Raw genomic sequence first — 57671 nt, 5'->3', positions numbered from 1 at the left:
TCTATCTGAAAGCAAAAAATTAGAATTTTTAAACCCTACATTATTACTTTTATCAGGCATTTCAAAACATTTGTCTAATTCTTGAATATCAATTTTTGACTGAGAATCTAAAAATAAAAAAACATCCTCAATGCTCTCTTTACTCTCTTCTGTATCTAACCTTATCTCCCAATTAACATAAACATTATCAGGAGAAATAAGCTCTAAATCAGGGATGTTGTCTACTTTAGCTTTGACATGGCCACTACCCAAATCAATCAACTTGCTCAATAAATTTATAGGCTTATGCCCATGAAATAAAATACCCCTTGCAGGAGAAAAAAGAATTTTGTAGGTCTTAAATTCAGATCTCAAAGCCTCATCATCAAACTTATTACCCAGATCAGCATTAACAAATTCTTCTAAAACAGAACTGTTACCAGACTTTGGAAAATCATTTTCTACAGATTCTTGAAAAGACCCCCCTCTCCCAACATTAGAAGCTTCAAAAACATTTTTAATTCCATTTACTAACAACTGCTTGCGTTTATTAAAATCAATCTCAGAAATTACCTCATCGCCTTCTATAAGCTCTCTAACAAAATCAACCGACATTAAGGTAGCATCAATAACGGATTGACTAAAAGCAGCCCTACCATCTTTTACAACATCAAGAACTGTTTCTATTTCATGGACAAGCGATGCTGTAAAATTAAAACCAAACATACCAGAACTTCCCTTTATGGTATGTAAATTTCTAAAAATAGAATTAATAGTTTCCTGGTCTGAGCTTACCTCAAGATTAAGAAGCGCTTGCTCAATGTCTGAAATATTCTCTATTGACTCTTCCTTAAAGGAATTCTTAAATTTATCAATCACATCACTACTATCCATAAGCTTTCCTTAAATCTAAAATCCAATCAAATTAAGCCCCAAATCAAAACTATCAACATCTTCAATATCTATTAAAAATCCTCCATATATTAGCGAACTTAAAACTTCATCAGATGGATACTCAATCTTTACAAATAAATTTCTATTCTTAGCATATTTATTGGATGCATACAAAATTTGTATAAAAGTAATATCTATCTTTTCAACATTTGAAAGATCAATGGTAAGAGTATCTCCCTCTTTCATTTTTTTAAAAATATGCAACAAATCTTCTTTTACCTTAAAAATACTATTGATTACAAGTTCTCCTTCTGGCCTATAAATCATGGCTAAAACTCCTATTGCTGCTGATACTCGGGGTCATATATTGTTGTATTTCTAAACTTAGAAAGCTCTCTAACATCAAATAAATTTTCTACATCTAAAATAATAATAAACTTATCATTGCTCTTACCAATTCCTGAAATAAATTTTGAATTAAACCCTGATCCAATCTTAGGAGCATCATCAATACTAGATGGATCTAATTCAAGAACTTCATTAACATAATCTACTAAAATTCCAAGATTAAATTCATCTCCCTCGTAAGCTAAAGTCAATATAATAATATTTGAAATATCAACTCCCTTATTTCTCTTTTTATTATCCTCATCAATAACACGGTCACTCATTCCAAATTGTTTTCGAATGTCAATTATTGGAACTATTTTGCCTCTATTATTTATTATTCCTGCCATGTAACTAGGAGTCCTTGGAATTTTCGATATCTTAGTATATTCCAAAACCTCAACAACATATTTAATCTCAATAGCATAAAGTTCGTCCAAACTAAATAAAAGATACTGACTTAAAGAATCTTGTATATCTAAACCCATGTCCATAAAAGCCCCTTTAAATGCAACTTAAATCGCAAATAGAATACTAGCGTCAAAATTAATATTACCTCATATATTGATAAATACAAATCAGAAATTAATAAAATTTAATTGCTAATAAATAATAAAAAGACAGAATTCTATCTTATAATTTAAACATAAGGCTGTAGTTTAATTTAAATCTCGCACAAAAAAGATAGTAATGCAAAGTAAAAACAAATTACTAAAATTATTAATAATAACTGTATTATTTTTCAATGTTGAGAATATTTTTACAAACGAAAAATCTAAAAACAGTTCAAATAGTATAAAAATAGACAATTTTAAAACAAAGACTAAAATAAAATTTGGCTTTATCCTCCCTTATCCTACTGCAATAGAATTCAGCATTAATAACTTTGATATTGGAATAGGAATAACAATATTGAGTGTCTCAGAATTTTTTCCAAAATCATCAATAATATTTTTATTTAAAACATATTTTGACTATATATTCTTAAATTTAAGAATTAAAAATTCAAATTTTACCTTTTTCTTGGGATCTGGCCTATTTTTTGAAATAGGCCAAATTACAAACTCAAATTTAGCAAATGTTTTTTCTGGGATTACCTATAAAATTGGAGCAGGTTTGCCTATAGGCATAATATATGAAGCTTATTACGACATTATTGAAATCATAATAAAAACAACACCATCAATTTTTATTGGTCAATTACCTAATGGAAATTTATTATTTCCAATAAAAGGAAACTTTTCTATCGGAATAAAAAGCTCTCTTAAGATATAGTTTTTACTTTTTAAATAAAAAAAATATTGAACTAAACTGTTTTAAAAACTAGAATATTACACTTAGGAGATAACAAAAAATGAGAAAAAAAATATTTATTATCTTGATTATTATTTCATTAGCCTCAATCTCAGGATTTGCTAATTCAAAAGGAACTGCAAGAGGTAAATTTGGAGCAGGAATCATACTCCCATTTCCAATCGCTTTACAGTTTAATATAGGAGACTTTGATTTTGACATTGGTCTTTACAGCGGAGTAAATAATTTATTCTCAGACTGGAAAACACTGTTTATAGCACTCGACTATATTTTCTACATATATACATTTTCAGGAGCTGCTAATATTTTAGATTTCTCAGTAGGAGCTGGGGGATATGGAACAATATGGTTTTCAAGATTTGGAGGCAGTCAATCAGGATCTGGACCAATGAGTATTGGAGCAAGATTGCCTTTAGCTTTAAATCTTGCAGTATCTAGAAAAAAATTTGACATATTTCTAAGAATAGCACCAGGACTTGGAATGAACATCTGGAGCAATAGCGTTGGATTTAGATGGGAAGTATTTGCGGGTCTAGGACTGAGATTCTGGCTTGCATAATAATAAAGTCATTTAAAAAAAAAAGAAGTTATTGCTTCTTTTTTTTTTAAATATAAAAAAATATTATTGGAAAATTAAAAATCGTTCAAAATCTTAAACGCAAAATTTAAATTGTCAAAGACTTGTTTCTATTATTTTAAAATTTAAAAATAAAATATTATAATAATAAAACAAAATTTGGGAGACAGTGGTGAAAAAAATTTTTATACTATTCATTATAATTGTAAATATATCTACAAACAGTTTTGCAAAAGGTTCATATTTAAATAGAGGAATTGGTTTTGGAGCAAGTATTGGAAATCCGATTATTAACTTAATAATGTCATTTCCCTTTGTTGACCTTGAAATAGGATATGGTGGTAGCAATGGAATAAATCTATCAGGCTTAAAACTTGAATCAAAATCTTATGATTTTAATTTATTAGCAATAGCAGCACTCGATTTTATTTTTACAATATCTTTGATAAAAAATTTAAATTTAGGAATTGGCGTAGGAGGAAATCTAAATTTATCGTCTCACACATCCAAGTTAATAAACATAGAATTAGGATTTGGAATAAGAATTCCATTGGCTATTCTTTATGACATTACAGAAAGCTTAGAAATAGGTATAAAAATAGCACCTTCGATAGAATTGATCTCAAACACAAGATCACTAGCGCGCCACAGAACTTACTCAGGCATAAAAGCAAACTTTGCTGGAGGAGTATCCGCTAAGTACTATCTCTAAATTAAACCACGGCTTCATTAAATTTATTGCCAAGAACTATGAAAAAATTCACCTCGTTTTGAATCTAATCTTTCAAAAGAATGTGCACCAAAAAAATCTCTTTGTGCCTGAATTAGGTTGGAAGGTAAATAATTAGTAGAATAAGAATCTAAAAACGAAAGGCTAGCATAAAATGCAGGCAAAGGTATTCCAATCTCACTAGCTTTTGAAATTATTCTTCTCAAAGATTTGTGATGATTTTTTAATAAATCTAAAAAATAATCATCAAAAAGTAAATTAATAAGATGGGGATTTTTATCATAAGCTAATTTAATTTTATCTAAAAAACTACTGCGAATAATACAGCCCTCTCTCCAAATTAAAGAAATTTTACCCAAATTCAAATCCCAACTATAATTAGCAGATGCGGTCTTAAGCATCATAAAACCTTGAGCATAAGCTACTACTTTTGAAACTAAAAGAGCATAATAAAGATCCAAAATCCAATCACTAAGCTCAAACTCAAAAGAGACGGTATCCATCTTGAGCAAATCACTAGCAATAATCCTTTCGTGTTTTAACCCCGACATAAATCTTGAAAAAACAGATTCAACAATTAAATTCACAGGCATATTAGATTCAAGAGCATCAATAGAAGTCCAAACACCAGTACCTTTTTGATTTGCAATATCTAAAATTTTATCAACTAAATATTCATTATTTTCCTTATACCTAAGAATCTTAGAAGTTACTTCTAGTAAATAACTCGAAAGATCCCCCTCATTCCACTTTTCAAAAACTTCAGAAATTTTTGAATTATCTAGATTGAAAGCTTTTTTCATGAAAAAATAAACCTCACTGATAAGTTGCATATCAGCGTATTCCACCCCATTATGTATCATTTTAACATAGTGCCCAGAACCATTTTCTCCAATATAAGTCGAACAAACATCGTTGGTTTTAGTTCTAGCTGCAATTTTATTTAATATAGGCTCAAGAATTTCATAAGCTGATTTACTTCCTCCATACATTAACGCAGGGCCAAATCTTGCTCCTCTCTCCCCCCCAGAAATTCCAAGTCCTACAAAATAAATGTCTTTAGCAAACAGTTCTTTTTCAAGTCTCATTGTACTCTTATAATGAGAATTTCCACCGTCAATAATTACGTCCAATTTATCTACAAAAGGCAAAATTTGTTCAATAACCTTTTCTACAGCCAAACTTGTCACCATCAAGATGATTTTTCTTGGAGTCTTCAAGCTTTTAACAAAAGATTCAATATCTTTAAAACCACTTATCTTTTTATGAGAATTTTGTTTAACAAAAATTTCAGTTTTTTCACTATCTCTATTATAAACAGAAACATTAAAACCGTTATCAGCAATATTTAGTGCTAAATTACCACCCATAACACCAAGACCATAAATTCCTATATCCAACACATTCTCCTTGATTCTAATTTTCTATTTTAACAAATTGCTTTATTCATTATTTTTAGATTATGTTATATTATAAAAAAAGTAAAGATTAAATTGAAAAGGAAAAATTGCATGAAAAAACAATTTGATACAGAAGTGAATGATTTACTTTATTTAATCATACACTCTCTTTACTCCCATAAGGAAATATTTTTAAGGGAATTAATATCAAATGCGTCTGACGCTATTGATAAACTCAAGTTTTTAAACTTGACAAATGAAAAATTCAAAAACATTGTTCTAGAGCCAAAAATAGAAATAACCTTTGACGATAAAAGCATCCTAATAAAAGATAATGGGATTGGAATGAATGAACAAGATTTAACTAATCATCTTGGTGTAATTGCAAAATCAGGAACCAAAGAATTTATTAACAATTTAAAACAAGATGAAAAAAAATCTGCAGGTCTAATTGGCCAATTTGGAGTTGGATTTTATAGTGCATTCATAGTATCAGAAAAAGTAGAAGTTATATCAAAAAAAGCTCTAGAAAATGACGCTTACATTTGGTCTAGCGACGGTAAAACGGGATATGAAATAGAAAAATCAAACAAAGAAGAACCAGGCACAGAAATAAAGCTTTATCTTAATAAAGAAGGACTTGAATATGCCAATAAATGGAAAATTCAAGAAATTATTAAAAAATATTCAAATCACATAAATTATCCTATTTACATAAAATACAGCGAACCCATAATGAAGGATGGTAAACAAGAGGGAATAGAAGAAAAAGAAGAAAAATTAAATGAAACCACTGCTCTTTGGACAAAAAATAAAAGTGAAATTAAAGCGGAAGAATATAACGAATTTTATAAAAATACAACCTTTGACTATGAAAATCCACTAATACATATTCACACAAAAGCTGAAGGAAATTTAGAATATACTAGCTTATTCTATATCCCAAACAAAGCTCCTTATGATTTATATTACCCAAACACTAAACCTGGAGTAAAGCTATTTATAAATAGAATCTTTATTACAGACTCTGAAGGCAGCTTGCTTCCAAACTATCTAAGATTTATAAAAGGAGTAATAGACTGTCAAGATTTACCGCTAAATGTAAGTAGAGAGATTTTACAACAAAACAAAATCTTGTCTAAAATAAAATCATCTTCTGTAAAAAAAATTCTAAGCGAACTTGAAAAGCTCAGCAAGAAAAATCCTGAAAAATTTTCAGACTTTTCTAAAGAATTTGGAAGATGCATTAAAGAGGGCGTTTATTCTGATTTTGAAAATAGGGAAAAGCTTATTTCACTAATAAGATTCAAATCTTCAAACGTTGATGGATTTGTATCTTTTAAAGATTACAAAGAAAGAATGAATGAAAGCCAAAAAAGCATTTACTATATAACAGGTGGTAAAGAAAATATATTAAAAGAAAATCCAATCGTAAATGCTTATAAAGAAAAAGGATTTGAAATTCTAATCATGGACGACGAACTTGATGAAGCTATTTTAAATCTAATCCCAGAATACGAAGGATTAAAACTAAAAGCAATAAACAAAAATGAAACTAGCAATGAATTAAAAGATGAAAATTTCAAAAAAATTGAAGAAGAATTCAAAGATACCCTTGCAAAAGTAAAAGAAATTCTTAAGGACCACATAAAAGAGGTAAATCTATCAGCAACATTGATAAAAGAACCTTCGGCAATAATAGTTGATAGCAATGATCCAACTTATCAAATGCAAAAAATCATGATATCAATGGGACAAGAAGTAAAAGAAATTAAACCAATACTTGAATTAAACCCTAATAATAAAATCGTCAAAAATTTAAAAACCTTAGAACCTGAAAAATTAGAAAAAATAAGTATTCTTCTTTTTGAAGAAGCTATGCTAACTTCAGGAATGCCAAGCAAAAATCCAGGAAAATTTATAAACATAATAAACGAACTTCTAGAAAAAGATTTGTTATAATTAAGAAAAAAAGAGAGAGTTTAAAACTCTCTCTTTTTACTTTTTGACTCGCAATACTAAATCTTTACCTGCTTCAACGGGCTTTGTTTGAGATATTTTATGTCTAATTTCTTCTGTCAAGGCAGTTGACGACAATAAAATATATTCACACTCATTTTCAAGCCTTCCAAAAGAATATTCTATACTTGAAACCTCATCAGAATTTGCAATGACAACCGGAGTAATAACTGACTCCGAATGCTCTTTCAAATATTCAAGATCAAGCCTAATAATAACTTCGCCTTGTTTAACATTCATGCCTTCCTCAGCAACTCTTGTAAAACCCTTGCCATTCAAATTAAGAGTATTAATTCCAAAATGAACAAAAATTTCAATGCCCTCTTTAGTTTCAAGACTAAAAGCATGATTAGTTTTAAAAATTTTACCTATTTTACCATCACAAGGCGCTAACAATTCATCACTTGTTGGAAGAATTGCAATTCCATCACCAACTATCTTCTCGGCAAACGCTTCATCAGGAACCTTATCAATTGACATTACTTTCCCACTAATCGGAGCAATCAAATCCAATGTAGCGGTTTTTTTAAAAAAATCTAAAAACCCCATAACTAATCTCCTATAAATTTATCAAAATAACTTAAAGTCTCTTGTTCGGAATCACTATTTAAAACCTTATTTGCCAATTCTTCCAATTCCATTATTGTATACTTTTTAAGCAAATACTTAACCTTAAGTGTAGCACTAGGAATCATGCTCAAAGATCTAAATCCAAGACCTACAAGAACTAAAGCTCCAGCATCATCTCCCCCAAGCTCACCACAAACAGACACATCAATCCCAGAGCTAACTCCATCTTCAAGAACCTTTTTGATCAATTTCAACACGGCAGGATTATACTTGTCATATAAATTTGATATTTTCTGATTACCACGATCAACAGCTAAAACATATTGGGTTAAATCATTAGTCCCTATACTAAAAAACCTCAATCTGTTAGCAAGTTTAGACGAAATTAAAGCTGCAGAAGGAACTTCTATCATGCAACCCACTTCCAAATTTTCATCAAACGGTAAACTTCTGGACTTCAAATTATTCTTTGCATTATTAACAAAATATTCTATTGTTTCAATCTCTTCATATCTAGTAAGCATAGGGACCATTACTCTTATCTTTCCATAATGACTAGCTCTAAAAATAGCATTAAATTGCGTTTGAATTAAATCTTCATATTCCTTGTACATTCTAAGCGCACGAAAACCCAAAAAAGGATTCTCTTCTTTTTCAAAATTAAGATAAGGAATTTCCTTGTCCCCACCAACATCAAGAGTACGAATAGTAACAACACCTTTTTTTTCCATTGTATCTAAAACTCTCTTATAAGCTTCAAACTGCTCATCTTCTGTTGGAGGTTGTAAAGATTTCATATATAAGAATTCAGTCCTAAAAAGGCCTATTCCCTCAACGCCATATTTATTAACATAGGAAATATCAACAGGCGTTCCAATATTTGCCTTTAAAGCCACTCTTATACCGTCTTTTGTTTCGGCATCTTTATCTTTTAAAGAAAAAAGTTCTTTTTCCATTTCTAATTGACGTAATATCTTACCCTCATAAAGATTAAGCTCATCAGAAGAAGGATTTTTAATAACAATAGAAGATATTCCATCAATAACTATTTTGTCACCATCCTTTAACGAATCAATATCTAAAGAAGACATCACCAGCGCCGGAAGTCCCATTGTTCTTGCCAAAATAGCAGCATGAGAAGTCTCTCCCCCAACTGCAGTTAAAAACCCTTTAACATAATTTAAATCAAATTGCATGGTATCAGATGGGGTTAATTCCTCGGTAACAAGAATGATATCTTTATTAACTTCAGAAAAATCGGTTACTTGACCTAAAACAGTAGAAATTAATCTATTCCTAATGTCTTTATAATCAGACGCTCTTTCTTTTAAATAAGGATCTTTATAATCTTCTACACTTTTAACCAAATCTTCAAATGCTAAATAAATAGAATAAGCAGCACTATAATTTTCTTTTGCAATATACTCAATTACAAACTCAGAAAGTTCATCATCTTCAACGATTAGCACCTGACCTTCAAAAATACCCTTCTTATCATCTCCAAACTGAAGCACAGCTTTCCTCTCAAGATCTTTAAGTACTTCAATCGCTTTTGACTTGGCTTTATTGAATTTTGATATCTCACTATCAATCTGAGAAAAGTCAATTTTTTCTCTACTTACCATTTTGTCAAAATTTTTCCTAATACAAAGAACTTCTCCAATGCCTATTCCTTTGGATATTCTTTTACCCGATAAAGTCATAACTTAAATCCTTTCAAAATCATTCCTTAAAAGATTCGATAAGCTCTGCAAGTTCTGAAGCAGCCCTCTCTTCATCCTCACCTTCAGCACATATCAAAAGCTTTTTACCTGATGACAATTCCAAAGTTTGGAGTCTGAATAAACTTTTCCCACTAACAGACTTTCCTTCAGACTCTATTGTTATTTCACTAGAATATTCTTTAGCCTTTTTTACAAAAGTTGATGCAGGTCTAACGTGTAAACCGTTTACAGCTTTAATAATTGCTTCTTTTTTTACCATAAGTACAGAAACCCCTCATTATGAATATTTTTTTTGATTAACTTTTTACATTATAATACATAAAAATAAATTATATATTCCACTTATATAAGAAATATAGCATACTAAAGATAGTAATTAAAACTTAATTGAACTATTAAAAATTAAAAACTCATTAATATATCTAAATAAAAATTCTTTATTAGCTTTAAGCTTCTCTCTCCTATGTTAAAATTTTTAGAATCTCTTATATTTTTATCCAACATTTTAAGAGAATTTTCTATCTCAGAAAATGAAAGCGGCAAAGATTTGTTTAAAAGTAAAATCTGAAAATCTTTGATAATAATCACCTTATCATCATAAAAGATTTTTAATAAAAAATCATTTATAACATCTCTTCTTATGTTTAAAAGAATACATATAAAGATAATGTCTATCTCTTCTAAAACATCAAAAGACAAAGTATTGAAAAATAATTTATGATAAAAACTTCTGTTCCACAAATTCATCATTGGAAATTTAAACTTAGTAACAAGAATAGTGCTTCGGTTTGCAATATAATCAGACCTATTCAAATTATAAGCATTAAAAACATAGGTCTTCTTGGTTAAAACATTTTTAAACTCAATCTGTGCATCAAGGCTTAACAATAAAGGATAAATATCAAAAATAGTGTTCTTATAATAAAACCCATTTGCAAGATTGATGCTATTTAAATATATTTTATCATTCAATTTAGAAATAAATTCATAAAGCAAACTTGGAATATTTTTCTTACCTATCTGAAGTATTTCATTGTAAGTAACACACGGTCCCATTTCAAGAAAATTACCCCTTAAAGACATCCTATTGAATTTTTCAAAATTACAAACAAGGAAAAAATTATCAATAGATGTTTTTTTATCAAACAAATTAGGATTTTTTTTAAAATCCAACTCATTATAAATGATATAATTATTTAAATTCTTGTCAAATAAATTAGATAGTATATTAAAACTTTCAGGATAATAAATCTTAACATTAACCATTTTTTCTATACAATTCTTCAGCTTTTAAATAAAGAGATAAAAAAGTATTAATATCTATACAATTACATTTTAATGAATTTCTATACCCTAAAATATCCGATTTGCTTACAATTTTGCTTTCCAAAAAATAATAAAACATCAAAACATTCGACTCAAAACAATTATTACAAAAATTAAAATCATCTTCTAACAAAATCTTTTGCATATACTGATAAAAACTTTTTTTCTTAAGCCCCTCAAGAGTAACTACGCTACGACCATTTAAAATAAAAGCAGGAATTAAATTAGAATAAACAAGTCTTGAATCCAATAAGATCAAAAAAAATCTATTATTAACAACACACTCTAATTTATTGCTCTTAGAACAATAAATTGAATCCAAAAGACTTCTTGCTGCCAAAGAAAGGCTAATCTTTTTTGAAATATTCTCTCCATTTAGATTAAAATTAATTAATATCAATTTTTATACTCCAGTTATTTAGAATTTCTTCAAAATCAAGAGGCGTGCGGTTTACATTAAAATCAAATATCTGAATCAAAGCAGTTCGAATTGCAGAAACAGAAACAATAAAAAAACTTCTAAAAGAAAAAACAAATTCACCATCTTCAACAAACTCTAAACTTAAAAAATCTTTAATATCACAATTTACATTGCCACTGCAAAACACATAATCAACCGCCAACTCAAATATTGTGCGAACTCTTTTGTTATTTAATTTAAGCTTGGTAAACTTACCTTGCTCTACAAAAAAACTCACATCACTAAAAACAGCTTTAAGAGAATAAAATTCAAATTTAAGCTCAACAGAACATCCAAGCATGCAATCATTGACATACTCAGTTGCTATTTTTTCTTCGAACATAACAGGATATTCATCTGCAAAACCCGTGCTTATCAAAGAAAAAAATTGATCCTTAATATTTAAAACTGCTTTTTCAATAACATAAGAATCTTTAAAAAGAAGACTACTAAAATTAGTAAAATCTAGCAAATTCTCATCTATCAAAAAATTTATACTGTTATAAGCCAACCCCAATGTTTTAGCCAAACTATTTTTCAAATAGTTGCTTAAGTTGCTATCAACAATACTGTAAGGCAAAAATATATCTAATCTATCCTTATATAAAAAAGCAACAACAGATTGATCTTCTCTTAAAAAATAATTATTTGAGTTCAAATAAGCAAACCCAACTCCCTTACGACTAGCATCAAAAATATTATAATTCTTATTAACACTTAAAACAGAAGATTTCTTCATCAAAGAATTCTTTAGGTCTAATTTCTTAAAAATTTTAAAAAATTTACTATAATCACCTTTAATCTGAGTAAGCAAATAACCTATTGGCTCGCAGGACAACGCTAAAGCAAGATTATAAAAATTGGAATAAATAAAATTATAAACAGAAGTCTCAAATGCCAAAAGATTATCATAAAAAAATATAGAATCACTTTTATTCTCAACAAAAAAAATTTCTAAAAACCCATCAAAAAACAAATTTCTAAAAATATTATTAATAAATTTAAAATAAAACTTATACAAAAAATTTAAAGGTCGATTTATTATAATTTCTAAAACAATCTTTGAAAGCTTGTTATCTGCCAACAAACAATTAGAAACTGAAAAAGTTAGGTTTAAATTATCTAAAATTCCAAAATGCCTTTTGTAATAAATAACATTAACCCTTTTATTAATTTTTTGTGAAATCACTATGCCTTGCACAATTGCATTAAAAGAAATAGGAAAAATGGAACTAGAACAATAATTATCAAAAGAATTGATTTTTATTTTGTCCTTATTCACTCCAAAATTTTCACTAATAAAAAATTTCAAAAAAGAAATATTGTCTACATTAGCATCAATAATTAAATTTTCAGAATCAAAAAATATTTTAACTAACACAAAGTCGTCTGAAAAACTATTATAATCACTAAATTCATAACAAGCATTCAAAACATTACAAGCCCCAGATTCTTTTTTTTCAAATCCAGAAGAATAATTATTATTTTCATCTCCAATTCTTAAATTAAAAAGAACACTTTTTTCTGCTTCTAACAAATACTCTAAATTATCTGAATACAAAACCAAAGGAATTTGTCCTTCAAAACTTATTTTATTATCAAAAAGCTTTAAATTAAATTCATTAGAATCAACAAAATCTCTAAACTTTAAAGTTATATTGTCTTTATAACTGATACTAAAAATCGAACTTAAATGTTCATCTACAAAGCTAAAATCTTCAATAAAAGAATCTTTAACATTACAACAAACCGGTAAAGCCCAAAATTCATATTCATCTACATTTGCCAAACTCATAAACCTCAAATAAACAGAAAAAATTGAATCAATAATAATCTCTTGTTACATAAATGAAAAAAATTGAAAACAAAACTTCAAGAATAGCTAGTCCTACTAACATATGCAACAATCTTAAAACGCCTTAACAAATAAAATAAGAAATTATTTAAAGCTAATTTAAAATTATCACCACTTGTCAATAAAAACAGATCTCCTCCTATGATTTTTTATTGCTTTTGATAAATGGACAAACTATGCTAACATTATAAATTATAGATGTTTTCTAAATAAAAACAAGGAAGTTATGAACAAAACAAAAAAGCAAGGCTTTAAGTATTTTATAATACTTTCATGTATATCATTATTTGGAGCCAATAACAATACAATAAGCTACTCAAGTATTGAAATTCCCTTAGAAGACTTAAGCGAAGAGTTTAAATATACTGAAATTAAAAATAATCAAATAAATAAATTAAAAAATTCAAGTAAAAACATAGTTTCTTATAAAGATCCCAAAAAAGGCAAGGATCTAAAATTGCCAGAAAATATAAGAAACAAAGGCCTTATTAAAAAAAGAATGGATGAAAATGATCTAAAATCTGTAATTGAAAATTATGAAAATAAAATTCAAAATATAGAAAAACTTTTAAAAAACAAAAACCAAAAATCTCTAACAAATGAAAATAAAAAAATAGAATCAATAGAAAGAAAAGCAAAAAAATATGAAATTTTAACTAATAAATTAAAAAACGAAATATTAGAAATTAAAAAACTCCTTAGCAAAAAAATCCGCCCCAAAGAAGTTGAAAATTACGAAAAAATCAATGAAGAAGAAGAAGAAGAAGAGATCTTTGAAGAAAATTATGACTATGAAGATAAGCTTGAAGAAATAAATGGGGATAGCTATCCCTCTAATGAAAAAATAATCAACAATCTAAAAGAAACCCTTCACAATAATGACCAATATTATGCTATTAATGAAAACAAATTCGATGAACTTGAGGAGAGAATCAATGATAATGAAAATACCATTTTAGACTTGCAAAAAGAATTAAGAAAGTTTAAAAAAAAAGATGCCTCAGATAAAAACTTAGAAGAAATAGAAGAAAACTTATCTTCAATAGGGAAAATAATAAATGCCCTAAAAGAAAAAATTAGCGCAAATGAAGCAATAAATAAAGAAAATCAAAAAAAATTAAGAACCGATAAACATAAGCTAAAAGAATTAGAAGATAAAATAAAGGATAATGAAGAGACTATTTTAAAACTTCAAAAAGAATTGAACAATTATAAAAAAAAAGAATTTCCTCAAAAGTCTTCAACCGAAGAAACCTTTATTCCAAGTGCCACAAAAACAAATGATGATTTAGAAGAAGATAACAAATTAGAAAAGGAATATTTAAAGCCTACAGAAAAAGATGAAAACCAAGATTTAGAAGAAAATGCTAAAAACACTCCAAAAACAACTATGATCAAAACAGCAGATTTTCAAATCTACCCTGATATATACCTTAATAATTATAAATTTAAAGAAAAGGGGGATCGGTTTGATTTCAAAAAAGAAAATACATTCTATATTGAAATAGGTCCAACTAATAATTTAAATGAAGCGCTAAAAAATCATGAAATAATCTCAAAATATAAATTTGAAAAATATTTTATTAACCCTGCTCTAAAAAATAAAGAAGAATTTTTTAGAAACTTAATAGAAGTCAAAAACATTCACGAATTAGGAATTATGTATAAAAACCTAAAACCTGAATTCAAGCAAATAAAAATAATTAAATAAAAATTAAACCCTTTAAATCTAGATTAATCTAAGTGCCTCTTAATGTCTTCAAAAGACATAATTTTTATGTCCAAATTTAAAGCCTTTTCAAGCTTTGATCCAGCTTTTTCTCCAACAACAAGAAAATCTAAACTTCTGGTCACAGAAGTGTTAAAAATTGCTCCTTTGCTTTTCAACTTGTCAATAACAATAGACCTAGAACAACCATTAAAAGTTCCAGTAATGCAAAACTTTTTACCAGCTAACAAGCTATCTTCATCATTAATTACAATATACTCTTCCATTTCAAATCCCAAATTTTCAAAAAATTTAAACTTATTAAGGATTACTGAATCGTTAAAAGCATCAATAATATTTAAAGCAATTCTCTCTCCTATGCCTTTAATTCTCAACAATGTTGAAAAAGCAAAATCCCTATCTTGACAAAGCTTAAAAAGCTTTGAAAATGAATTTAAATTATTAAGGAATAATAACCTTATTGTGTTTTCTCCCAATTCTTTAATTCCCATGCTAAGAAGTAACTTGCTAAATGGTTTTTTTTTGCTAGCTTCGATTGAATTTATTAAATTATTTACTTTTTTAGCTTTAAACCCTTTGAATTCAAGGAGTTTATAAAAATCAAATATATAAAGATCAATTTCTGAAAAAATAAATTTTTTCTCAAAAAGAAACGAAACGGTTTTATCAGAAAACCATTCAATATCCATACAATTTTTACTACAAAAATATTTTATCCTCTCAACCACTACTGAAGGACAATTGTTATTTGTACAAAAAAAATGCGCACCTTCTTTTACTAAAACCGTATTACAAGCTGGACAATTATCAGGAACCTTAAAAAATCCTGTTGAAAATTTATTTACCACCATTTCAACCGCAGGAATTACATCTCCTCTTCTTGAAACTTTAACAACATCGCCAACATTCAAACCAATAGACATTATATACTCCTGGTTGTGTAACGTTGCGTTAGTAATATAGGCCCCTGAAACAAAAACTTTATCAATATTAGCAACAGGAGTAACCTTACCACTGCGCCCAACCTGAACAACAATACTCTTTACCCTGCTAAAACCTGAGAGTGCCTCAAATTTATAAGCCATTGCCCATTTAGGATGATGGGAAGTATATCCTAAATTCTCTCTTAAAGCAAAATCACTAACCTTAAGAACAACGCCATCTATTTCATACTCAAAAGAATTCCTTTTTTTTGTTATATCTGCTATGTAATTTAAAACTTCTCCCATTGAATTTTTTTGATCAAAGAATTTAATCAAAGGATTGACCTTAAAGCCCAATTCTTTAAGTCTTGCGGTAGCCAAATTGTTAGTTTTAAACTCCAATCCAGCATTCAAAAAATCATAAACGAAAACATTTAAAGGGAAATTAGCGACCTCTCTGCTATCAACTCTTCTAAGTATTCCTGAAGCTAAATTTCTAGAATTAGCATAAGGCTTTTCCAAAAATTTATTTATTTTTAAAAAATTTTCTTTAGTAATGTAAACCTCGCCCCTTAATACTAAATCAACCTTTTCATCAAGAAATAAAGGTACATGCCTAATGGTTCTAATGTTTTTAGTAATGTCATTACCAAATTTTCCATTACCCCTAGTAAGAGCCTTCTCAAGAAGGCCATCTTTATAATAAAGAACAATAGAACACCCATCAATCTTAGGTTCAACAGAAATACTGAAAGAATTATTAAAATCAATCTTATCTATCCAAGACTTTAACAAGTCAAAATCATAAACCTTGTCAAGGCTTAATATAGGAACAGAATGTTCAACCTCTTTAAAGTCATTCAAAAGATCACTGCCAAGCTTAAGCGTAGGAGAATCTAAGGTCCTATATTCAGGATACTTATTCTCTAACTCTTGAAGTCTTAAAAAATGCTCATCATAAACAAAATCATCAACACTGGGCAAAGAATCAACGTAATACTCCTTATCCCACTTTCTAATCAGCTTCTTCAAATCTGAAATTTCTTGCTGTATTTTAATGCTCATAGGGTAAAATTTAACATAATCTTTATTATTTTATCAAATAATCTAAATCTTCAAATAAAAACTACCTTTTTGCTATGCAAAGCTTAAAAATCGCCAAAAACAAAATATTGTTTTTACCTAGACTCATTAAATCAAAATAATTTTTAAACAAAAATATAAATCAAAAAGGCAACATTATAAAAATGTGAATTATATTTTAATTGTCATTTAAAATATTTAATGTGCTAAAATGGATGAAGGAGTGCTGATTTTGGAAGAACACAAAAAGGCTTTAATAGCTGATGACTCGCTTTTTATGCGAAAAAACCTAATAAAAATCTTAAGACAATTAGGATTTAAAGAATTTGTAGAAGCCGAAGATGGAATTCAAGCTGTTAAAGAATTTGAAAAACAAAAAAATATTGATTTAATAACACTCGATGTAACAATGATGGGAATGGATGGAATTACAGCTCTTGAGAGAATCTACGAAACTAATAAAAAATTGCTTAAAAAAGCTAACATATTAATGGTTACAGCTATTGGGAAACAAGAACTCATACAAAAAGCTTTATCTCTTGGAGCTAAAGGATACATTACAAAACCTTTTAAAGAAGATCAAATAATAGAACAAATTAAACTTTTGGATTAGAGGAAATTTTGATAGCAAAAGAAAAAATATATAAACAAACACAAATAAACACATCAAATCCTATCTCAATATTGATAATGCTTTATGACAAAGCAATACAAGATTTAAAAATAGCCAAAGAACTTATCAAAGATGAAAATTGGCAAAATGAAATTAAAGCTAATGAAAAAATCTTTCATGCACAAGAAATTATTACTGAATTAATGTCAACCTTAAACTTTGAACAAGGTGGAAGCATTTCTACAAACTTACTCTCAATATACTCATTCCTAAATAAAGAGCTAGAAAGCGTTATTTTAAAAAAAGAAATGACTAAAATTGATAATGTTATAAAACAACTGCAAGTATTAAGCTTTACCTGGAAAGAGTTAAGAAAAAAAGAAAATAATGTTAAGCATAATAAATTAGGAATCAATATTGTCGGCTAATGCAATTTTAAAAAAATATTTTAGAAATTTATTGCTAGAATTAAAGGAATTAAAGTCAATATTAATAATTGAAAGTGATAAATTGCAAAAAGGAGAAATAAAAATATTAAATGTAACTAACCCCAAAAAAGATTTAATTCTAGAATCAATAAAAAGTTATTATAAAACAATAAATGCGTGGTTAAAATCTCAAAATCAAAAACTGGATAATTTCGACCACTTGATTAAAGATATCAACCTGCTAAAAGCAGAAATATATATTAAATATCAAATTTGTTATAAACTCTTAGAACAAATGTTAAATACAAAAAGTAAAATCCCAAAAATCAAAAAACTTCAAAACCTTATTCCAACAAACAATTCACCTGTAATGCTAGATATTAAAATATGAAAGAACTTTACTTAATTGATGCACTAAACATAATATTTAGAAATTACCATGTAATGAAAAATTATCCACTTTTAAACAAGCAAGGGGAAAATGTAAACGCATTTATCGGCTTTTTTAAAACATTATTTTTTATAATAAAAGAAAAAAATCCTGAATATTTAGTTATTACCTTTGACTCAGAAATACCAACATTTAGAAAACAAAAGTATCCAAGCTACAAAGCAACAAGAGATGAGCCCCCTAATGATTTAATACCTCAAATAGGGTGGATAAAAGAAGGTCTTTTAAAAGCAAAAATTCCAATCTTTGAAATTGAAGGCTACGAAGCTGACGATCTTTTGGCTAGTTTTGCAAAAAAAGCTGAAAAGAATAATTATTTAACTTATATTATTTCTCCTGACAAAGACTTGCTACAAACAATGTCGAAGCGCATAAAAATACTTAAAATTGAAAACAACAGCTTCGTTGAAATGAATAATGACTACGTAATAAAAAAATTTGGAATAAATGGCTTTCAAGTAAAAGATTATTTATCTATTGTTGGAGACAGATCTGATAATATACCTGGAATAAAAGGCATTGGGCCAAAAGGAGCAGCAAGTTTACTAGAAAAATTTAAAACCTTAAAAGGGATATATTCAAATTTAGAACTAATAAATAAAAAACATCAAGAAATTTTAATCAAAGAAAAAGAAAATGCTTTTTTAAGCTATGACCTTATAACTCTTGAAGAAAATTTAAAAATTCCAGAAATTGAACAATTCGCATTAAAAAATCTTAGTGAAGAGGTAATACCTTTATTTGAAAAACACTCCGCAATTGCTCTAATAAAAACTTATAAAAAAGATATCTTAAAGCAAGAAAAAGAAAATAAAGACCAAAAAAGCCTATTTGATCAAGAAATTACTACTAATAACTTAGACGACTTAAATACAATTGATACAGAAAATGTTAAATATCACTCAATAACAACAAAAATAGAGCTTGACAATTTAATAGAAAACCTTAAAAAAGCAAAATCTATATCAATAGATACAGAAACATCTTCGCTTGACATTTACACAGCAAAATTAATTGGAATTTCCATTTCATTTAAAGAATTTGAGGGCTATTATATTCCAATAGAAGCCAAAGGGAAAATTTACATAGAAAAACAATATATAATACAAAAATTTAACAATCTCTTTAAATCAAACCCAAAAATAATCGGTCAAAATTATAAATTTGATTATAAAATACTAAAAAATAATGGATTTAGTCCTATACCGCCTTACTTTGACACAATGATTGCAGCATACCTTATTGACACAAATTCAAAAATATCACTTGATTTTCTTGCAGAAAAATATTTAATGCATAAAAATATTAAATATGAAGATGTGGTACAAAAAAACGATAACTTTGCAAATATATCTCTAGAAATGGCAACAAGCTATTCATCTGAAGATGCTGATATCACATTTAGATTATTCAATATTTTTACCGAAAAATTAAAAGAAGACAAACTTGATAAGCTAATGCACGAAATAGAAATGCCTTTTAACAATGTAATTACAGAAATGGAAGAAAATGGCATTTACCTCGATAAAGAATATTTAAAAGAATATGGAAAAGAGCTTGGTAAAGAATTAGAACTAATTGAAACCGAAATAATAAAAAGCATAGGAATTGATTTTAATCTAAATTCCCCAAAACAAATGCATGAAATTTTATTTGAAAAATTAAATCTGAAATTACCAGAGAAAATGAAAAAAGATTCGACTGATATAAAAGTGCTTGAATCTCTCAAAGGACAACACGAATCAATTGAAAACCTAATAAAACACAGGCAAATTGCAAAATTGAAAAGTACTTATACAGATAATTTAATAGAACTAATAAACTATAAAACAAATAGATTACATACAAACTTCATACAAACAAAAACAGCAACTGGTAGAATCTCTAGCATAAATCCCAACTTACAAAACATACCAATAAAAGATGAAAAAGGGAGAAAAATAAGAAAAGCATTTAAACCGGAAAATGGAAATATTTTTATTTCGGCTGATTATTCTCAAATTGAACTTGCTATACTTGCTCATTTGTCACAAGACGAAGCACTTATTAAGGCATTTGAAAACAATAAAGACATTCATGCAGAAACTGCTTCTAAGCTTTTCAAAATAGAAGAAAAAGAGATTACTCCTAACTTTAGAAGAATAGCAAAATCTATTAATTTTGGAATAATTTATAGGATGTCAGATTTTAGGCTTGCAAAAGAATTGGGAATTACGAGAGAAGAAGCAAAAGGATTCATAAAATCTTACTTTGAATCTTACCCAAAGATCAAAGAATTTATACTAAACCAAATAAACTTTGTAAGAAATGCTGGATATAGCGAAACCATCTTAAAACGAAGAAGATATATAAAAGAAATCAATAGCAATAATTATCTAGAAAGAGCTGCCGCAGAAAGAATAGCAATAAACAGCATTATTCAGGGAAGCGCTGCTGATATCATGAAAATTGCAATGGTCAAAGTATTTAATGAATTCAAAAATAAAAAATTGGAATCAAAAATATTGCTGCAAGTACACGATGAAATGCTCATTGAATCTCCTATTAAAGAAGAAAATGAAGTGAAAAAAATATTAAAAATTATGATGGAAAATGCTTTTGCATTAAATCTTCCTTTAAGAGCAAACATTGAAACAGGTAAATCATGGGGAGAAATCCATTAATTATTGGAATAACAGGAAGGATTGCATCTGGCAAAGATACTGCTTCTAAAATAATTAGCAATAAATATGGATTTTACGAAATAAATGCAGATAAACTTGGACACTCAGTCTTACATGAAAAAAAAGAAGAGGTAATTAAAATATTTGGCCCAAAAATATTAAATGCTCAAAATGAAATAGACAGATTCTTGCTAAGAAATATTGTATTTAATGACAATAAAGAATTAAAAAAGCTTGAAACCATATCGCACCCAATCATACTTAAAAAAATAAAAAAAAAGTTAACTCAAAAACAATCTACAAAAATAATAATCAATGCTGCTTTACTTTTTAAAATAAATTTAGAAAAACTTTGTGACTATATCATTGTAATTAAAGCAAATGCTCCCATAATAAAAAATAGATTGTCATATTCTCTACCAAGCATTGAAGAAGATACAATAAATAAAATACTCAAAATCCAGAAAGATATTTTTTTTAAAAAAAATATTATAAACTTAAGAATAATCAATGTAATTAATAACAAGAATTATGCATGCCTAGAAAAAGAAATTGAAAAAAAAATGCAGGAGATAAATAACTATGAAAGATTTGAATGAAAACAATGACAATAACAAAGGATTTTTTGTAGCATTAACCTCAATTGCATCGGTTTGTATCATAATATTTCTTGGGATAATTATTTTCTTCCCAAACAAAAATTTAGCCTCAGATATTGCAGAAAAAAATATTGTTTTAGAAGAAACCAAAGATCAAGACACTTTAGAAGATGTTAACCAAAATGAAAACCCTTTAAAAGTATCTGAAACTCCAAATGAAATAATCATAGATCTAACACAAGATTTAAATAAAGATAAAAAATCAATAAACAAAAATAAAACACCTAATGCTTCTCAAAAACCAAAAATTATTAAAAAATCTCAACCTACCACTCAAAAAGCTCAAACTGCTTCTCAAAAATCAAAAATTATTGAAAAATCTCAACCTACCGCTCAAAAAGCTCAAACTGCTTCTCAAAAATCAAAAATTATTGAAAAATCTCAACCTACCGCTCAAAAAGATTTGAATACTGATAACATGTATGATCCCAATAAGGAGTATTACATACAATTTGTATCACTCTCAAACCCAATCAATGCAGATAGCTACATTCAAAAATTACTCAAATATAACATAATTGCAAAAATATATTCTGCAACAGTAGATAATAAAGACATTTACAGAGTAAGATCTGGACCTTATAAAACCAAATTGGAAGCAAAAGTAGACCTAAAAAAAATAGAAGGGATAAGCGAATTTAAAGAAACTTATATATTACCTGTTAACAAATAGACTATAATTATTAACATACTTTTGATATTTTTCCAAATATTGTTCATGAATTTCAACAATAGGCGAAACAACGCGCTTAATCTTTACCAACTTTAAAAAAGAATCATTTAAGCTGCCAAATTCTCCTAAAGAATAGAATGCCTGAATCGATCCTCCAATAATCTCTGAATGCTTAAAATCAAAAATCTTTAAATCTTTACCAAGAATATTTGCTTTTACTTGATTTAAAGGCAAATTATCAGAATTAGATCCACTAACAAAAATATTCAAAATTTCTTTTTTACAGGATTTTAACTCTAACAATCTGTTGTAAAAAGCAAAACATACAAATTCAAGTATTGCCAAACCAATCTCTAATGGATTTTTAATACTCCCAAAAATCCCTCTACTTAAATCTTTAAAAAGATAAGGGTCTAAGATAAACAGATCGTTAAAAAGTTTAATTTTACTTGGATAAAAATATACATTATTTAAAACAGAACTTTTCACAATCTCTTTTAAAAGTGTCCCAAAAGACAAACTTTTTTTATAAAAACTGTCTTTTAATAGCTGAATCAAATATCCAAAAGGAGCAATTCTACCAACAATAAAAAACCCTTCTAAAAAATAAGGATATTCCAAAGAAAATCCGGGTAAATACGTGTTTGAAACAAAATTGAAACCCTCACTAGTGCCCATTCTATTTGACACAATTCCCTCTTGAAAAGCACCACTTCCCACCAAAACACTCAAATAATCTGGTCCCGCATTAATTACTCTGATTCCGTTATTTAGTCCAAACTCAACTCCTGCTTTATAAGTAACAACGCCAATATTTTCTCCCATTTTTATAAAGGGAGGGAATTTGTTCTTATCAAGCCCATATTTTTCTATTTCCACATCATCCCAAATAAAAGGAATATATTCTATGCTCGGAAAACTTGTAAAAAGCTTTCCTGTAAGTAAATAAATAAAATATTCAAAACAAGAAACAAAATAACTTATTTTTGTATATGTTCCTCTTTTAACTGTACTAAGAACATAGGGTAAAAATACAGATTTTCCCTTAAAATCGGGTTTGATTTCAAGGGAATTCCAATGTAACACTTCCAAAGGCATTAAATTTGAATTTAAAGCAATCAAACATGGTGAAATACCACTAACAGAAATGCAATCTATTTTGTTAGACTGAAAATTGGATATAGCTTTTTTAAAAGCAAAAAGCCATATATTGAAATCAAAATTTTCAAAATCGACATCAAAATAATCTGAATAACTAATATCAATATAGCTTAAAACTCCATTTTCAGAACTAACTAATGCCGCCTTTAAAACACTAGTACCAATATCAATGCTAAGAGCATTCATAAATCAACCCTTGGTAATCAATTGTTGAATATCATCCCTTCTGTCAAGAATCTTTTGTAAACCAACTTTATTATAAATTGCAAATATTGCATCTGCAAAAAGATGCGCAACATTAGCTTCATGATACCAAGGTTTATTTATTAATTCATCATTATGACAAACAGCATTTGTTCCAATTATTTTATAAAAATACCCTTCCTCATAAGCTTTGTCAAAATATTTAACAGCATCTCCATTAAAAAACGGCAAACTGATCCCACATATAATCTTTTTAGCTCCCATACTTTTAAGCAACTTCATTGCCTTAATCAGAGTACCCCCAGTAGCTAACATATCATCACTCATAAAAACATTTTTGCCTTCAACATCTCCTAAAAGTTTAGTTACAGAAATATTTGAATCAGAAACATTATTTGAAACTCTTGAATAATCCCTCTCCTTATAAAGCAAAGCAAGAGGGCTTTTAAGGCTTGATGCAAAAAATTTATTCCTACTTACAGCCCCCGTATCAGGAGAAACGATAACTAAATTAGAATCTTTAATATCAATCAAATCCTTAAGAGCTTCAAATATTTCATAAGAAACATTCAAATTTTCAAAATAAACTCTCCTAAATACATTCTCAATAGCTTTTGAATGAATATCTAAGGTTAAAATGTGCCTAATTCCCAACTCTTCTAAAAATCTTCCAATAAGACTTGCTGTTAAACACTCTCTTGAATGTTTTTTATCTTGCCTTGAATAAGGATAAGACGGAATAATTACACTAACAGAATTGGCTTTAGCCTGTATACAAGCATCTATTGTTGTCATTAAATTCATTATGTGGTCGTTAACTGTCATAATTATTTTTTCGCTACTATTTATCTCAACTTCATAAGTATTGGCAACATCCTGAACAATAAAAATATCCTTATTCCTAATTGTTTTTAAAATTTCAGTTTTAAATTCACCATTTGCAAATTTAACAAATTTTACAGGAATTTCTAAAGGTTCTTTGCTTTTAAGAGCAGACAAGCTAAGACCTTCTAAAAAAGGAGATAAAATTTTTTCAATCTTAAAATTAAAAATTTCTTCCTTTAAAGCTTTAGAATCTCGATAAATACTGTCTACAATATCATTTTCAACATTTATAAATATTCTTTCAAGCTCTTCTATTATTTTACTGGCGAAAACTCTACCCCCGGGACAAGCAATAATTCCTATTGATTTTTTTTTTAGTAAATTCACCTAGATCCTCATTTTTTAAGAATACCTTAAGCAGTCTTAACTTGCTAATTAATATAACCTATACACACAAAAAATAAACCAAAGATGTTTAAAGTAAAGCCATTAAAATATTCCAGCTTTAATGCTAAAAAGAAAATTTATTAAACTACACAATTCCAAATTCAAATCCTAGCACAAACTTGAAATCAGAAAATTTAACGTTTTGTATATTCCAAGCATAGTAACCTTCAAGAATTAAAAAAGAGAATGAAAGTCTAGCACCAATGTCCCAACCCATTGTTCCTAATTCTGCCAAAACAGAATCTACAGTAGAAGTAGCTATATTTACCTTAGGACCTGTGAAAAATGCTAAAGCTAGCACAAAAAAATCTAATTTTGTATATAATCTTGGTGTTATTGCCATGATAAATGAGAAATTTTCATTGGCAGTTCCATCTGAACGCTTTATTACTTTGAAAAGATTCATGTCAAACAAAAGCTCAAATCCAACAGAAACAAAATCATCAAATTTAGCACCAAATTGAGCATAAGTCCCATATTTTACTCCAGCTTTAGCAATATTAGCCAAATCAGAAAACTTTTGAACTATCTCTTCTTTTTCTATTGGAGGCAAATTTTGCTTAAGTTTTGCATTAATATCTAAAGCCTCATTGTAAAAACTTGAAATAGTACTAACAGGAAAAGCAACCCCACCACCAAAATTAAATTCAAAATTAGTATCTGCAAAGCCATTACCCACAAAAATTCCAAAAAAAACTAACAAAATCAAAATTTTAAGCCTCATCATGTGCACACTCTCCTATAAAAATTTATAAAATAAACAAGGTTTATATTTTTTATACCTTAGTATATAATAATTACCACAAAGTAAAAAGTAAACAGAGAATTAAAAATTCAATTTCCAATAATAGAAGCAATTATTTCTTCCACTCCATTTGGGATAGGATAATTTAGCTCTTTATATCTTAAAATATATTTTTTTGCATTTTTTTTATCGTTCTTCAAATAATAGATGTAAAAAATATTAAATAAGGCCTCTTTATTTGCAGGAGCAAATTCCAGAGTTTTTAAATAATAAATCAAAGCATTATCTAAATCATTTTTTTTAAAAAGCAAATATCCTTTCAAATTAATCAGCAAAATATTATCTAGATCTTCTTTTATAATCAGATTAAGTTTTGATTCAGCTTCTACATATTTTTTCAAATTAATGTAAGCTAAAATAAAATTGTAACTTGAATCAGCACCAGCATTAATGTTAAATTCAATAGATTTTTCATAAAGCAAAACAGAAGTCTCATCATTACCAAGCTCTTCATTTAATTTAGCAAGCTTATAATATTCGCTTGATATATTTTGATATTCTCTAAAAATAGAACTACAAGACAGAATAAAAATAACGACAATAAACAATAAATTATACATAAAAAGTTTACTCAAATCCTTAAAACTATTAAATTATCAAAATAAAGCTAAATTAAATAATAAAATTCCAAAAAAAATAAAATTCCAATGCATATTAATTTTTGAAAATCAAACAACCATATTAACAACAATAAATTATAATTTATTGTTCTCTAAAAGATAAACACAAAAATAAACCCTCCTGTTTAAAAACAAAAGGGTTTTTTTCTATCTACAATATAAATTAAAGCTTTTCTTGGTCATACTTGTTAAATATATTTTCTGTTAAATATTTACCAACCGATCTTTTATCCTCAACAAGTTTAGATATTACACTAAAATGTCTTGGTTCAATCTTAAAATATTTATAAGCTCTTCCATCCTTAAAAAATACAGAAAGCTCAGACACAGAAGAATCATAACCCACCTGTGATATTTTACTCAATTCATTAGATATTGTTAAAGTTTCCAACTCAAATTCCTCCAAATAATTATTTTAGGAGTATAATAATAAAGTAAGAGTTAATTCACTAAATAAAAAATTTTAATCAATAAAATCAAAATCTACTAAATGATATATTCCCTAAAATAAGGATATACATTAATACAACTTTAATCAAGCAAACTGCAAATATTATGTTAAATAGTTTAAACTTCAAAATATTTAATAACACAAAATGGTATGAGATAGAATAGATTTTTAAAAAAAAATTTTGTAAAATTACTAAGATAGTTAGTCTTCTATTCATATAACATTAGGAGGGACAATGTCTAATGGACTACAATAAATTACGAAACATAGGTATTAGCGCTCACATTGACTCAGGGAAAACCACCCTTACAGAACGTATTCTTTTCTATTGCAATAAAATTCATGCAATTCACGAAGTGAAAGGCAAAGATGGGGTTGGTGCAACAATGGACTCAATGGAACTTGAGAGAGAAAGGGGAATTACAATAGCATCAGCTGCAACTCACGTTGAATGGAAAGATTCTCCAATAAATATTATTGATACACCGGGTCACGTTGATTTTACAATTGAAGTTGAAAGATCTCTTAGGGTCCTTGACGGAGCAATATTAGTTCTTGATTCTGTTGCAGGAGTTCAATCCCAATCAATAACTGTTGATAGACAACTTAAAAGATACAGCGTACCTCGCCTTGCATTTGTAAACAAATGTGATAAAACAGGAGCAAATCCCTACAACGTAAAAGACCAACTTAAGTCAAAACTTGACTTAAACTCCGTTTTGATGCAAATCCCAATTGGATTAGAAGACAAACATATTGGAGTTGTAGACCTTGTATTAATGAAAGCATATTATTTTGAGGGAAAAGATGGGACAGAAATAATAGAAAAAGAAATACCCTCAGACCTTTTAGAAGAAGCAAAAAATAAGCGAGAAATAATGCTTGACACTCTTGCCGACTTTAATGATGAACTTATGGAATTGCACATGGAAGGAAAAGATGTGCCCATTGAAATCATATATAATGCAATTAGAACAGGAACATTGGCTTTAAAACTATGCCCTGTATTTATGGGATCTGCTTATAAAAACAAAGGAGTACAATTACTCTTAGATGCTGTAAATAGATTTTTACCATCTCCTCATGATATAAAAAACACTGCTCTTGACCTCAACGATAATGAAAAAGAAATTGAACTTAAAATTGACAACAACCTCCCAACTGTTGCGCTTGCATTTAAACTTGAAGACGGACAATACGGTCAATTAACATATGTCAGAATTTATCAAGGAATTTTGAAAAAAGGACAAGAACTTATCAACTCAAGAACTTCTAAAAAATTCAAAGTGGGAAGACTTATTAGAATGCACGCTAATAATACAGAAGATATTGAATTCGGAGGAAGTGGCGACATTGTTGCTTTATTTGGAATAGAATGTGCATCAGGAGATACATTTTGTGATCCATCAATCAATTATTCAATGACATCAATGTTTATTCCAGATCCAGTAATTTCTCTTTCTGTAAAACCGAAAGATAAAAAATCTGCTGATAATATGGCTAAAGCTCTTGGAAGATTTACAAAAGAAGATCCAACATTTAAAACTTATATTGACGCTGAATCGAATGAAACAATAATTCAAGGCATGGGAGAATTACATTTAGAAGTTTACATTGAAAGAATGAAAAGAGAATTTAAAGCAGAAGTTGAAACAGGAATGCCTCAAGTAGCCTATAGAGAAACAATTACTGGAAAAGCTGAATTTAACTATACTCACAAAAAGCAATCTGGAGGAGCTGGTCAGTTTGGACGAGTTGCCGGGTTTATGGAACCTCTTGACAAAGAAGGAGAAACATATGAATTTGTCAATCTGATAAAAGGAGGAGTAATCCCAACAGAATACATCCCTTCATGTGACAAAGGATTCCAAAAGGCTATGGAAAAAGGAAAATTAATTGGTTTTCCAATCGTTGGTATAAAAATTACAATCAACGATGGACAATATCACATTGTTGACTCGTCTGACATTGCATTTCAATTAGCAGCAATTGGTGCTTTTAGAGAGGCTTACGAAAAAGCAAAACCTACAATACTTGAGCCAATAATGAAAGTCACCCTTGAAGGTCCTACTGAATTCCAAGGAAATATGTTTGGGCTTTTAAACCAAAGAAGGGGAATAATAACAGGTTCTCTAGAAGATGGAAGTTTTTCAAAAGTTGAGGCTGAGGTGCCTTTAAGCGAAATGTTTGGATTTTCAACAGTCCTTAGATCTTCTACCCAAGGAAAAGCAGAATTTTCAATGGAATTCTTAAAATATGGAAAAGTTCCAAGCGCTATATTTGATGAACTGCGCAAAAAATTTAACGAGCAAAACAAATCTCAATAATAATTAAATAATAAGGAGGCTTATTTATGATTGATTTAGCACAAGAAAAACAAGAAATATTAATAAAAAACAAGTTTTTAGCCAAAGTTTTTGGACTTATGTCAATTGGACTTTTAATTTCAGCAATATTTGCATATGCAACTTCAGAAAATCAAACAATCAAAGCAATAATATTCTCAAATCCAATGTCATTTATGGCTATAATACTTATGCAATTTGGGCTTGTATATGCAATAAGCGGTGCTATTAACAAAATATCAAGCAGTACTGCAACAGCTCTTTTTTTGCTCTACTCAGCACTAACAGGAGTAACATTGTCTTCCATATTTATGATTTACACACAAGGATCAATAGTATTCACATTTGGAATTACTGCTGGAACATTTCTTGGTATGTCTGTTTATGGATACACTACAACAACAGATCTAACAAAAATGGGAAGCTACTTAATAATGGGTCTGTGGGGAGTTATTATCGCATCTCTTGTTAATATGTTTCTCAGAAGCTCGGGCCTTAATTTCCTTATATCTATTTTAGGCGTAATCATATTTACAGGATTAACAGCTTATGACGTTCAAAACATTGCCAAAATGGATAAAATGCTACAAGACGAAACTGAAGTAAAAAATAGAATGGCAGTTGTAGCATCGCTTAAGCTTTATTTAGATTTTATAAATTTATTCTTATACCTTCTAAGATTCTTAGGCCAAAGAAGAAACGACTAAAACAATAATAAAAAAATATTTTTATAAAAAATTCAATCAAAAATGAATGCTTTTAAGTTAAAAGCATTCATTTTTAGAGGTTTAAATGAGTATAGATAGCTTAGAATTCGAAGAAAGCAGCACTCAAAATGTAATAAAAAAAAATTTTGAATTTGAAGGGTACATTGAAAGCAACAAGCCAATAATAATAGAAGGTAAGCTAAAAGGCTTAATAAATTCATCAAGCTCAATATATCTAAGAGAAAAAGCTAATATTGAAGCTGAAATAAAATGCAAGCATTTATTAAATCATGGCAAAATAAGAGGAAACATCGAGGCTTTAAAAACAGTTAAAATTTACAAAACTGGTAAATTAATTGGAAATATTAAAACCAAAGAACTTTTTATTGATTCTGGAGCAATATTCAAAGGGAATTGCGAAATGGAGGATTTTGAAGAATGAAAAATTTTTTTCTATTACAAATAACTTTAATTCTACTATCCAATTCAAGCTTATTATTCGGGCAATCACAGATTAAAGAAAAAGAAGATTCTCTTCTTCTCTATAAAGAAGGAAAATTTAAAGAAGCTATTTTAAATACATTAGAAGAAATTCGATTAAATCCCAACAACCTGGATGCTAGGGCAATATTAATATGGAGCTTAATAGCTATAGGAGAATACAAAAGGGCCGAAAAAGAGGCTATTATAGGCCTTAGTATTAAAAAATATGACATAAGAATTATTCAAGCACTAGGAGAAGCTTATTTTTTCCAAAAAAATTATGAGAATGCATTAAAATACTTTCAAGAATATATTAGCCTTGATTCTAAAGGAGCAAGAATAATAAAAGTTTATAATTTAATTGCAGATTCTTTCTATGAGTTAAAAAGATATAATGAAGCAGATTTTGCATATGAATACACATTAAGATTTGCTCCTAATAACCAAAATCTATTAATAAAATTAGCAAAATCAAGAATAAATGCAAAAAATAAAATACTAGCAGAAGAGGCGCTAATCAAACTTCTTACAATCTCTCCTAATAACCTAGAAGCAAAAAATTTGCTGGAAGAATTAAAAAAAAGCAACAATAAACCTTGACATTCAATTTATAAAAACTTATTCTTAAAATAATAGTAAACTGGGCTGCTAGCTCAAGTGGTAGAGCATCGGACTCTTAATCCGCTGGTTACAGGTTCAAGTCCTGTGCAGCTCAAATTATTAAATAATTTTTTGATATAAATTGCCAGTTTTATGTTAATTTAACTTGACATTATTGAGAATAAAATATATCATTATTTTCGATGGTCACAAAATAATTTGCGGGCTCATAGCTCAGGTGGTAGAGCAGCGCCCTTTTAAGGCGTTTGTCGTAGGTTCGAGTCCTACTGAGCTCATTTTTGTCCTCTTCGTCTATCGGTCAGGACTCCAGGTTTTCATCCTGGCAAGAGGGGTTCGATTCCCCTAGAGGATGTCTTAATAAACCCTAGATTTCATTTGTTTATTCTTTAAATCTCAAGGAATACCTGAACAGGTTAACACAAATATTTAAACTATTCGGGTATTAATACTATTTCTACTCTTTCATCAAGATTAATTTTTTTAAAAACTTCATTTATCAAGTCTTTGCTTAAATTTGCCTCTATAAACTTAACGCCAAAATTATTTTTAAATACTCCATACCAAGATATTGATGACAATATATTTGAAATCCAGTAACTATTCTTCTCTGAATTTATCTCCGTGTTTTTAATATAATTTTTCTTAACATAAGAAAAATCTTTATCATTAAAATCTATTTTTTGTCTTTCTATCATATAACTATTAATAGATTTTAAAACATTATCCAGCTCCTTAGGATCAGTAGTGAAAAAAATAGACAAAATACCATCAGAATCTACATTTTTCCTTAAATTAGAATCAAAAAAAGTTTGAATCGAATAAACACTAGACATTTTTTCTCTAATATTTTTTATAAGACCATCTGTTAAAAGATCTGCCAAAGCATTTAAGTTTAATGAGGTCTCTGCTAAATAATTAAATTTAAAAGGATAAATTACATAAGCAAAGCTAGTTGAATTTTTCCCTTTTCTTACAACTATCCTATTAAAATTTTTACTGTAAGAATAATCCAAATCTTTATACTCGCTTACTTTTTTAAAGTTAAGATTACCTAAATATTTCTTAGAATAAGCTTTTATTGTATGAATATCTGAGTCTCCAACAAAGACAAACTTAAAATTATTTGCATAAGTAAACCTTTTCTTATAAAAAGATAAAATATTTTCTTTTGTAAAATACTCTAAATCACTATCTTTTGTATCTACAAATCTAGGATCATTATTGTTTAAAAATTTCTTAATAGCTCTTTTAAAATGATAATTAGAACTATTTTCGTTACTCTTTATTAACGCTTTTATATTATTAATAGCATCTTGCAAAAAAACATCATCTATTTTAGGTTCCTTAAAAGTAAAATATATAAGCTGAAAAAGGGTTTCAAGGTTTTTTTTGCCTGAACTTCCAACAATATATGATTCTTGAGCTCCAACACCAACACTTAAAGAAACAGCTTTATCTGATAAATATCTTTCAATCTGCAATGCAGAATAATCACCATACCCCGAACCAGATACCACACCAGGTGCAAAAGATAAAACAGGAATAAGTCTTAAATCTTCATCCATTAACCCGCCCCAAGAAGTTGCACTAAAATCAATTAAATCTTTTTTTTGATCATTATATTTAAAATAAACTTCAACCCCATTTTCAAGAACAAATGATAAAATTCCATTCTCAAACTCATTTTCTCTAATAATATCTTTATTATCTAAAGACTTCTTAAAAAACTTAGCTTCAATTGAAGAATTCTCATAAGGCTTAAACTCTCTTTTTAAAGCTATCTTTTGAAGATTGTTAATATCTTCAAAAGCCAAAGTAGGATGCAATCTCCCAGAATAAGAATAAAAAACTGCACAATTTTTTAAATCAAACTCTCTTTCAACAAGATTATTTATTGTCTTTAAATCAATCTTTTCCAAATATTGCACAAAAAGATCGCAATACTCATTCATATCGACTTTATTAGTATCATTAACAGCAATTTCTATTAAATCTTGGAAAATAGCCCATGAATTTGTTTTACTTATATTTTTTTTTCTTAATTCTAAAGATTTAAAAAATTGAGATCTAACTTTTTCAAACTCACCATGAGTAAATCCAAATTTTCTTATTCTCTCAAGCTCATAAAAAAAATCTTCTATTCCTTCGTTTAAATAATCTGGATTAAAGTTTAAAGCAATTGATCTTGCAACAATAGTATTGTCATCTGATTTAAATGAAAAAAAATCTTTATTTGAAATATTCTTAAAATGCTTTATACCAGCAGTCTTTAACTCAGAAAATCTATTTTTAAAAAGAGCAGTCAATAAGGACCTTTTAAGACCATTTAAAACATTATCTTTAGTCTGAACAAAGTTAACAATTTCCTTTTTAAAGAACATTAAACCGGGCTCTCCTACTTCTAAATCTTCTAAAAGTAAAAACTTATCTTTAAACTCTATATCTAAACCTATTTTTAACTCTTTAACTTTATCAGTTGGATTTTTCCAAAAAACAAATTGTTTTTTTATTTTCTCTTCAATTTCTCTAGGATCAATATCCCCTACCACAATAACACTTGCAAGTTCTGGTCTATACCAATTTTTATAAAATTTTTTGAAATCTTCTGGCTGAAAAGACAAAATCTGCTCTTCAAGTCCAATAGGATTTCTAAACTCATAAATACTCCTACTTGACAAAAACTTATACATTTTTTCATAAATTCTTCTAGGATAAGTCTCGCCAAGCTTTTTTTCCTCAATAATAATATTTCGCTCCCGATCTATTTCTTCTTTCATAAAACTGATTTGAAAAGCCCAGTTTCTTAAAATATTTATAGATTCATCAATTTCATCTTTATTATTACCATCTGACAAATCAAGTCTATAATAAGTAAAATCAAAGCTAGTAGCAGCATTAATATCAGCACCAAATTGCATACCAAATTTTTTAAGAACATCAATAATAGAATTCCCGGGATAATCTTTTGTGCCATTAAATGCCATATGCTCAAGATAATGAGCTATTCCCCTCTCATTATCTTCTTCATTAAGAGAACCTACATTAAAAACAATTCCCATATTAACAGCACTCTTTGGAGTTTGATTTTTATAAATATAATACCTTAGCCCGTTACTAAGTTTTCCCTTTAACAAATTTTTATCTAATTTTAACTCATTAGAAACACAGGAAAACAAAAAAAATAAAAAAAACCTTGTAAATTTACAATAATTTTTAATTCTTTGATAATACATTTGCACTCTCTCTTCTTGAATTTATTTTTTCAGAATAAATTTTATTCAATGCTTTAAAAATAGATGAAAATCCAAAATCATTCCAATCTTTTAAACTCTTTAGCTTAGAAACTGGAAATAGTTCATAAAATAAAAATAACAATTCTTCCTTGCTTAATTTTGGAATATCACTTAAATAAACATTTTTATTAAAATCTTCAAGATAAACAAAAGGATTTGAGCGCTTATCTAGAAGAAATTTATTTAAATTAGGCATTAAAATGCTTTTATTATAAATTTCAATAGTTGTATATTCACCTGGCATATTATCATAAAAATCGTTATTTAAAAAAGAATCTAAAATAACAAACTTGCTATCCTTAAATCCCACATTTCTTCCATCCAAAGTCTTTAAAAGCCCATCCTTACCGTCAATATAGATCAAGGTATTTAAATCCTTTGTAACGTTGAATATAAGCCTTGCATTATTATAAACCTCAGATTGTCTTAAATGCTTAATATTACCATCTACTGCTAATTCTCTATCATTTTTTAATAATAAATTTACATTCTTTTCTTTTAACGCCTTATAAGCGAATTCAATATATTCTAAAACACAATCATTTGCTAAAGTAATTTGCTCTCTCTTGAGCAAATTAATAAGAAACATTAATTCTTTCTTTTCAAGACTACGATAAAAATCAAAATTATTCAAATCAATGCCAAAACTAAAAGTAACTCTAAATATCAAATAAAAAATTGCAATGTTTTTTTTCAACAACCTAGTTTCCTCCCTTTATTTAACTAAATCAGACAACTCTAAAAAAACAGGACAATGATCGCTGCCCATTACTTTGTCTAAAATTAAAGATTTTTCAACATTCCTCTTAAAAAGTTCATTAACAACAAAATAATCAATTCTCCAACCCATATTTCTTTCCCTAGCTTTTGTTCTATAGCTCCACCAAGTATAATAACCAGGTTCCTTATTAAATATTCTAAATGTGTCCACATATCCTTTATTCAAAAAACTATCTAGCCAAGTGGTTTCTTCAATGTAATACCCGGGAGAATCCCTATTAGAACTGGGATTAATAAGATCAATCTCAGTATGAGCAATATTAAAATCACCACAAATCACTACATTTTTACCACTGTTTACAAGAGAACCTATAAGATTCTCAACATAAGATAAAAAATCAAGCTTATAAGCAAGTCTTCTTCTTAAAGCTTGAGAATTGGGAAAATAGCCGTTAATCAATACAAAATTATCATAGTATGCTATAAGACCTCTACCTTCATTATCAAAAACCTCTTCCCCAAGTAAATTTACAGCAATAGGCTTAACCTTGGAGTAAATGCAAACACCGCTGTAACCCTTAATTTTTGACTTTGAAAAATAAGAATAATAATTTTCAAGAATTAGATCCTTTGGCAACTGCTCTCTTAAAGCTTTAATTTCTTGAATACATAAAATATCTGGAATATATTCTTTTACAAAATCAAGAAAACCTTTCTTTAAAACAGCTCTAATTCCATTTACATTCCATGAAATTATTTTCATAAATCCTCTCTAAATTTAAATCAAATATAAATCTTTAATCCGTCATAAGCTAGATAGATATTGTCTTTTCCTAAATAATCAAATTCCTCATGCATTATATCGTGTGCAATATGCGTAAAGTAAGAAATTTTAGGATTAATTTTTTTTACCTCACAAACAGCCTCTGAAAAATTAAGATGAGCGGGATGGGGCTTAATCCTCATAGAATCTATTATTAATAGATCTAAATTTTTTAAATATTCATAAGAAGCTTTTGGAATAAATTTAACATCAGTCAGATACGCTAGATTGCCTATCCTATAACCTAAACTAACTATCTCTCCATGAATCAAAGGAATTGGAACTATTTTTAGACCTTTAAAAAAAATGGGCTCAAAATCTCGGACCACATTAGGAATAATATCTGCTTTTCCACTTACAGAGGGTTTGGATGAAAAATTATGCGCAAAAGCGTTCATTATATGAACCATTGTAGTATCTCTAGCATAAATGTTTAAAGGAGCATCTCTTGTATAAAATTTAATATCATCAAAACCCATAATATGATCGTAATGCTCATGTGTGTAAAGAACTAAATCAAGCTTATCTATATTCTCTCTTAAAAGTTGTTGCCTAATATCAGGGCCTGTATCAATCAATAATTTGATACCCGAAGACAAACTAAGAAAAAAAGAACTTCTCAATCTTTTATTTTTGCTAAAACTTGAAGTACAGACTCTACAGCTACAATTCAACATAGGAACACCACTTGAAGCACCTGTTCCTAAAAAGGTTCCAACCATATGCTACTACCTTTCGTCTGTAAACATAATTTATTTTAACACAGTATTCCAAATTAAACAAAAACAGTCTCCATTAATCAAAAAAACGCTTAAATCTAAAATTCAATTTTAAAAACATTATTTAATAAGCAATTTTATAAACTATTTTGGAAAAAACGCTTTTATGCTTATAATTACTTAAGGAAAAATTATTTTTATGGATACGCAAATTTATGAACTCATTTTCTTAACTAGCTTTAGTATATTTTTAATAGTAAATTTATTTAATTTTAAAAAAGAATTTACTTATGAAGACTACTTCATAATATTACCAGGTACATTTTTTGTAATAATTTTATACTTTACAGAAATCAGGCCAATCATGTTATATATTGGCATTATATTCTTAATCTTTATGGTAATCACTTTCCTCAAAAACATACAAACAATAGTAAATAGAAGAAGACGAAGTAATAATAGCAAATCTACAAAACAGGCAAAAGGAATATTTCTTTCAATTTTGATAAAAACAACACTTGTAATTCCTGCTATTTTAACAGTTATTATTGCAACTATTTTTTCATACTTAGCACTTTTTGTTAATTATCCTGAAGATAAAAACAACAACTATCAAATCGGATTCACAAGAATTAAAGATTACAAAAACGATTTAAACTTATCGATTTGGTACCCCGTAAGCTCAACATTGGGTCTAAAAAAACAAAATCCATTTCTTTTGTATAAATTTAATCCTTTTTTCATAAACGAAATGAATTATTTACCTAAAAACAACAACATGTATAAACAAGCCTTTATTAGCAATAACCAAAAACTATTTGATTCTATTTTACTCATACTTCCCTATTATTCTCACGATTCAATGTTTAAATCCCTAATCAGTAGCCTTGTTAAGAAAGGAAAGATTGTTTATTTATATTCACCAAAATATAAATCTATGAAAAGATACGATTTTGTTAAAAATAGCCATAAAAGTATATTTAGCTATGTAATCAACAAAAGCATTAGCTATTTAATTGAACCTATCAATATCCTTAATGAAAAAGCTGATATCGCATCTACTGAAAATGATATTCAAAACATTATTGAGCTAGCAAAATCAAGCCAAAATTTAAAATTTTTAAATTCAAAAATGAATCTTAATAAACTAACGTTAATTACATTGGGAAATCAAGCAAATATTGCCAATTCTATCCTTGCAAGAAACGCAAATATAGCAAAATATATCAATATAGGAGGAAAACCGCAAACAATAAGAAATTTAAAAAATTTACAACTAATTCTCAAAGAAAATGAAAAGGAACTCCATATAAAAACCACTAATATAAACTCCATAAAGCTAATAAACATAAACAATATTGCAGAAATTTCTGATTTTATTTTTAGCAGGAACTATTTAAAAAGTTTTAATTTTTTAAAAAATAAAAACTCGATGTTATCAAAATTTAATTCTATAGTTACCGAAATTAATAAATTTATTGAAGAGGAAAAATAATAATGATAAAAAAATTCTTGCTATTTGCAATGGTCAACATCTTTCTAGCAAATAAAGCTCATAGTAATGAAGAGATAATAGAAATAAGTACTGAAATACAAAAAGAAAAATATATTCCCTTTTTAATAAGCAAAGGAAAAACTCAATTGGAAGACCTTGTAAAATATACTCTAGAAATAAATCCAGAACTTGACAAAAACTACGTAAGTACCATTGCTAAAACCTATATAGACGAATCTTTGATTGAAGGGATTAATTATGACATTGCCTATGCCCAAATGTTACTAGAAACAGGAGCACTAAAATTTAATGGCATAGTCTCAAAAGAACAACACAATTTTTCAGGAATAGGCGCTACCAATAATCTTACAAAAGGAAATTCTTTTTCCAATATCACAGAAGGAATTAAAGCTCATATCCAACATTTAAAAGCTTATGCATCAAAAAAAAATATCAACTCAAATATGGTTGATCCTAGATTTTACCTTGTTAAAAGAGGGTCTGCTCCAACAATATATGATTTAACTGGAAAATGGGCAAAAGATAAGTTATACGACAAAAAGCTTAAAAAAATATTATTAGAACTATTAGAATATAATAATGCAAATAAAAGCTAAAAGCTCACTATATGAGTTTCTAGAAAAGATATATTCAAAATACAATAAAAAAAAATTTATACACCCCGATCCTTTAGAATTTTTATATAGGTATAAAAATAAAGAAGACATTGAACTTGTGGGCTTGATTAGTTCTTCATTATCACTTGGAAGGGTAGAAAAAATTTTAGAAGCAATAGAGAGGATACTTAAACCACTTGGCAAGTCTCCGTCCGAGAAGCTTCAGCTACTAAACGAAAAAGACTTAAAAGAAATATATAAAGGGTTTGTTTATAGATTTTTTAAAGAAGAAGACATTGTAAGACTACTTTACACTCTAAAAATAATAAAAGAACAACATCATACACTTGAAAATCTTCTTTACAGTATTTATTCTAAAAACCAAAATTTTATACTCAGTATAGATGAATTAATAAGGCATATGGAAAAAATAAATGGAAAAGAATTTGGAATGCTACTCCCAAAACCTTCAAAGGGAAGTTCTTGCAAAAGACTTTTTTTATTCTTAAGATGGATGATTCGCAGAGATGACGTTGATTTAGGCATTTGGAATACATTTAATCCTAATAAGCTTATAGTACCAATGGATACTCATATGACAAATATTGCCTCAAAACTATTTAAAATTAAAGAAATAAAAAACGTAAATCTCAAAAAAGCGATAAAAATTACAAGCTATTTTTCAAAAGAAAACAAAGAAGATCCTGTAAAATACGACTTTTCTTTAACTAGATTTGGAATAAATAGAAATTTTAATAAAACCAAATTACTAAAAAATATTAACAAATTATAAAATTTTATTTACAAAGACTTTAAAATAAGAAATACTTAATTATTAAGACAAAAATATCAAATGACCACAAAAAAAGGAAAATCTATGAACAACCTCAAAGAAAAAATAAATAATTACAGCAAGCTAATATTAGGGTCTTGGCAATTTGGAGGAGGATATTTTAAACAGGTTGAAAAAGAAACCGCTAAAAAAATTTTAAAAAAAGCATATGATAACGGAATTAGAAATATTGATACTGCTAGAGCTTACGGAAATGGGATTTCAGAAAAAATAATTGGTGAGATAATATCAAAGGATCCAAAAATAAGAGAAAATATTTTACTTGCAAGTAAATGCTACCCAATGGAAATTTCAGACTATAAAAAGAACTTCAATGAAAGTCTTGAAAATTTAAAAACCGATTATATAGACATTTACTATATACACTGGCCTAAAAACGATTTCGATTTAAGACCAATCGCATCATTTCTTGAAGAAATGAGAATGAAAGAAAAAATAAAATATGTGGGTGTAAGTAATTTTGAAATCCCACACATGCAAAGCATAAAAAAAGTTTGCAAAATTGACATAAACCAAATAGGATATAATCCCCTATTTAGAAATAAAGAAAAAGATGTAATTCCTTACTGCGAAAAAAATAATATTGTCACCATATCATATTCAACAATTGCTCAAGGGCTTTTATCTAAAGTTAATATACAAAATAAAAACAAATTTAATGATACTAGAATAGAAAAATTGATACTTTTTAAAAAAGAAATTTGGCCTTATACTTTAGAAACTATAAATAAACTTGAAAAAATAGCAAAAAAAAATAATTTAACAATTTTAGAATTAACATATTCATGGCTTAAAAAAACAAAATTAACCGGATTTATAGTGGGTTTTAGCAAAGAAAATTATATAGAATCAAACTTGAATTCATTTAAAGCAGAAATTAACGAGGAAGCATACAAAGAAATTACAATAATTTTAGATAATTTTAATCAACACACAAAAAATTTCCCGAATTTATTTAACAAAAAAATTTAAAACTTTATAAAAATAAATATTTCAATTAACAACCTTAGAGCTAATAGAATTTCCCAAAATTCTAATACCCTCTACGGTTAAATAAATATTAAAAATAAACTCAACCTCAATTAATGGCAAAATCAGGTTTGCATTACCTCCAGTAATTATTAAATTAAATTCTTTTGCATATATCTTACTAATATCGCGACAAACACCCTCTATCAAATATTTGTATTGATAAAACAAACCACTGTTTACACTACCAGATGTAGTTTTCTCTAAAAGATTACTTGGAGTGCTAATAGAAAATTCCCTTAAAAGATAAGCATTATCTAATAAAGAATTAAAATTTATCAACGGACCAGAATTAATAAGGCCTCCAAGTATTCCATCCTGCCTGCTAACAGCAAAAATAGTACAAGCTGTCCCAAGATCCACTACCAAAACATTTTCAAATGAATAATTTTCAATAGAAGAAACAAGATTAGCAAAAACATCTGAGCCTAATAAAAATTTATCACTTTTGTAAGGATTAAATGTTAAATCATAATTTAAATCAAAGCTAATAAACAAAGGCTTTATCTTAAAAAAAGAAAAAATTACATTTTCAAATACATTGTTAAGAACAGGAACAACACTGCTTATAAAAACTTTATTTATGTTAAAATCAAAATTTTCTTCAAAAAAACCATAAATATCATTATACCTTAACATAAGGTTTGTTTTCATTTTAATAAATAAATTAATTTTATTATCTTTAAATAAGGCAAAAGCAATACTAGTATTACCAATATCAATTACCAATTCTGCTAATAAATGCTTATTCATAAATATTTATTTTTCTTGAAATTTTGTCAAATCTTAATAAAAGATTTAAAGCCTTATTTTTCTTTGGCGTTGCTTTAATAACCAATACTTTATTCAAAGGATAATACCTCCAACCATCAGAATATATGTAAAACTTATAATCTGTAAACCAATCGATTTCTCTAAATCTAACTAAAGTTGGATTTAAAATATTTCCAAAAAATAAATAGCTTGAATAATTAACCTCTTGATCAAAGTTAATTAGAACTTTGGTATCAGTAATTTCACGATTTAAAATCCTAGAAGCAACATATATCCACCTGGTAGATCCATGGCTAGAAATAAAAATAAATCGAGGCATGTATTCATTATCAATAATATCAAAATAATAGCTCTCATAAGGAATTCCCTTGACATAATCACTCACTAAAGAATAATAAATAACATTAAATGAAAGCCTTAATATTAAATCATCTTTCAAATAAAATGCTATTCTTTTAAGAATTCCAGAAATCTTTAGTGCATATTCAACAACATCGGATGAATTACTACTATTATTTAAAATATACACCTTTCCTTTATCTGTAACACCAAATAAAGTGAATACAAATCTATAAAGTTCCTTTTTGAAATTTAAATAAACAAAATCCTCATTACTAATCTTAAGAAATGTAAGATAATTAGAGAGAATGTTATAAGTTTGGCTAAAATCAAGATTAGAGCTTAACATTTTTTTTGAATCTTTTAGAAGGTTTAAAGCACTATCCAACTTAGAAGCGTTTTCTGATAAAAAAATTTTTTCCAAAAGACGAGGATCTTCTTTAAAATAAACTAAAAGTCTATCTTGCTCAAGAGAGTCAATAAAAGTTTTATTTCTTGATAAATAAGAAAAAAATTTATCTATTTGATCTGAATTAGCATAATAATTTAGACTTAAATGAGTAAGTTTATGCTCATTTTTAACCAACAGAGAATCTAATTTTAAAAATATTGATTCATGATCCCCTCTAATTAAAGACTCTGCTAAAAGACAAACCATTAAATTCTCATCAAAGCTATAAACACCGTATTTAAGCCAACCTCCCTTTGAAACATTAAAATTAACAGGATTGTTCCAAGAATCATAGGCATTTTGTCTAAAACCATTTAAAGTAGCATTAAAAATTTTATTATCTACCTCTTCAATCCTTGAATACATAATAGAATAGTCTAATATATTAGTTTGACTGCTCTCTGTAATAGAATTTGAAATATTTTTCTTTGGTGAATCGATAATATATTTAATAGCATTTCCAATTTTAAATGTTCCTTGAGGAGAAATTAAGATATCTTTTTCTCTCATCTTTACATTTTCTCCTAAAAAAACTTTATATTCCAAATCCCTTTGTCTTATTGAAATAGTCTTGTCTAATAAAACTTCATAATGATCTTCAAGCTCATAGCTTAACAAAAAGCCCTTAGAAAGATTTGATTCAATACTAAAATTATTTTCAGAATCAAATAAAAACCCTAGAAAAATATTATTCTGAAAATAAACATAAATACCCGTGTCTTGAACTTTATAAGAGATGGGAAAAAGATTAAGCTCTGTTTCTAAAACAACAAGTGGGTTAAGCTTAGACAAAAATATCTTAAGTCCCCTAACATTAACAACAACATCATTTAAAATATACTCACTATTTTCAACCTTATTATTTACTTCTAATTTCAAATCTTTTAAAAAAAAAACATTTAAGTTTAAATTCCTAAATTGCAAAAAAATAACAATAAATAATATTAAAGCACCAAGCAATAAATTAAAAGCTCCTACCCTTAAAAACCCCTTCATATGATGATTTTAATAATAAAAAATCAAAATATCAATATTGATTGCATAAAAACAAAAAAAATAATAAAATGTATAAGTTGGCTAGTTAAATAGGAGCAAAATAGATGAAAATTCCTAAAAATTACATTCCAGGAACAAATCCTTACAAATCTTTGCCTAAAAAACCTATTATTGAAAATAATAAAAAAATTTCTAAAAAACAAGAGCAAATTAATTCAGAAATTATGAAATCGCAAGAGCGTATTTTAAAGTTATATATGAGACGACTGCAAAAAAAAGATCAAATAATTCTTCAAAATTTCATTTTAGAAGGACATAAGGTTGGTTCTAAGATTTTCAACAACTTACCAAAAACATTAAAAGAAATAATAGCTTTAATGAACATAGAGTCGTTAAAAGTGTTAAAAAAATATACAAAAAATCCAATTAAAATGCTTTACATAAAATTTTCAAGCTGGACCTTAAACAAGCTAATTAAAACACTTGACATTGAATTTAATAACAATAAAATTGCAAAACAAAAATAACAAGTTTCAAATTCTTTTCAAATATATTATTTATTAAATTTTTTATTTGCTAACTTTCTCACAATGTCGATTGTTGATTTATTATCAGAATAAATAAAAAAGTCTTTCAAAGACCATCTTTTATAATTATTAGAATCTAAAATGTACATTGAATCTAAGATATCCAATGTAATTTTACTACCACAATAAAATTCACCGACCATCCCCAACTTATCCCCAATAGCTAAACACGCAGCAATATCCCAAAGTCCTACAAACGAAAAATAGGCCTTATAAGAGCCTGTAAAAAGTTTAGCAAAAGAATAAACACAAGAACCATTAATGTGAATATGAGAAGAAATATTAAGATCGAACGACTTTATAACAGATTTTGAAACTGCAAGCAAACTGTGGGCATTATAACATTCAGAATTAGCAAAGATAAACCTATGAAAATCTTTTTTTAAGGGATAGCTACCAATGTTTTTTTTAGCATAAAATACACTATCTTTAGAAGTAATAAAAAACTCACCACTTAACGGAAGAGAGATAGCTCCCTCAATGATCTTGCCACCACTAGCATACGCTAGTGATATTCCATATGAAGGAAGGCCCGCTACAAAAGGAGAAGTTCCGTCAATTGGATCAATAATAAAAGTATTCTTTGACATCAACGCATCTTTGATATACTCTTCTCCATGAGTAGATATTGTCTCTTCTCCAATAATAAAATTACCGGGCCTTTTGATTTCTTTGGATAAAAATTGCTCAATCTGCTTATCAATATGAGTTACAATAGACCCATCAGATTTAAAATCTAAACTTAATTTATCACAACCACTTAATGCAAGCCTAGTTGACTCGTTTAATAAAAATATAATTTTTTCAAAATCCCAATCCATTTTTATCTCTATTCTTTTATTATTAATAAATTAATAAATTCTAAAATTGAAAAATCCCCTCTAAAACAAAATAATCTAAGTTATAAGGACTTTTACTAAAAAAGTAATGTAAAAATCATCAATATCCATAATTACATTTTTTTATTTTCAATCTCACAGACTCAGCTACTAAATAGAAAAAAATGATAAAATTTATCAAGCATAAGATCTTTTCTCTAATATAAATGCATTTCATAAATTCCAAAAACACTACCCTTTGATTCAAATTTTAAGATCTAATTAGAATTAAGAAATAGCTTAAGAAAAAGCTTCTGAGACGAATTTCCTTTCTCCAGTTCTTGAATTCAAAGTCCATATCATTTTCAATACAAATAATAGATATATCTTTTTAAAGACCGCCTTTTAGAAAAACTAAACCCTACCCATAATTTCAAACCATACTATTTAAAATAGGAATTGAAAGTTCAAACCCAAAGGTTTTTTTAGAAATTTTAACTATGGAAGCTCCCTGTCTTCTTTTATATTCACTTCTAAAATAAAGATTTAAAACTTTATCGACCATATTTTTCCCAAAATACAAATAAATTGAATCTACAGGTTCACTATCAAGCAAATATCTCTTTAAGATAGCATCAAGAACTTCATATTTTGGAAGATGATCACTATCTTTTTGATTAAACCTTAACTCAGCCGAAGGCTCTTTTAAAATAATATTAACAGGAATAATGTATTGGTTAAACTTTTCATTAATATACTTAGCAATATCATAAACTTCTGTCTTTAAAAGATCTCCAATCAATGAAATTCCTCCACAAGTATCCCCATAAAGGGTGCAATAACCAACTGCAATCTCGCTTTTATTACCGGTATTTAAAAGTAAAGAGTTTTGAGAATTACTATAAGACATTAATAAAACTCCTCTTAACCTTGCTTGTAAATTCTCCTCGGTAACTCCTTTAACATCAAAATGCCCTTCAAAAAATCTACTGCTTATTTCAAACAAGTCTGTTATTGGCATTTCAATCAATTTAAAACCTAATTTTCTAGAAAGCTCTTTAGCATCTGAAATAGAATCTACTGATGAAAATTTACTAGGCATAGAAATTCCAACAACATTCTCAGCCCCCAAAGCAAAACATGCAAGACAAGCAACAAGAGCAGAATCAATGCCTCCAGATAACCCCAAATGAACTTTGGAAAATCCCGAAAAACAAAGATATTCTCTTAAAACAAAAGAAATTGCTAAAATAATTTTTTCAAAAACTTGACTACATGTATCAAATTTCAAATCTTGAAATGTATCATTAGATATAAAATCAAATTCAAATCCTTTAGCTTGTTTTATCTTTCCAAAACTATTAATAAAAAAACTAAACCCATCATAAACTGCAGAATCTTCAGCTCCATAAAAATTCGAATAAACAACATCTAGATTATTTTCAACAGCAACTCTTTCAAAGAATTTCAATCTAAGATTATTCTTTTCCTTGGTAAAATAAGATTTGGATGGTATTATTAAGTACTGGGTATTTTTTAAATCTTCATCAAATTTAAAACTTGATTCCTCAAACAATAAAGAATCCTCAAAATTTAATATAGCAAATACATTGTTCTTATAACTAAAAAACTTGGGTGAATTAAATTCTGATACAGTTATAACAACTTTATGATTATTAACAACAGAAACAATATCTACAAATTTGCCGTGCTTATAAGCGCTATAACCAAAAACAACCAAAACGCTGTCATCAACTTGTTCTTTTATAAATTCAATAAACTTACATATATTTTGAGAATATTTAGAACGTTCAAACATCTCACGATACTTAGTCTTACTTAAAAACATAGAAGGAAAAACTAAAACATCTGATTCTCTTAGCAAAGCCTCATCATAATTCATTTTAAAATCAGCAATACATTTATCAAAATCAAAAACTCTATGTTTTGTTTGAGCAATGCCTATTTTCATAGGTAAATAATACGCAATAACAAATAAAATTACAACAAAAAATTTTAAAGTCCTACAAAACCAATGATCATGCATATTTTAAATAAAGTCTTAAAATTATAAATATCCATAAACACATTAAAAGAAAACAAAAATCAAAAATCAAAAATGAGAGCAAAAATATTCTGATAAATAAAAAAAATGATTTTTTTTATTTTGACAAAAAAATACACATAACCATTCTGAAAAACAACAATATGTATCAATACAACACTATTATTGAAAATTTAAGAAGAATATATACCTTACAAATGATCAAAATGAATCAATTTTAATAAATTTTAAAAAGAAAAAAAATTTGTAAAATATTTTCTTTAAAGATAAAATGCTTTATCAAAGGAGGAAAAATGGAAAAAAAAGAATCTAAAAACGAAACTGAAAAAACCAGCAAACAAGACAACAAAAATGCTAAAACTCAAGAAAAAGAAAACTCAAATTTGGTAAATTCTGATAAAAAAATTACCGAGCTTGAAACCGAACTCTCCAATCTTAAAGATTTGTATTTAAGGAAACAAGCAGAATTTGAAAACTTCAGAAAAAGATTGGAAAAAGAAAAAGACAATTTTGTTAAATTTGCAAATGAAACCATAATGAAAGATGTCGTTAATTTTCTTGATAACTTAGAAAGAGCTATTCACTCTTCAAGCAAATCTAAAGATTTTGACACCCTATTAACAGGAATCAGTATGATTGAAAACGAAATACTATCAATCTTTGATAAAAAATATAATTTAAAAAAATTTGGAGAAAATGGGGAAAACTTTGATCCAAGTCGCCATGAAGCAATAAGCATTGAAGAGAAAGAAGGACTTAAAAATCCAGAAATAGTAGAAGTATACCAAAAAGGTTATTGCTACAACGACAGAATATTAAGAACAGCAAAAGTTAAAGTTGCTCAAAGTAAAAATTAATTAGAAAATAGGAGGTTTATGATATGGGTAAAATAATAGGTATTGACCTAGGAACAACAAATTCATGTGTGGCAATAATGGAGCATGGGAAACCAGTTGTAATACAAAATTCAGAGGGAGGACGAACTACTCCATCTATTGTTGCCTACACAAATAAGGGCGAAAGACTTGTGGGGCAAGTTGCAAAAAACCAAATGGTTACAAACCCTGAAAATACAATTTATTCTATTAAAAGATTTATGGGAAGAAGATTTGAAGAGGTTGCAGGTGAAATAAAAATGGTTCCTTATAAAATAGAAAAGGGCCTAAATGGCGACGCACGAGTAAACATTTCCAATATAAAAAAACAAATGTCACCACCTGAAATCTCAGCAGCAACTCTTACAAAAATGAAAGAAACAGCAGAAGCCTACTTAGGTGAAAAAGTTACAGAAGCTGTCATTACAGTTCCTGCTTACTTTAACGACGCTCAAAGACAAGCTACAAAAGATGCTGGTAAAATAGCGGGCCTTGAAGTAAAAAGAATTGTTAACGAACCAACTGCTGCTGCTCTTGCTTATGGAATTGAAAAAAAACACGAAGAAATTATTGCTGTTTACGACCTTGGTGGAGGAACATTTGATATTTCAATACTAGAACTTGGAGATGGGGTTTTTGAAGTAAAGTCAACCAATGGAGATACACATCTTGGAGGGGATAATTTTGACGATGAGATCATAAAGCATTTAATTTCAGAATTTAAAAAAGAAAGTGCTATTGATTTGTCAAACGACAAAATGGCTCTTCAAAGACTCAAAGAAGCTGCTGAAAAAGCTAAAATAGAGCTTTCAGGAGCTCAAGAAGCTACAATAAATCTTCCATTTATTACAGCAGATGCAAACGGACCAAAACACTTGCAATATACTCTAACAAGAGCAAAATTTGAACAAATGGTAGACAATTTGGTCCAAAAAACAAAAGAGCCATGCCTTAAAGCTATCAAAGATGCTGGACTTAAAGCTTCTGATATAAATGAAGTAATACTTGTGGGTGGGTCAACAAGAATTCCTGCTATTCAAAAAATTGTAAAAGATATATTTGGACAAGAACCAAATAAAGGAGTAAATCCAGATGAAGCCGTTGCAATTGGAGCTGCTATTCAAGGTGGCATTTTAACTGGAGAAACTAAAGACATGGTGCTCCTCGATGTTACTCCTCTATCATTAGGAATAGAAACACTAGGCGGTGTAATGACCAAACTTATCGAACGAAACACCACAATTCCTACAAAAAAAAGTCAAGTATTCTCAACAGCCGCTGACAATCAAACCTCTGTTGATATTAAAGTCCTTCAAGGTGAACGTGAAATGGCATCACAAAACAGAATACTTGGCAATTTCATACTTGACGGAATACCAGCAGCACCAAGAGGAGTACCTCAAATTGAAGTTAGCTTTGACATTGATGCTAATGGAATAGTTCACGTATCCGCAAAAGATATGGGAACAGGAAAAGAACAAAAAATTAGAATTGAATCATCATCAGGACTCTCTGAATCAGAAATAGATCGCATGGTAAAAGATGCAGAAGCTCATGCAGAAGAAGATAAAAAATTAAAAGAAAACATTGAAACAAAAAATACAGCTAATTCTTTAATTTATCAAACAGAAAAATCATTAAAAGAATATTCTGAAAAAATTTCAAGCGAAGACAAAGAAGCTATTGAAAATAAAATAAAAGAATTAAAAGAAAGTCTTGAAAAAGAAGACATTGCACTTATAAAATCTAAAACAGAAGAACTTCAAAAAGCTTCTTACAAGATAGCTGAAATGATGTATAAAGATTCTTCTCAGCAAAATGCAAGCAGCCAACATGAAAATAGTACCCAAAGCAATACAAGCGAAGAGGGCAAAGAAGCTGATTACGAAGTTGTTGACGAGGATAAAAAATAGTGAAAAAAGATTATTATGAAATTTTGGGGCTCTCAAAAGGAGCCTCAAAAGATGAAATAAAAAAGGCGTATAGAAAAATAGCAATTAAATATCACCCTGACAGAAATCAAGGGAATGAAGAAGCTGCTTCCATCTTTAAAGAAGCTACTCAAGCTTATGAAATTTTAATAGACGACAATAAAAAAGCCAAATACGACAGATTTGGACATTCCGCTTTTGAAGGGGGTGGATTTGAAGGATTTTCAGGAGGATTTAGTGGATTTTCAGACATCTTCGAAGATTTTGGCGATATTTTCGATTCATTTTTTACTGGGAATAAGGGACAAGAAAAAAGCAGAAAACATGCAAAAGGTGAAGATGTCGGATACAACATAGAAATATCCCTTGAAAATGCATACTTTGGTTACAAAAATAATATAAACATAACAAGACAAATACTTTGCCATTCTTGTCTTGGAAAAAAATCCGAAAAAGGGACAAGTCCTTCGATATGTAACATGTGCAATGGAAGCGGAAGAGTAGTCCAAGGCGGGGGATTTTTTAGAGTTACAACAACATGTTCTAAATGCCGTGGTGAGGGTAAAATAATATCAAACCCTTGTAAATCTTGCAAAGGAAAAGGAAGCCTTACAAAACAAGAAACTATTGAATTAAACATCCCCTCAGGTATTGATAATAGCCAACAAATAAAAATGAAAGGCAAAGGAAATGTAAATCCAGACAACCAAGAATATGGTGACCTTTATGTAAAAATATTAATAAGATCTCATAAAATATTTAAAAGAAATGGCAAAGATCTGTATGCAGTGCTCCCAATAAGCTTTACTCAAGCGGCTCTTGGAAAAGAAGTAAAAATAAAAACGATCGCTTCAAAAGAGATTAAAATACAAATTCCAAAAGGAATAGAAAATGAAGAACAAATTTTAATTAAAAATGCAGGAATGCCGATTCTTCAAACCGAAAAGTTTGGAAATTTAATATTAATCACTAAAATAAAAACACCTAAAAATTTAAATTCTAATGCTATCAAACTTTTTGAAAACTTAAGCAAAGAATTAAGAGATCCTGATGAAATAGATTTATTCAAGGTATAATAATGTATATAACTCATGCCAATTCAATTATTGAAAGCATTAAAAATAATAAAGGATTTGAACTTTATATATCAAAAACCAGTTCAAAAACTAAAGAAATTGTAAGACTAGCCAAAGAACAAAATATAAAAATAATAAAAATAAGCACAAATGAACTTGACAAAATGGTTAAAAACACAGACCACAGGGGATATGCATTAAAATTAAAACTTGAAAAAAATAAAAATGTCAAAATACAAACCAAAGATTTTGAAAACTTACTAGAAACACTTAAAAAAAAAGAAAATGCTCTTATTTTACTTCTAGATGGAATAGAAGATCCCCAAAACTTTGGGGCAATCCTTAGAACAGCCGAACAATTTAGTATAGATCTTGTTATTACTACTAAAAAACATAGCGCAAAAGACAATTCAACAGTTTTACGCACCAGCTCTGGTGCAAGTCAATATGTAAACAAAATAACAGTTGCCAATATAAACAACACAATAAATTTTTTAAAAAAAAATGACTTTTGGATATATGCTAGCGATATTAAAGGGCAAGATATAAACAAAATCAAAATAAACGACAAAAAAATTGCACTTATTTTAGGAAATGAAGGCAAAGGTATACATAAACTAATAAAAGAAAATTCTGATTTTTTAATACGAATCCCAACTAGCGGCAAAATAGATTCACTTAATGTTTCTGTGTCCACAGGTATTTTAATTTTTGAAATTAAAAGACAATTAAATTTACTCTAAAAACTTAAATTAAATGAAAACTTCATTTAAAAACAAAAAGCATCTTAATAAAGACTATTTTAAAAAATTTCTTAACTCAACAGACGCAATAAAACCTTCAGAAGCAGCAGTAATGGCTTGAGCATAAAGCTTGTTGCTAACATCTCCACATGAAAAAACACCATCAACACTTGTTTTAACAAAATCTTTAGTTATAATAAACCCTTCTTCATCCAAATCTAAAAATCCCTTTAAAAATTCTGTATTAGGCTTATATCCAACAGCCATAAATACAGCATTCACTTCTAATTCATAAACAATATTATCTTTTTTATTAAAAATCTTAACCGAAGAAACAGAAGTTTTTCCATCTACTTCTACAGCTTCTGAATTATACAAAATTTCAATATTTGGAAGCTTTGAAACATTATCTCTTAACATAGCAATAGCTCTAAGATAATCTTTTCTCACAATAATATAAACCTTATCCGCTAATTTGCTTAAATAAATAGATTCTGAAAGTGAAGTATTACCCCCACCAATTACTGCAACCCTTTTACCTTTGAAAAGATGACCATCGCAAATCGCACAAACTGAAATACCCTTATTCCAAAATAAATCCGAATTTTTAAGAGTATCAAGTTTTTTAGGTTTTGAGCCCACAGCAATAATAACAGCTTTACTTTTATAAACATAATTTTTTGTATAAAGGTGAAAAATATCATTTTCCCTTTTTATAGAAAAAACAGTTTCAAGAAAAGATTTAGCCCCAAGATTTACTACTTGCTCTCTCATATTTAACATCAAATCTCTACCACTTATTCCATTTTTAAAACCAGGATAATTATAAACTTCTGTAGTTGTAGTGAGTTGTCCTCCAGGCTCAGGACCTTCTAAAATAACAGTTTTATAATTGCTCATAACAGAATAAATCCCAGCTGTTAATCCCGCTGGACCAGATCCTACAATAATTACATCTTCAACAAATCCTACCTCTTTTGGAGATGAATTTTCACTTTTGGTCGTATTTATATCAATAGTTTCAAATTCCAACATACCTGCACTTCAAACCCCCTCTTAAAAATTTTAATATAAATTCTAACATTGTTAAAATCAACATTAAATGCTTAAGATCGATTCATAAGCCTATTGACATTAACCTCAAAAACTGAACATGGAATAAAAATACCAAAATTATTTAAAACATAAGGTGAAATCTCACCAAAACTACCTATATTAACCCCTTTAACCAAAATATCTGCTCCCCTACCATTAATATAAAAAACAGCTTTTGATTCTCTTAAATTAATTTCAATGTTTAAATAATAAAAAAACGTTGCAACAATTGAATTAATCTCATTAAAAGAAATTTCTTTATCAGCCATTAAAAAAGCTAAATTAGTAAAAGTAATTGTTCCTTCAATAGAATCTAAATCCTTTAAAGCCACCTTGCCAATCTCAAAAATTTTATGTGGATACGGAAAATTAGAACTGATGCTTTCTGATTTTAATAAATTGGGAATTATTGATGCCCTAACATATTCATAATTCTCTGAAATTGGATTAAATACTTTTAAAAAATTTTGATCATCAATGTTCATTTTATCAATGAAATCTTTCTTAGAGCCCATATAATTATAGATCATCTCTTGAAAGCCCATACCCACCATTAAATTCCTAACATTTCTTGAAAACTCTTCCAAATCACTAAGTCTTCCCACTGTAAAGGTCTTGGGAAGCTGTGGACAAAAACTTGCAAGCCCCTCCCCTATCATCACATCTTCAATTACATCAACCTCATGAAGAAAATCGTTTCTATAAACAGGTGGAATAACATAGTTTTTCAAACCCCTAGAATAAGAATTTACTCCCATTTTTTTTAAATTAATACAAATACGTTCTAATGTTAAATTGCTACCAAGCAGTCTATTAACATTTTTCACATCAAACTCCACTTCTTCTTGAAAATAATAGGGGCATACTAATTCTTCAAAATCTAAACCAAAAGGCTTTTGAAACACAGTTTTTATGGGCAAAATTTCAAAACCCATATCATAAAAATCACAAGCTACTACAGATAGCGCTAACAAAGTTGCTTCAAAATCGATACCTGTCACCTCAACAAATAAATCAGTATCACCAACTTTTAAAGATCCAATATTATTAGAATTAATTATCGGGGGATAAGAAACTACATTGTTATTACTATCTAATAATAACGGATATTTATCAAAATTTTTGACAAGATGGGAATATTCCAATCCTTTGGAGTGCTTTTCGTTTATTTCTAAAAGAGAAAGCTCACAATCCATCCCTAATGGAATAAACTTGTGATCAGGAGATGAAGCAACATATCTTATTGGAAATTTAATAAAAGCAGAATTATACATTCCCATTGCAACTCTTTTCCTCTTTTGCCCATAATTTTGACAAAGTTTTTCTTGTAATTGGATTAGTGTCTCAAGCATTCTATTATTAGCAATAAATCCTTTTGCTAAAAACCCAAAAATAAAAGGTCTAATTTGAGATATTTTACTATCCACTAAAATTTCACCATAACACTTTTTAAAATTTCCTTTTTTTGAAAAAAAATCATAAGAAAATGCTTCCCCAAAAAGATACGCTTTTATTTGACGCGCAAGCCCAGTATAAGACCACAAATCTGGTCTATTTGTATCATTAAATTCTATTTTGATTTTCCCCGAACTTTCATCAAACCCATCAAATTCTGCTTTAAAAGGCTCAAGTAATTCTGAAATCTCTGAATTTGTAAAATTTTTTCCTATTTTATCTAAAAAAAGATTTTTGTAAATTTCTACTTTTGGCATTTTACCTTCCCCCGTCTTAAAACAACATCACCAATGTCATAAGTAAAAAGATCTCTCAAATCATTAAGGCCCAAGTGCATTAAAGCCATTCTATCTATTCCAATTCCCCAAGCAATAACAGGAAGATCAATACCTAAAGGCTTTGTAACTTCTGGTCTAAAAATTCCACTTCCCCCAAGTTCAAACCAACCAAGCACAGGGTGTTTTACATGCATTTCAATTGAAGGCTCCGTAAAGGGGAAATATGCAGGAACATATTTAACTTCTGTAGCCCCTGCAAGCTCTTTGGCAAAAATTTCAAGTAAACCAAGCAAAGTTTTAATATTAGCCTGATCTTCAATAACAATCCCTTCAGTTTGATAAAAATCGACTCCGTGAGTTGCGTCTACCTGGTCATATCTAAAGCACCTAACAACTCCAAAATATCTGCTTGGATTTTTAGCATTAATTAATTGTTTTGCAGAAAGAACAGTCCCGTGGGTTCTTAAAACCAATCTCTTAGAAAGATCTTCACTAAAACTATATCTCCAGCCTCTTGAACCTGTTGCATGTCCTGTTTCATGAGCCAATTTTACATTAGAAAAATAAGGTTCGGGTAAAGATTTTTGAATACTAGGCTCTAAAATGTAATAAACATCCTTAATATCGCGAGCAGGATGAAATTGTGGCATAAAAAGAGCATCGTTGTTGAAAAATTCTGTTTCTACTAAAGGACCGTCAAACTCTTCAAAACCAAGACCTACTAATTTGTCCTTAATTTTAGAAATATAATCTAAATAAGGATTAAAACGCCCAATAAAAGTTTTAGCTGATGGAACATGGATATTGTAAGCTCTAAACTTTTTATTCTCATACGTTTTATTTTTTAAAATTTCAGGAGTAAGCTTAGTAAGCTCGTCTCCTGTTAATTTACTTTTTATTAAAAAATTTTTAACTTCCAGTCCAAAATCAGACAATCTAAACTTTAAATCAAGTTTTTCTATTATTTTAAAAAATACAGAATCTGCTCCTTTTTTCTTAGCAAAATTTGATATTAATAAAAGTTCTTCAATTGTTAAACTTTCTCTCAAAAGATCGCTATCTTTTGCTCTTTCTAATAAGACACATATTTTTTTATAATTAGCTTCTACACCGTTTAAACAATTAATAACAATCTGTTTGTTCAAATCAATAGAAAGTATTCCCTCTTTTAATAAATTGCCAAATGCCTTTCTCACCTCCTTAACATCAAGATCAAGCTCTAAAGCTAAATTTGAAGCTAATACTGTCTTTTGAGATAATAGATTTATTATTTTTTCCTCAACAAACCCATTTCTTAAAACGCTAATTCCTTTTTCTGTAGCCTTATAAAATACATTTAATTTTCTATAAATCTCTTCAATAATCCCTTTAGAATTTAACCATTCAATTGTTTTATTTGCCTGACCTTCATTAAACCCTAATTTTTCAATAAGAATTGAAGCAGAAATATTATCTCCCTCATCATTATTTAAAATTACTTTTATCTCAAGAGGATGTAATGTTTTTATTAAATTTAAATCTGCCTTCATAAATATAACCTTTAATCATCCTTGTTGCTTATACCAAGCTCTAAAATAAGCTCAACTTCTCCAATAGATAATTTAGTAGCCCTAGAAATTTCTTCAGCACTCCACCCCTGCCTCATTAATTTTATTACAGAGTTTCTAACAGTTTTATTATTAAGACCAACATTATCCTGATATTTAGAATCTGTTTTGACAAGAATGCCAAGAGTTTTTATTCTCTCTTCTGCTGCAATGTTTAAATTCTCTAATCTTGTCTCCGATTTCACCACCTTTTCTCTCATAGTTAAAGTATTTTTCAACTTATTTTCAATGTCTAAAAGCATTTCTTTCAAATTCTGGGCATTAACTAACACTTCTTCTGATAAACCTTTGTTTAGTAAAAGATTAGAAACAACATTTTCCATATCCTTGAGATTATTCTGAAATTTAGCACTCTCTTTGTTTAAATTATTAAATCTTTTCTCCACTTCATTTATTAAATCAAAGTTTTTATCAACAGACTCTATAGTGCTCTTTAATATACTCTCTTTGTTGCTAATTCTTTCATAATTATCAAGAATAGTTCTCTGCTCATCAGCTATCTCTTTTATTTTAGCCTTATAAATTTGCATTTCATCATAAGATTCAGTTAAACTTCTATATCTACTATCAAACGAAGAATAAAATTCAAAAAATCTATTAAAATCATTCTTAATAGCTTTAATAGATTCCCGTTCCAACTTTAATTCATTAAAAGTTTCAATAATACTTGATGTTTCTTTTTGAATATTATGAAATTCTTTGTTAACGTTTTCAAAATTATTTTTATATTCCTGAGCAAGGTTTATCTCATTTTTTAAAGTTCCCCATAATTGTTCCAATTTATCTTTAAGAGAATAAGCCTCCAAAAATATCGAATTGTTTTTCTCAAGCTCAGCATCTAGCTTTTTAAAATTTTCAATTTGAAAATTTATTTTATCATATCGATCCTCAAACTCTGCTCTCAAATCAGATTTATACTCAACTAAATTGTCTTTAATATCACTAACAAATTTATTAAATTTAATATCATAATTTGAAATTTTAGACTCAAGTTCTAAAACATTAGCATCAACTTCTCTCAACAATTCTTTATAGTTTTTCTTAAATTCACCCTCAAATTTATCAATTTGCTCTTGTAAACCATTTTTCACGGTTTCAATCTCTAATTTTGAATGCTTTAAGCTTTTTTTAAGTTCATCTTCAAGCAAACCACATTCCGATCTTATAGATTTAGAAAAATAATTATATTCATTCTCAATCGATGTCTCAATATTATTCTTGTATAAATTAATTTTTTCAGAAAATTCTGAAATATTTTTATGCATTAATTCAACTTGACCTTCAAAACTTTCTTTATCGTTAAAAATTAAATCACCCATTTCTTGCCTTACTTTCTCAAAATTAGCAGACAAACTTGTAAATTCATGTTCCAATTTTTGATTAAGCTCAAAAATCTTATCTTCAAGATCCTTCTGTTGAGTTAAAAATTTCACTTCTGCTTTAATTAAAATATCTTCAGTTTTCTTATTTACCCTTTCGTCTATCTTTTCTACTTTAAAATCAACAAATTTTTCAAGATCTAAAACTTTAAGATTTAATGCCTCTCCAATATTCTTAAAATCAAGATGAACTGATTGTTCAATTTTTTTAGCTTCGCTTTGCAAATTATCAAACATCTCTTCAGCCTTGGTTTCAAAACCATCCTTAAAAGATTCTAAACCGATCTTGGCATTAAGAATATCGTTCTCAAATGATTTGATTCCAAGCTCAGCAAGATTTATTCTCTTCTCTATTACACTACAAGATTCTTCTTGCCAAGTTTTTACATTATCTTTAATATTTAAAAACCAAGAATCGATAGTATTTTGCCTATTATTTACAAAATCAATAAATTCATCTACTCTACTGGTAATATTGGTTTCCATTAAAACTATCTCATTCTCCATATCTTTTTTCTTAGAAGAAA

General features: G+C 28.0%; 52 protein-coding genes and 2 tRNA genes (2 of these 54 running past the window's edge). 26 read left to right on the top strand and 28 right to left on the bottom strand.

What is annotated here, in order from left to right:
- The 3 genes in view from OY14_02805 to OY14_02795 are tightly spaced (at most 15 nt apart) and all read right to left on the bottom strand, a layout consistent with a single transcriptional unit that may run on beyond the window.
- Nucleotides 1–873, bottom strand: the start of a protein-coding gene (locus tag OY14_02805; protein AJA90367.1) for a chemotaxis protein CheA. Its footprint begins 1278 nt before the window's first position; the window shows 873 of its 2151 coding nt (coding positions 1–873); it begins with the start codon at nucleotides 871–873; the stop codon falls past the left edge of the window.
- Nucleotides 874–888: 15 nt separating this feature from the next.
- The gene (locus tag OY14_02800) at nucleotides 889–1200 is read right to left on the bottom strand and encodes a hypothetical protein (protein AJA90366.1); all 312 of its coding nucleotides are present in this window, start codon (nucleotides 1198–1200) and stop codon (nucleotides 889–891) included.
- 11 nt (nucleotides 1201–1211) lie between these two features.
- Nucleotides 1212–1754: a chemotaxis protein CheW gene (locus tag OY14_02795; GenBank protein AJA90365.1), complete on the bottom strand. Its 543-nt coding sequence runs from the start codon at nucleotides 1752–1754 to the stop codon at nucleotides 1212–1214.
- A gap of 196 nt (nucleotides 1755–1950) precedes the next feature.
- Here OY14_02795 and OY14_02790 point away from each other — a divergent pair, with 196 nt between their 5' ends.
- From OY14_02790 to OY14_02780, 3 genes are all read left to right on the top strand, one after another.
- On the top strand, nucleotides 1951–2535 hold the full coding sequence (locus tag OY14_02790; protein ID AJA90364.1) for a hypothetical protein: 585 nt from the start codon (nucleotides 1951–1953) through the stop codon (nucleotides 2533–2535).
- Between the two features lie 79 nt (nucleotides 2536–2614).
- On the top strand, nucleotides 2615–3133 hold the full coding sequence (locus OY14_02785) for a hypothetical protein (GenBank protein ID AJA90363.1): 519 nt from the start codon (nucleotides 2615–2617) through the stop codon (nucleotides 3131–3133).
- A gap of 190 nt (nucleotides 3134–3323) precedes the next feature.
- Nucleotides 3324–3863 carry a hypothetical protein gene (locus OY14_02780; GenBank protein ID AJA90362.1) on the top strand — a complete coding sequence of 180 codons (540 nt, stop codon included), beginning with the start codon at nucleotides 3324–3326 and terminating at the stop codon, nucleotides 3861–3863.
- 23 nt (nucleotides 3864–3886) lie between these two features.
- Here the strand turns inward: OY14_02780 and OY14_02775 are convergent, their stop codons facing one another.
- A complete protein-coding gene (locus OY14_02775) occupies nucleotides 3887–5281 on the bottom strand; it encodes a 6-phosphogluconate dehydrogenase (protein ID AJA90361.1) in 1395 nt (464 codons plus the stop codon).
- Nucleotides 5282–5392: 111 nt separating this feature from the next.
- Between OY14_02775 and OY14_02770 the strand changes: the two genes are divergently transcribed.
- The gene (locus OY14_02770) at nucleotides 5393–7243 is read left to right on the top strand and encodes a molecular chaperone Hsp90 (GenBank protein ID AJA90360.1); all 1851 of its coding nucleotides are present in this window, start codon (nucleotides 5393–5395) and stop codon (nucleotides 7241–7243) included.
- 36 nt (nucleotides 7244–7279) lie between these two features.
- Here the strand turns inward: OY14_02770 and OY14_02765 are convergent, their stop codons facing one another.
- The 6 genes from OY14_02765 to OY14_02740 form a co-directional block, all read right to left on the bottom strand.
- Nucleotides 7280–7849, bottom strand: coding sequence for a PTS glucose transporter subunit IIA (locus OY14_02765; protein AJA90359.1), 570 nt, complete (start codon nucleotides 7847–7849; stop codon nucleotides 7280–7282).
- A 2-nt stretch (nucleotides 7850–7851) separates the two neighbouring features.
- Nucleotides 7852–9573 carry a phosphoenolpyruvate-protein phosphotransferase gene (locus OY14_02760; protein AJA90358.1) on the bottom strand — a complete coding sequence of 574 codons (1722 nt, stop codon included), beginning with the start codon at nucleotides 9571–9573 and terminating at the stop codon, nucleotides 7852–7854.
- Nucleotides 9574–9592: 19 nt separating this feature from the next.
- A complete protein-coding gene (locus OY14_02755; GenBank protein ID AJA90357.1) occupies nucleotides 9593–9853 on the bottom strand; it encodes a phosphocarrier protein HPr in 261 nt (86 codons plus the stop codon).
- A 143-nt stretch (nucleotides 9854–9996) separates the two neighbouring features.
- Entirely contained in the window at nucleotides 9997–10860 is an 864-nt protein-coding gene (locus tag OY14_02750) for a consevred protein (protein ID AJA90356.1), read from the bottom strand.
- Complete coding sequence (locus OY14_02745; protein ID AJA90355.1) at nucleotides 10853–11320, bottom strand: hypothetical protein; 468 nt, start codon at nucleotides 11318–11320, stop codon at nucleotides 10853–10855. Before OY14_02745 ends, OY14_02750 begins: the two co-directional genes overlap by 8 nt.
- Nucleotides 11307–13169 carry a hypothetical protein gene (locus OY14_02740; protein ID AJA90646.1) on the bottom strand — a complete coding sequence of 621 codons (1863 nt, stop codon included), beginning with the start codon at nucleotides 13167–13169 and terminating at the stop codon, nucleotides 11307–11309. Before OY14_02740 ends, OY14_02745 begins: the two co-directional genes overlap by 14 nt.
- Before the next feature lie 292 nt (nucleotides 13170–13461).
- Between OY14_02740 and OY14_02735 the strand changes: the two genes are divergently transcribed.
- Nucleotides 13462–14946, top strand: coding sequence for a hypothetical protein (locus OY14_02735; protein ID AJA90354.1), 1485 nt, complete (start codon nucleotides 13462–13464; stop codon nucleotides 14944–14946).
- 23 nt (nucleotides 14947–14969) lie between these two features.
- On the opposite strand, the gene ligA is transcribed toward OY14_02735, so the two are convergent.
- A complete protein-coding gene (gene ligA / locus OY14_02730; GenBank protein AJA90353.1) occupies nucleotides 14970–16952 on the bottom strand; it encodes an NAD-dependent DNA ligase LigA in 1983 nt (660 codons plus the stop codon).
- Nucleotides 16953–17202: 250 nt separating this feature from the next.
- On the opposite strand from ligA, the gene OY14_02725 reads away from it, so the two are divergent.
- The 6 genes from OY14_02725 to OY14_02700 are packed head-to-tail and all read left to right on the top strand — an operon-like array spanning nucleotide 17203 to nucleotide 22457.
- Entirely contained in the window at nucleotides 17203–17583 is a 381-nt protein-coding gene (locus OY14_02725; GenBank protein ID AJA90352.1) for a histidine kinase, read from the top strand.
- A gap of 8 nt (nucleotides 17584–17591) precedes the next feature.
- Entirely contained in the window at nucleotides 17592–18011 is a 420-nt protein-coding gene (locus tag OY14_02720; protein AJA90351.1) for a flagellar biosynthesis protein FliS, read from the top strand.
- On the top strand, nucleotides 18001–18402 hold the full coding sequence (locus OY14_02715) for a hypothetical protein (GenBank protein ID AJA90350.1): 402 nt from the start codon (nucleotides 18001–18003) through the stop codon (nucleotides 18400–18402). Before OY14_02720 ends, OY14_02715 begins: the two co-directional genes overlap by 11 nt.
- Nucleotides 18399–21125 (top strand): DNA polymerase I, encoded by a 2727-nt coding sequence (locus OY14_02710; GenBank protein ID AJA90349.1) that lies wholly within the window; start codon nucleotides 18399–18401, stop codon nucleotides 21123–21125. The genes OY14_02715 and OY14_02710 overlap by 4 nt, the downstream gene beginning before the upstream one ends.
- Nucleotides 21107–21724, top strand: a complete 618-nt coding sequence (locus OY14_02705; GenBank protein AJA90348.1) for a dephospho-CoA kinase — start codon at nucleotides 21107–21109, stop codon at nucleotides 21722–21724. Before OY14_02710 ends, OY14_02705 begins: the two co-directional genes overlap by 19 nt.
- Nucleotides 21708–22457: a sporulation protein gene (locus tag OY14_02700; GenBank protein ID AJA90347.1), complete on the top strand. Its 750-nt coding sequence runs from the start codon at nucleotides 21708–21710 to the stop codon at nucleotides 22455–22457. Before OY14_02705 ends, OY14_02700 begins: the two co-directional genes overlap by 17 nt.
- Here the strand turns inward: OY14_02700 and OY14_02695 are convergent.
- The 5 genes from OY14_02695 to OY14_02675 all read right to left on the bottom strand — a co-directional run bounded on the left by OY14_02695 (nucleotide 22440) and on the right by OY14_02675 (nucleotide 26910).
- A complete protein-coding gene (locus OY14_02695; GenBank protein ID AJA90346.1) occupies nucleotides 22440–23804 on the bottom strand; it encodes a xylulose kinase in 1365 nt (454 codons plus the stop codon). The two genes, OY14_02700 and OY14_02695, sit on opposite strands and share 18 nt — an antisense overlap.
- Nucleotides 23805–23807: 3 nt before the next feature.
- Nucleotides 23808–25034: a phosphoribosylpyrophosphate synthetase gene (locus tag OY14_02690; GenBank protein AJA90345.1), complete on the bottom strand. Its 1227-nt coding sequence runs from the start codon at nucleotides 25032–25034 to the stop codon at nucleotides 23808–23810.
- Nucleotides 25035–25179: 145 nt separating this feature from the next.
- Nucleotides 25180–25821: a hypothetical protein gene (locus OY14_02685; GenBank protein ID AJA90344.1), complete on the bottom strand. Its 642-nt coding sequence runs from the start codon at nucleotides 25819–25821 to the stop codon at nucleotides 25180–25182.
- A gap of 107 nt (nucleotides 25822–25928) precedes the next feature.
- Entirely contained in the window at nucleotides 25929–26459 is a 531-nt protein-coding gene (locus tag OY14_02680) for a hypothetical protein (protein ID AJA90343.1), read from the bottom strand.
- A gap of 223 nt (nucleotides 26460–26682) precedes the next feature.
- Nucleotides 26683–26910 carry a hypothetical protein gene (locus tag OY14_02675; protein AJA90342.1) on the bottom strand — a complete coding sequence of 76 codons (228 nt, stop codon included), beginning with the start codon at nucleotides 26908–26910 and terminating at the stop codon, nucleotides 26683–26685.
- A 302-nt stretch (nucleotides 26911–27212) separates the two neighbouring features.
- Between OY14_02675 and fusA the strand changes: the two genes are divergently transcribed.
- The 6 genes from fusA to OY14_02645 all read left to right on the top strand — a co-directional run bounded on the left by fusA (nucleotide 27213) and on the right by OY14_02645 (nucleotide 31401).
- Complete coding sequence (gene fusA / locus OY14_02670) at nucleotides 27213–29297, top strand: elongation factor G (GenBank protein AJA90341.1); 2085 nt, start codon at nucleotides 27213–27215, stop codon at nucleotides 29295–29297.
- A 26-nt stretch (nucleotides 29298–29323) separates the two neighbouring features.
- The gene (locus OY14_02665; GenBank protein AJA90340.1) at nucleotides 29324–30022 is read left to right on the top strand and encodes a hypothetical protein; all 699 of its coding nucleotides are present in this window, start codon (nucleotides 29324–29326) and stop codon (nucleotides 30020–30022) included.
- 85 nt (nucleotides 30023–30107) lie between these two features.
- Nucleotides 30108–30464 carry a hypothetical protein gene (locus OY14_02660; GenBank protein AJA90339.1) on the top strand — a complete coding sequence of 119 codons (357 nt, stop codon included), beginning with the start codon at nucleotides 30108–30110 and terminating at the stop codon, nucleotides 30462–30464.
- The gene (locus tag OY14_02655; GenBank protein AJA90338.1) at nucleotides 30461–31105 is read left to right on the top strand and encodes a tetratricopeptide repeat domain protein; all 645 of its coding nucleotides are present in this window, start codon (nucleotides 30461–30463) and stop codon (nucleotides 31103–31105) included. The genes OY14_02660 and OY14_02655 overlap by 4 nt, the downstream gene beginning before the upstream one ends.
- Nucleotides 31106–31147: 42 nt before the next feature.
- Nucleotides 31148–31220 (top strand) — tRNA-Lys (locus OY14_02650).
- Nucleotides 31221–31328: 108 nt separating this feature from the next.
- A tRNA-Lys gene (locus tag OY14_02645) sits at nucleotides 31329–31401 on the top strand.
- Between the two features lie 156 nt (nucleotides 31402–31557).
- On the opposite strand, the gene OY14_02640 is transcribed toward OY14_02645, so the two are convergent.
- Genes OY14_02640 through OY14_02625 form a run of 4 tightly spaced genes read right to left on the bottom strand, consistent with a single transcriptional unit; the run spans nucleotide 31558 to nucleotide 36684 of the window.
- Entirely contained in the window at nucleotides 31558–34359 is a 2802-nt protein-coding gene (locus OY14_02640) for a peptidase M16 (protein ID AJA90337.1), read from the bottom strand.
- The gene (locus OY14_02635) at nucleotides 34340–35116 is read right to left on the bottom strand and encodes a hypothetical protein (protein ID AJA90645.1); all 777 of its coding nucleotides are present in this window, start codon (nucleotides 35114–35116) and stop codon (nucleotides 34340–34342) included. The genes OY14_02640 and OY14_02635 overlap by 20 nt, the downstream gene beginning before the upstream one ends.
- A gap of 18 nt (nucleotides 35117–35134) precedes the next feature.
- Nucleotides 35135–35902 (bottom strand): exodeoxyribonuclease III, encoded by a 768-nt coding sequence (locus tag OY14_02630; protein ID AJA90336.1) that lies wholly within the window; start codon nucleotides 35900–35902, stop codon nucleotides 35135–35137.
- A gap of 20 nt (nucleotides 35903–35922) precedes the next feature.
- Entirely contained in the window at nucleotides 35923–36684 is a 762-nt protein-coding gene (locus tag OY14_02625) for a PhnP protein (GenBank protein ID AJA90335.1), read from the bottom strand.
- Between the two features lie 196 nt (nucleotides 36685–36880).
- Between OY14_02625 and OY14_02620 the strand changes: the two genes are divergently transcribed.
- The 4 genes from OY14_02620 (at nucleotide 36881) to OY14_02605 (ending at nucleotide 40618) form a co-directional block, all read left to right on the top strand.
- Nucleotides 36881–38176 carry a hypothetical protein gene (locus OY14_02620; GenBank protein ID AJA90334.1) on the top strand — a complete coding sequence of 432 codons (1296 nt, stop codon included), beginning with the start codon at nucleotides 36881–36883 and terminating at the stop codon, nucleotides 38174–38176.
- 2 nt (nucleotides 38177–38178) lie between these two features.
- On the top strand, nucleotides 38179–38793 hold the full coding sequence (locus OY14_02615; GenBank protein AJA90333.1) for a glucosaminidase: 615 nt from the start codon (nucleotides 38179–38181) through the stop codon (nucleotides 38791–38793).
- Entirely contained in the window at nucleotides 38777–39586 is an 810-nt protein-coding gene (locus OY14_02610; protein AJA90332.1) for a hypothetical protein, read from the top strand. Before OY14_02615 ends, OY14_02610 begins: the two co-directional genes overlap by 17 nt.
- Nucleotides 39587–39670: 84 nt before the next feature.
- Nucleotides 39671–40618, top strand: a complete 948-nt coding sequence (locus OY14_02605) for an aldo/keto reductase (protein AJA90331.1) — start codon at nucleotides 39671–39673, stop codon at nucleotides 40616–40618.
- A gap of 21 nt (nucleotides 40619–40639) precedes the next feature.
- Here OY14_02605 and OY14_02600 read toward each other — a convergent pair whose 3' ends face one another.
- Nucleotides 40640–41428, bottom strand: coding sequence for a pantothenate kinase (locus tag OY14_02600; GenBank protein ID AJA90330.1), 789 nt, complete (start codon nucleotides 41426–41428; stop codon nucleotides 40640–40642).
- Nucleotides 41421–43235, bottom strand: coding sequence for a hypothetical protein (locus tag OY14_02595; GenBank protein AJA90329.1), 1815 nt, complete (start codon nucleotides 43233–43235; stop codon nucleotides 41421–41423). The genes OY14_02600 and OY14_02595 overlap by 8 nt, the downstream gene beginning before the upstream one ends.
- Nucleotides 43236–43339: 104 nt before the next feature.
- On the opposite strand from OY14_02595, the gene OY14_02590 reads away from it, so the two are divergent.
- Nucleotides 43340–43762: a hypothetical protein gene (locus OY14_02590; GenBank protein ID AJA90328.1), complete on the top strand. Its 423-nt coding sequence runs from the start codon at nucleotides 43340–43342 to the stop codon at nucleotides 43760–43762.
- 26 nt (nucleotides 43763–43788) lie between these two features.
- Here OY14_02590 and OY14_02585 read toward each other — a convergent pair whose 3' ends face one another.
- Nucleotides 43789–44643 (bottom strand): inositol monophosphatase, encoded by an 855-nt coding sequence (locus tag OY14_02585; protein AJA90327.1) that lies wholly within the window; start codon nucleotides 44641–44643, stop codon nucleotides 43789–43791.
- A 430-nt stretch (nucleotides 44644–45073) separates the two neighbouring features.
- A complete protein-coding gene (locus OY14_02580) occupies nucleotides 45074–46612 on the bottom strand; it encodes an NAD+ synthetase (protein AJA90644.1) in 1539 nt (512 codons plus the stop codon).
- Between the two features lie 386 nt (nucleotides 46613–46998).
- Here OY14_02580 and OY14_02575 point away from each other — a divergent pair, with 386 nt between their 5' ends.
- From OY14_02575 to OY14_02560, 4 genes are read left to right on the top strand one after another with little or no spacing between them, the layout of a single operon-like run.
- The gene (locus OY14_02575; GenBank protein ID AJA90326.1) at nucleotides 46999–47562 is read left to right on the top strand and encodes a molecular chaperone GrpE; all 564 of its coding nucleotides are present in this window, start codon (nucleotides 46999–47001) and stop codon (nucleotides 47560–47562) included.
- 23 nt (nucleotides 47563–47585) lie between these two features.
- Nucleotides 47586–49493, top strand: coding sequence for a molecular chaperone DnaK (dnaK, locus tag OY14_02570; protein ID AJA90325.1), 1908 nt, complete (start codon nucleotides 47586–47588; stop codon nucleotides 49491–49493).
- A complete protein-coding gene (locus OY14_02565; protein ID AJA90324.1) occupies nucleotides 49493–50587 on the top strand; it encodes a molecular chaperone DnaJ in 1095 nt (364 codons plus the stop codon). Before dnaK ends, OY14_02565 begins: the two co-directional genes overlap by 1 nt.
- Before the next feature lie 2 nt (nucleotides 50588–50589).
- On the top strand, nucleotides 50590–51330 hold the full coding sequence (locus OY14_02560; protein AJA90323.1) for an rRNA methyltransferase: 741 nt from the start codon (nucleotides 50590–50592) through the stop codon (nucleotides 51328–51330).
- Nucleotides 51331–51384: 54 nt separating this feature from the next.
- On the opposite strand, the gene OY14_02555 is transcribed toward OY14_02560, so the two are convergent.
- The 4 genes from OY14_02555 to OY14_02540 all read right to left on the bottom strand — a co-directional run.
- Entirely contained in the window at nucleotides 51385–52365 is a 981-nt protein-coding gene (locus OY14_02555; protein AJA90322.1) for a thioredoxin reductase, read from the bottom strand.
- A 71-nt stretch (nucleotides 52366–52436) separates the two neighbouring features.
- Entirely contained in the window at nucleotides 52437–54137 is a 1701-nt protein-coding gene (locus OY14_02550; protein AJA90321.1) for a phenylalanyl-tRNA synthetase subunit beta, read from the bottom strand.
- The gene (gene pheS / locus OY14_02545) at nucleotides 54125–55687 is read right to left on the bottom strand and encodes a phenylalanine--tRNA ligase (GenBank protein ID AJA90320.1); all 1563 of its coding nucleotides are present in this window, start codon (nucleotides 55685–55687) and stop codon (nucleotides 54125–54127) included. The genes OY14_02550 and pheS overlap by 13 nt, the downstream gene beginning before the upstream one ends.
- An 11-nt stretch (nucleotides 55688–55698) precedes the next feature.
- Nucleotides 55699–57671 carry the 3' end of a membrane protein gene (locus OY14_02540; protein ID AJA90319.1) on the bottom strand. It continues 4516 nt past the right edge of the window, so 1973 of the gene's 6489 nt are visible here — the last part of the coding sequence; the start codon falls outside the window, past its right edge — the gene reads right to left on this strand; its stop codon occupies nucleotides 55699–55701.

This window comes from Borreliella chilensis (genome assembly GCA_000808095.1).
Classification (GTDB): domain Bacteria; phylum Spirochaetota; class Spirochaetia; order Borreliales; family Borreliaceae; genus Borreliella; species Borreliella chilensis.
The sequence above is the reverse complement of the archived record's forward strand: the minus strand, read 5'-3'. Positions and strand labels throughout refer to the sequence as shown.

Bases quoted from the DNA above. Each gene is read 5' to 3' on its own strand.
- OY14_02800 (AJA90366.1), bottom strand. From the start codon at position 1,200: ATGATTTATAGGCCAGAAGGAGAACTTGTAATCAATAGTATTTTTAAG.
- OY14_02795 (AJA90365.1), bottom strand. From the start codon at position 1,754: ATGGACATGGGTTTAGATATACAAGATTCTTTAAGTCAGTATCTTTTA.
- OY14_02790 (AJA90364.1), top strand. From the start codon at position 1,951: ATGCAAAGTAAAAACAAATTACTAAAATTATTAATAATAACTGTATTA.
- OY14_02785 (AJA90363.1), top strand. From the start codon at position 2,615: ATGAGAAAAAAAATATTTATTATCTTGATTATTATTTCATTAGCCTCA.
- OY14_02770 (AJA90360.1), top strand. From the start codon at position 5,393: ATGAAAAAACAATTTGATACAGAAGTGAATGATTTACTTTATTTAATC.
- OY14_02765 (AJA90359.1), bottom strand. From the start codon at position 7,849: ATGGGGTTTTTAGATTTTTTTAAAAAAACCGCTACATTGGATTTGATT.
- OY14_02760 (AJA90358.1), bottom strand. From the start codon at position 9,573: ATGACTTTATCGGGTAAAAGAATATCCAAAGGAATAGGCATTGGAGAA.
- OY14_02755 (AJA90357.1), bottom strand. From the start codon at position 9,853: ATGGTAAAAAAAGAAGCAATTATTAAAGCTGTAAACGGTTTACACGTT.
- OY14_02750 (AJA90356.1), bottom strand. From the start codon at position 10,860: ATGGTTAATGTTAAGATTTATTATCCTGAAAGTTTTAATATACTATCT.
- OY14_02735 (AJA90354.1), top strand. From the start codon at position 13,462: ATGAACAAAACAAAAAAGCAAGGCTTTAAGTATTTTATAATACTTTCA.
- ligA (AJA90353.1), bottom strand. From the start codon at position 16,952: ATGAGCATTAAAATACAGCAAGAAATTTCAGATTTGAAGAAGCTGATT.
- OY14_02710 (AJA90349.1), top strand. From the start codon at position 18,399: ATGAAAGAACTTTACTTAATTGATGCACTAAACATAATATTTAGAAAT.
- OY14_02705 (AJA90348.1), top strand. From the start codon at position 21,107: ATGGGGAGAAATCCATTAATTATTGGAATAACAGGAAGGATTGCATCT.
- OY14_02700 (AJA90347.1), top strand. From the start codon at position 21,708: ATGAAAGATTTGAATGAAAACAATGACAATAACAAAGGATTTTTTGTA.
- OY14_02695 (AJA90346.1), bottom strand. From the start codon at position 23,804: ATGAATGCTCTTAGCATTGATATTGGTACTAGTGTTTTAAAGGCGGCA.
- OY14_02685 (AJA90344.1), bottom strand. From the start codon at position 25,821: ATGATGAGGCTTAAAATTTTGATTTTGTTAGTTTTTTTTGGAATTTTT.
- OY14_02680 (AJA90343.1), bottom strand. From the start codon at position 26,459: ATGTATAATTTATTGTTTATTGTCGTTATTTTTATTCTGTCTTGTAGT.
- fusA (AJA90341.1), top strand. From the start codon at position 27,213: ATGGACTACAATAAATTACGAAACATAGGTATTAGCGCTCACATTGAC.
- OY14_02665 (AJA90340.1), top strand. From the start codon at position 29,324: ATGATTGATTTAGCACAAGAAAAACAAGAAATATTAATAAAAAACAAG.
- OY14_02660 (AJA90339.1), top strand. From the start codon at position 30,108: ATGAGTATAGATAGCTTAGAATTCGAAGAAAGCAGCACTCAAAATGTA.
- OY14_02655 (AJA90338.1), top strand. From the start codon at position 30,461: ATGAAAAATTTTTTTCTATTACAAATAACTTTAATTCTACTATCCAAT.
- OY14_02640 (AJA90337.1), bottom strand. From the start codon at position 34,359: ATGTATTATCAAAGAATTAAAAATTATTGTAAATTTACAAGGTTTTTT.
- OY14_02630 (AJA90336.1), bottom strand. From the start codon at position 35,902: ATGAAAATAATTTCATGGAATGTAAATGGAATTAGAGCTGTTTTAAAG.
- OY14_02625 (AJA90335.1), bottom strand. From the start codon at position 36,684: ATGGTTGGAACCTTTTTAGGAACAGGTGCTTCAAGTGGTGTTCCTATG.
- OY14_02620 (AJA90334.1), top strand. From the start codon at position 36,881: ATGGATACGCAAATTTATGAACTCATTTTCTTAACTAGCTTTAGTATA.
- OY14_02615 (AJA90333.1), top strand. From the start codon at position 38,179: ATGATAAAAAAATTCTTGCTATTTGCAATGGTCAACATCTTTCTAGCA.
- OY14_02610 (AJA90332.1), top strand. From the start codon at position 38,777: ATGCAAATAAAAGCTAAAAGCTCACTATATGAGTTTCTAGAAAAGATA.
- OY14_02605 (AJA90331.1), top strand. From the start codon at position 39,671: ATGAACAACCTCAAAGAAAAAATAAATAATTACAGCAAGCTAATATTA.
- OY14_02600 (AJA90330.1), bottom strand. From the start codon at position 41,428: ATGAATAAGCATTTATTAGCAGAATTGGTAATTGATATTGGTAATACT.
- OY14_02595 (AJA90329.1), bottom strand. From the start codon at position 43,235: ATGAAGGGGTTTTTAAGGGTAGGAGCTTTTAATTTATTGCTTGGTGCT.
- OY14_02590 (AJA90328.1), top strand. From the start codon at position 43,340: ATGAAAATTCCTAAAAATTACATTCCAGGAACAAATCCTTACAAATCT.
- OY14_02585 (AJA90327.1), bottom strand. From the start codon at position 44,643: ATGGATTGGGATTTTGAAAAAATTATATTTTTATTAAACGAGTCAACT.
- OY14_02580 (AJA90644.1), bottom strand. From the start codon at position 46,612: ATGAAAATAGGCATTGCTCAAACAAAACATAGAGTTTTTGATTTTGAT.
- OY14_02575 (AJA90326.1), top strand. From the start codon at position 46,999: ATGGAAAAAAAAGAATCTAAAAACGAAACTGAAAAAACCAGCAAACAA.
- dnaK (AJA90325.1), top strand. From the start codon at position 47,586: ATGGGTAAAATAATAGGTATTGACCTAGGAACAACAAATTCATGTGTG.
- OY14_02560 (AJA90323.1), top strand. From the start codon at position 50,590: ATGTATATAACTCATGCCAATTCAATTATTGAAAGCATTAAAAATAAT.
- OY14_02555 (AJA90322.1), bottom strand. From the start codon at position 52,365: ATGTTGGAATTTGAAACTATTGATATAAATACGACCAAAAGTGAAAAT.
- OY14_02550 (AJA90321.1), bottom strand. From the start codon at position 54,137: ATGCCAAAAGTAGAAATTTACAAAAATCTTTTTTTAGATAAAATAGGA.
- pheS (AJA90320.1), bottom strand. From the start codon at position 55,687: ATGAAGGCAGATTTAAATTTAATAAAAACATTACATCCTCTTGAGATA.